Annotated in this window: 49 protein-coding genes (1 of these 49 only partly in view); 26 read left to right on the top strand and 23 right to left on the bottom strand. The window is 62.1% G+C overall.

Annotated elements, in window-relative coordinates:
- Positions 1-124 precede the first annotated feature (124 nt).
- Positions 125-1,027: a LysR family transcriptional regulator gene (locus A6U98_RS27620; protein ID WP_064654154.1), complete on the bottom strand. Its 903-nt coding sequence runs from the start codon at positions 1,025-1,027 to the stop codon at positions 125-127.
- A gap of 138 nt (positions 1,028-1,165) precedes the next feature.
- Between A6U98_RS27620 and A6U98_RS27615 the strand changes: the two genes are divergently transcribed.
- From A6U98_RS27615 to nadE, 4 genes are all read left to right on the top strand, one after another.
- Positions 1,166-2,413, top strand: a complete 1,248-nt coding sequence (locus A6U98_RS27615; RefSeq protein WP_064654153.1) for an HlyD family secretion protein — start codon at positions 1,166-1,168, stop codon at positions 2,411-2,413.
- 98 nt (positions 2,414-2,511) lie between these two features.
- Positions 2,512-4,131 carry an MDR family MFS transporter gene (locus A6U98_RS27610; RefSeq protein WP_064654152.1) on the top strand — a complete coding sequence of 540 codons (1,620 nt, stop codon included), beginning with the start codon at positions 2,512-2,514 and terminating at the stop codon, positions 4,129-4,131.
- A 30-nt stretch (positions 4,132-4,161) separates the two neighbouring features.
- A complete protein-coding gene (locus tag A6U98_RS27605) occupies positions 4,162-5,367 on the top strand; it encodes an adenylate/guanylate cyclase domain-containing protein (protein ID WP_064654151.1) in 1,206 nt (401 codons plus the stop codon).
- Positions 5,368-5,688: 321 nt separating this feature from the next.
- Complete coding sequence (gene nadE / locus A6U98_RS27600) at positions 5,689-6,522, top strand: ammonia-dependent NAD(+) synthetase (RefSeq protein ID WP_064654150.1); 834 nt, start codon at positions 5,689-5,691, stop codon at positions 6,520-6,522.
- A 31-nt stretch (positions 6,523-6,553) separates the two neighbouring features.
- Here nadE and gstA read toward each other — a convergent pair whose 3' ends face one another.
- A complete protein-coding gene (gstA, locus tag A6U98_RS27595) occupies positions 6,554-7,237 on the bottom strand; it encodes a glutathione transferase GstA (RefSeq protein WP_064654149.1) in 684 nt (227 codons plus the stop codon).
- A gap of 116 nt (positions 7,238-7,353) precedes the next feature.
- Here gstA and A6U98_RS27590 point away from each other — a divergent pair, with 116 nt between their 5' ends.
- On the top strand, positions 7,354-7,974 hold the full coding sequence (locus A6U98_RS27590) for a TetR/AcrR family transcriptional regulator (RefSeq protein ID WP_064654148.1): 621 nt from the start codon (positions 7,354-7,356) through the stop codon (positions 7,972-7,974).
- Here the strand turns inward: A6U98_RS27590 and A6U98_RS27585 are convergent.
- Positions 7,971-9,212 carry a multidrug efflux MFS transporter gene (locus A6U98_RS27585; protein ID WP_064654172.1) on the bottom strand — a complete coding sequence of 414 codons (1,242 nt, stop codon included), beginning with the start codon at positions 9,210-9,212 and terminating at the stop codon, positions 7,971-7,973. The genes A6U98_RS27590 and A6U98_RS27585 overlap by 4 nt on opposite strands.
- Positions 9,213-9,543: 331 nt before the next feature.
- Here A6U98_RS27585 and A6U98_RS27580 point away from each other — a divergent pair, with 331 nt between their 5' ends.
- Complete coding sequence (locus tag A6U98_RS27580; protein ID WP_064654147.1) at positions 9,544-9,888, top strand: nuclear transport factor 2 family protein; 345 nt, start codon at positions 9,544-9,546, stop codon at positions 9,886-9,888.
- A 27-nt stretch (positions 9,889-9,915) separates the two neighbouring features.
- Here A6U98_RS27580 and A6U98_RS27575 read toward each other — a convergent pair whose 3' ends face one another.
- From A6U98_RS27575 to A6U98_RS27565, 3 genes are all read right to left on the bottom strand, one after another.
- Positions 9,916-10,647 carry a sulfite exporter TauE/SafE family protein gene (locus A6U98_RS27575; protein ID WP_064654145.1) on the bottom strand — a complete coding sequence of 244 codons (732 nt, stop codon included), beginning with the start codon at positions 10,645-10,647 and terminating at the stop codon, positions 9,916-9,918.
- 59 nt (positions 10,648-10,706) lie between these two features.
- Positions 10,707-11,360, bottom strand: coding sequence for a class I SAM-dependent methyltransferase (locus A6U98_RS27570; RefSeq protein WP_064654144.1), 654 nt, complete (start codon positions 11,358-11,360; stop codon positions 10,707-10,709).
- A gap of 279 nt (positions 11,361-11,639) precedes the next feature.
- The gene (locus A6U98_RS27565) at positions 11,640-11,966 is read right to left on the bottom strand and encodes a hypothetical protein (RefSeq protein WP_064654142.1); all 327 of its coding nucleotides are present in this window, start codon (positions 11,964-11,966) and stop codon (positions 11,640-11,642) included.
- Positions 11,967-12,190: 224 nt separating this feature from the next.
- On the opposite strand from A6U98_RS27565, the gene A6U98_RS27560 reads away from it, so the two are divergent.
- The 3 genes from A6U98_RS27560 to A6U98_RS27550 all read left to right on the top strand — a co-directional run bounded on the left by A6U98_RS27560 (position 12,191) and on the right by A6U98_RS27550 (position 14,552).
- Entirely contained in the window at positions 12,191-12,793 is a 603-nt protein-coding gene (locus A6U98_RS27560; RefSeq protein WP_008528928.1) for a superoxide dismutase, read from the top strand.
- 125 nt (positions 12,794-12,918) lie between these two features.
- Positions 12,919-13,641 carry an HAD family phosphatase gene (locus A6U98_RS27555; protein WP_064654140.1) on the top strand — a complete coding sequence of 241 codons (723 nt, stop codon included), beginning with the start codon at positions 12,919-12,921 and terminating at the stop codon, positions 13,639-13,641.
- A gap of 65 nt (positions 13,642-13,706) precedes the next feature.
- Positions 13,707-14,552 (top strand): metallophosphoesterase, encoded by an 846-nt coding sequence (locus tag A6U98_RS27550; protein ID WP_064654138.1) that lies wholly within the window; start codon positions 13,707-13,709, stop codon positions 14,550-14,552.
- Here A6U98_RS27550 and A6U98_RS27545 read toward each other — a convergent pair.
- Complete coding sequence (locus A6U98_RS27545; protein WP_064654136.1) at positions 14,549-15,457, bottom strand: AraC family transcriptional regulator; 909 nt, start codon at positions 15,455-15,457, stop codon at positions 14,549-14,551. The two genes, A6U98_RS27550 and A6U98_RS27545, sit on opposite strands and share 4 nt — an antisense overlap.
- Positions 15,458-15,634: 177 nt before the next feature.
- Here A6U98_RS27545 and A6U98_RS27540 point away from each other — a divergent pair, with 177 nt between their 5' ends.
- Entirely contained in the window at positions 15,635-16,405 is a 771-nt protein-coding gene (locus A6U98_RS27540) for an SDR family oxidoreductase (protein ID WP_064654134.1), read from the top strand.
- Between the two features lie 22 nt (positions 16,406-16,427).
- Here the strand turns inward: A6U98_RS27540 and A6U98_RS27535 are convergent, their stop codons facing one another.
- Positions 16,428-17,120, bottom strand: a complete 693-nt coding sequence (locus A6U98_RS27535) for a YafY family protein (protein WP_064654132.1) — start codon at positions 17,118-17,120, stop codon at positions 16,428-16,430.
- A gap of 129 nt (positions 17,121-17,249) precedes the next feature.
- Between A6U98_RS27535 and A6U98_RS27530 the strand changes: the two genes are divergently transcribed.
- The 3 genes from A6U98_RS27530 to A6U98_RS27520 all read left to right on the top strand — a co-directional run bounded on the left by A6U98_RS27530 (position 17,250) and on the right by A6U98_RS27520 (position 19,562).
- The gene (locus tag A6U98_RS27530) at positions 17,250-17,885 is read left to right on the top strand and encodes a LysE family translocator (RefSeq protein WP_064654130.1); all 636 of its coding nucleotides are present in this window, start codon (positions 17,250-17,252) and stop codon (positions 17,883-17,885) included.
- A gap of 126 nt (positions 17,886-18,011) precedes the next feature.
- Complete coding sequence (locus A6U98_RS27525; RefSeq protein ID WP_064654128.1) at positions 18,012-18,452, top strand: cytochrome c; 441 nt, start codon at positions 18,012-18,014, stop codon at positions 18,450-18,452.
- A gap of 195 nt (positions 18,453-18,647) precedes the next feature.
- On the top strand, positions 18,648-19,562 hold the full coding sequence (locus A6U98_RS27520; protein ID WP_064654126.1) for a cytochrome c: 915 nt from the start codon (positions 18,648-18,650) through the stop codon (positions 19,560-19,562).
- A gap of 40 nt (positions 19,563-19,602) precedes the next feature.
- On the opposite strand, the gene A6U98_RS27515 is transcribed toward A6U98_RS27520, so the two are convergent.
- Complete coding sequence (locus A6U98_RS27515; RefSeq protein ID WP_064654124.1) at positions 19,603-20,232, bottom strand: glutathione S-transferase family protein; 630 nt, start codon at positions 20,230-20,232, stop codon at positions 19,603-19,605.
- A gap of 107 nt (positions 20,233-20,339) precedes the next feature.
- Positions 20,340-20,834, bottom strand: coding sequence for a GNAT family N-acetyltransferase (locus A6U98_RS27510; RefSeq protein ID WP_064654122.1), 495 nt, complete (start codon positions 20,832-20,834; stop codon positions 20,340-20,342).
- A 269-nt stretch (positions 20,835-21,103) separates the two neighbouring features.
- Between A6U98_RS27510 and dmeR the strand changes: the two genes are divergently transcribed.
- The 3 genes from dmeR to bla all read left to right on the top strand — a co-directional run bounded on the left by dmeR (position 21,104) and on the right by bla (position 23,502).
- Positions 21,104-21,376, top strand: a complete 273-nt coding sequence (dmeR, locus tag A6U98_RS27505; RefSeq protein ID WP_003546569.1) for a Ni(II)/Co(II)-sensing transcriptional repressor DmeR — start codon at positions 21,104-21,106, stop codon at positions 21,374-21,376.
- 104 nt (positions 21,377-21,480) lie between these two features.
- Positions 21,481-22,461 carry a CDF family Co(II)/Ni(II) efflux transporter DmeF gene (gene dmeF, locus A6U98_RS27500; protein ID WP_064654120.1) on the top strand — a complete coding sequence of 327 codons (981 nt, stop codon included), beginning with the start codon at positions 21,481-21,483 and terminating at the stop codon, positions 22,459-22,461.
- Positions 22,462-22,572: 111 nt separating this feature from the next.
- On the top strand, positions 22,573-23,502 hold the full coding sequence (gene bla / locus A6U98_RS27495) for a class A beta-lactamase (protein ID WP_064654118.1): 930 nt from the start codon (positions 22,573-22,575) through the stop codon (positions 23,500-23,502).
- A gap of 242 nt (positions 23,503-23,744) precedes the next feature.
- Here bla and A6U98_RS27490 read toward each other — a convergent pair whose 3' ends face one another.
- The 4 genes from A6U98_RS27490 to A6U98_RS27475 all read right to left on the bottom strand — a co-directional run bounded on the left by A6U98_RS27490 (position 23,745) and on the right by A6U98_RS27475 (position 30,214).
- Positions 23,745-24,209, bottom strand: coding sequence for a hypothetical protein (locus A6U98_RS27490; protein WP_064654117.1), 465 nt, complete (start codon positions 24,207-24,209; stop codon positions 23,745-23,747).
- A gap of 71 nt (positions 24,210-24,280) precedes the next feature.
- Positions 24,281-26,620 carry a glucose/quinate/shikimate family membrane-bound PQQ-dependent dehydrogenase gene (locus A6U98_RS27485; protein ID WP_064654115.1) on the bottom strand — a complete coding sequence of 780 codons (2,340 nt, stop codon included), beginning with the start codon at positions 26,618-26,620 and terminating at the stop codon, positions 24,281-24,283.
- 206 nt (positions 26,621-26,826) lie between these two features.
- Entirely contained in the window at positions 26,827-28,557 is a 1,731-nt protein-coding gene (locus tag A6U98_RS27480; RefSeq protein ID WP_064654113.1) for an ABC transporter ATP-binding protein, read from the bottom strand.
- A gap of 154 nt (positions 28,558-28,711) precedes the next feature.
- Entirely contained in the window at positions 28,712-30,214 is a 1,503-nt protein-coding gene (locus A6U98_RS27475; protein WP_064654111.1) for a protein adenylyltransferase SelO, read from the bottom strand.
- Positions 30,215-30,463: 249 nt separating this feature from the next.
- On the opposite strand from A6U98_RS27475, the gene A6U98_RS27470 reads away from it, so the two are divergent.
- Positions 30,464-31,915 carry a DHA2 family efflux MFS transporter permease subunit gene (locus A6U98_RS27470; protein ID WP_064654110.1) on the top strand — a complete coding sequence of 484 codons (1,452 nt, stop codon included), beginning with the start codon at positions 30,464-30,466 and terminating at the stop codon, positions 31,913-31,915.
- A gap of 17 nt (positions 31,916-31,932) precedes the next feature.
- Here the strand turns inward: A6U98_RS27470 and A6U98_RS27465 are convergent, their stop codons facing one another.
- Together A6U98_RS27465 and A6U98_RS27460 are read right to left on the bottom strand one after the other, a co-directional pair.
- Positions 31,933-32,163 carry a hypothetical protein gene (locus tag A6U98_RS27465; RefSeq protein WP_064654109.1) on the bottom strand — a complete coding sequence of 77 codons (231 nt, stop codon included), beginning with the start codon at positions 32,161-32,163 and terminating at the stop codon, positions 31,933-31,935.
- A 21-nt stretch (positions 32,164-32,184) separates the two neighbouring features.
- The gene (locus tag A6U98_RS27460; protein WP_064654108.1) at positions 32,185-33,132 is read right to left on the bottom strand and encodes a homocysteine S-methyltransferase family protein; all 948 of its coding nucleotides are present in this window, start codon (positions 33,130-33,132) and stop codon (positions 32,185-32,187) included.
- 218 nt (positions 33,133-33,350) lie between these two features.
- Between A6U98_RS27460 and A6U98_RS27455 the strand changes: the two genes are divergently transcribed.
- Positions 33,351-34,019 carry a TetR/AcrR family transcriptional regulator gene (locus A6U98_RS27455; protein ID WP_064654107.1) on the top strand — a complete coding sequence of 223 codons (669 nt, stop codon included), beginning with the start codon at positions 33,351-33,353 and terminating at the stop codon, positions 34,017-34,019.
- A 12-nt stretch (positions 34,020-34,031) separates the two neighbouring features.
- Here the strand turns inward: A6U98_RS27455 and A6U98_RS27450 are convergent, their stop codons facing one another.
- Both A6U98_RS27450 and A6U98_RS27445 read right to left on the bottom strand, forming a co-directional pair.
- The gene (locus A6U98_RS27450; protein ID WP_064654106.1) at positions 34,032-34,556 is read right to left on the bottom strand and encodes a DUF1697 domain-containing protein; all 525 of its coding nucleotides are present in this window, start codon (positions 34,554-34,556) and stop codon (positions 34,032-34,034) included.
- A 202-nt stretch (positions 34,557-34,758) separates the two neighbouring features.
- On the bottom strand, positions 34,759-36,867 hold the full coding sequence (locus A6U98_RS27445; protein WP_064654105.1) for a S9 family peptidase: 2,109 nt from the start codon (positions 36,865-36,867) through the stop codon (positions 34,759-34,761).
- 264 nt (positions 36,868-37,131) lie between these two features.
- Here A6U98_RS27445 and A6U98_RS27440 point away from each other — a divergent pair, with 264 nt between their 5' ends.
- Together A6U98_RS27440 and A6U98_RS27435 are read left to right on the top strand one after the other, a co-directional pair.
- On the top strand, positions 37,132-37,521 hold the full coding sequence (locus A6U98_RS27440; RefSeq protein WP_027685438.1) for a DUF930 domain-containing protein: 390 nt from the start codon (positions 37,132-37,134) through the stop codon (positions 37,519-37,521).
- 101 nt (positions 37,522-37,622) lie between these two features.
- Positions 37,623-38,435: a polysaccharide deacetylase family protein gene (locus A6U98_RS27435; RefSeq protein ID WP_064654104.1), complete on the top strand. Its 813-nt coding sequence runs from the start codon at positions 37,623-37,625 to the stop codon at positions 38,433-38,435.
- A gap of 51 nt (positions 38,436-38,486) precedes the next feature.
- Here A6U98_RS27435 and A6U98_RS27430 read toward each other — a convergent pair whose 3' ends face one another.
- The 3 genes from A6U98_RS27430 to A6U98_RS27420 all read right to left on the bottom strand — a co-directional run bounded on the left by A6U98_RS27430 (position 38,487) and on the right by A6U98_RS27420 (position 41,995).
- Positions 38,487-39,779, bottom strand: coding sequence for an FAD-dependent oxidoreductase (locus A6U98_RS27430; RefSeq protein WP_064654171.1), 1,293 nt, complete (start codon positions 39,777-39,779; stop codon positions 38,487-38,489).
- 17 nt (positions 39,780-39,796) lie between these two features.
- On the bottom strand, positions 39,797-40,963 hold the full coding sequence (locus A6U98_RS27425; protein WP_064654103.1) for an AI-2E family transporter: 1,167 nt from the start codon (positions 40,961-40,963) through the stop codon (positions 39,797-39,799).
- Positions 40,964-41,134: 171 nt separating this feature from the next.
- A complete protein-coding gene (locus A6U98_RS27420; protein ID WP_064654102.1) occupies positions 41,135-41,995 on the bottom strand; it encodes a VOC family protein in 861 nt (286 codons plus the stop codon).
- 293 nt (positions 41,996-42,288) lie between these two features.
- Here A6U98_RS27420 and A6U98_RS27415 point away from each other — a divergent pair, with 293 nt between their 5' ends.
- The 4 genes from A6U98_RS27415 to A6U98_RS27400 all read left to right on the top strand — a co-directional run bounded on the left by A6U98_RS27415 (position 42,289) and on the right by A6U98_RS27400 (position 44,927).
- Positions 42,289-42,708, top strand: coding sequence for a universal stress protein (locus tag A6U98_RS27415; RefSeq protein ID WP_064654101.1), 420 nt, complete (start codon positions 42,289-42,291; stop codon positions 42,706-42,708).
- A gap of 112 nt (positions 42,709-42,820) precedes the next feature.
- Positions 42,821-43,489: a hemolysin III family protein gene (locus tag A6U98_RS27410; RefSeq protein WP_064654100.1), complete on the top strand. Its 669-nt coding sequence runs from the start codon at positions 42,821-42,823 to the stop codon at positions 43,487-43,489.
- A gap of 69 nt (positions 43,490-43,558) precedes the next feature.
- A complete protein-coding gene (locus tag A6U98_RS27405) occupies positions 43,559-44,074 on the top strand; it encodes a GNAT family N-acetyltransferase (protein ID WP_064654099.1) in 516 nt (171 codons plus the stop codon).
- Positions 44,075-44,225: 151 nt separating this feature from the next.
- Positions 44,226-44,927 carry a pentapeptide repeat-containing protein gene (locus tag A6U98_RS27400; protein WP_064654098.1) on the top strand — a complete coding sequence of 234 codons (702 nt, stop codon included), beginning with the start codon at positions 44,226-44,228 and terminating at the stop codon, positions 44,925-44,927.
- A gap of 20 nt (positions 44,928-44,947) precedes the next feature.
- Here A6U98_RS27400 and A6U98_RS36365 read toward each other — a convergent pair whose 3' ends face one another.
- Together A6U98_RS36365 and msrB are read right to left on the bottom strand one after the other, a co-directional pair.
- Positions 44,948-45,094 carry a hypothetical protein gene (locus A6U98_RS36365; RefSeq protein ID WP_245304578.1) on the bottom strand — a complete coding sequence of 49 codons (147 nt, stop codon included), beginning with the start codon at positions 45,092-45,094 and terminating at the stop codon, positions 44,948-44,950.
- A 102-nt stretch (positions 45,095-45,196) separates the two neighbouring features.
- Positions 45,197-45,610, bottom strand: coding sequence for a peptide-methionine (R)-S-oxide reductase MsrB (msrB, locus tag A6U98_RS27395; RefSeq protein WP_064654097.1), 414 nt, complete (start codon positions 45,608-45,610; stop codon positions 45,197-45,199).
- 189 nt (positions 45,611-45,799) lie between these two features.
- On the opposite strand from msrB, the gene A6U98_RS27390 reads away from it, so the two are divergent.
- Both A6U98_RS27390 and A6U98_RS27385 read left to right on the top strand, forming a co-directional pair.
- The gene (locus A6U98_RS27390) at positions 45,800-46,015 is read left to right on the top strand and encodes a hypothetical protein (protein WP_064654096.1); all 216 of its coding nucleotides are present in this window, start codon (positions 45,800-45,802) and stop codon (positions 46,013-46,015) included.
- Positions 46,016-46,223: 208 nt separating this feature from the next.
- Positions 46,224-48,350 carry the 5' portion of a putative monovalent cation/H+ antiporter subunit A gene (locus A6U98_RS27385; RefSeq protein WP_064654095.1) on the top strand. It continues 231 nt past the right edge of the window, so only the first 2,127 of its 2,358 coding nucleotides appear in the window; it begins with the start codon at positions 46,224-46,226; the stop codon falls past the right edge of the window.

Genomic DNA, 48,350 nt, shown 5'->3' with positions numbered 1-48,350 from the left:
CCGCCGCGAAGACGCCGAAAACAATGCGACGTTCTACATGCCCGCCTAACCTAGCGCATATGAGGGTTAGGGTGAGGGGCAATTTCTTGCCGTGAGGGCAGCTACAGCCTGATGGCCGCACCCCTCACGTCATCCACTTCCGATGCTCCGCAAATCTCTCCGCCAAGAGATCGATGAACAGCCGCACCTTCGTCGGCAGATGGCTGCGGTTGGGGTAGACGGCGTTGATGTTGAACTCTATCGGCCGGTAGTCCGGCATGATCTTCACCAGCCGCCCTTCGGCGATGTCATCGAACACCACGAAACTCGGCGCCAGGAAGATGCCCCGCCCGGTCAGCGTCAGGAAGCGCAGCATCTCGGCACTGTTTGAGACGACATTGCCGCTAATCTTGACGCTCTCCTTTTTGCCTTCGCCATCCTCGAAGCGCCATTCGTCGCCATAGGGGTAATAGGCATATTGCAGGCAATTGTGATCGGCGACCTCGGCCGGCGTCTTCGGCATCGGATGGCTCTCGAAATAGGCCGGCGAGCAGACGAGCATATGGCGCCATGGCGTCAGCTTGCGCGCGACGAGCGACGAATCCGGCGGCGGTACGGTGCGCATCACCAGGTCGTAACCATCCTCGATCATGTCGACCATCCGCTCGCCGACGCTGAAATCGAGTGAGATCGACGGATAGAGCTCCATAAATTCGCTGACGACAGGCAAGAGGAAACGCACGATGGCGCTGCTGGTATAGACCTTCAACGTGCCGCGCGGCGTCGAACTCAGCGCGCCTGCCGTCCGGTCCGCCTCTTCCAGCTCGGCCAGGATCTGCAAAGAGCGCTCATAGTAATATTTGCCGGTTTCGGTCAGGCTGACCTTGCGCGTCGTGCGGTTGAGCAGTCGCACGCCGAGCCGGTCCTCCAGCGACTGCACGTGATTGCCGACCATGGTGACGGACATATTGAGCCGACGCGCAGCGGCAGAAAAACCACCGCATTCCACCACCCGGCCAAAGACTGTGAGGCTTGTCAGCCGATCCATATTGCCCTCGGATTATCCGCTGAGAGTTGAAGATCCTTCCAGATTTAAGCAGATTATCAAAATAAATGTCAGGGTGCATTTTCCTTCGCATCGAACAAGCCCTCGCAGAAACGGGGCAGCAGACGAAGGAAAAAGACGATGGTCGAGTTACCCCGCAAGGACGTTTTCGAAAGTGCCGAACAGGCCGAGCGAATATTGGCCGAGGAAGCCGCCAGGGCGCCTGCCGCCGAGGCACTGGTTGCGGAAGCGCCAAAAAAGACCGGCCGTCGGATCGTCAAGCGCGCCGTTATTGCCGCCGCGCTGCTTGCCGGCGTCGCTTTCGCAGGCGATTTCGGCTATCGCTACTGGACGGTCGGCCGCTTCATCGAGTCCACCGACGATGCCTATGTGAAGGCCGATTACACCACTGTCGCCCCGAAGGTCGCCGGCTATATCAGCCAGGTGCTGGTCAACGACAATGACGCGGTCAAGGCCGGCCAGGTTCTCGCCCGCATCGACGACCGCGACTTCCAGGCCGCACTGTCGCAGGCGAAGGCCGATGTGAAGGCGGCCGAAGCCGCCATCACCAATATCGACGCCCAGATCTCCTTGCAGCAATCGGTGATCGAGCAGGCGAGGGCGACGATCGATGCCTCGCAGGCATCGCTGGAATTTGCCGTGTCCGATGCCGCCCGCTCGGCCCGCCTGATCACCAACGGCGCCGGCACCCAGTCCCGCGCCGAACAGACCCAGTCGGCCCGCGACCAGGCCGCTGCCGCCGTCGAGCGCGACCGGGCAGCCCTCGTCACGGCTCAGAATAAGGTGCCGGTGCTGCAGACTGAGCGCGAACAGACGGTTGCCCAGCGCGACCGTGCGGCGGCCGCCGCCCAGCAGGCAGAGCTCAACCTCTCCTATACGGACATCGTCGCTGCCGTCGACGGCACGGTCGGCGCCCGGTCGATCCGGGTCGGTCAGTATGTCACTTCGGGCACGCAGCTCATGGCGGTCGTGCCGCTGCATGCGGTCTATGTCGTCGCCAACTTCAAGGAAACGCAGCTGACCTATATCAGCCCCGGCCAGTCGGTCGAGATCAAGGTCGACAGCTTTCCCGATATCTCGATCAAGGGGCATGTCGACAGCGTTTCGCCGGCAAGCGGCCTGGAATTCTCGCTGCTGCCGCCGGACAATGCCACCGGCAATTTCACCAAGATCGTTCAGCGCATCCCGGTCAAGATCGTCATCGACGACGAAGCGCTGAGCGGCCTCTTGCGCTCGGGCATGTCGGTCGAGCCTGAAATCGATACCAAGGCTGCCCAAACCCAAGCTGCCGAGACCAAGGTGGGCGAGACCAAGCCTGCCCAAGCCACTGGGGCGGCCGAAGAGGGATTATCCAGCCACGCTGGATGATCCTTCCCTTCTTCGCCCAATGATCCCGATCATTCCCGAATGATCAACCGAACCCCGTCATGAGAAAGTTTCCCGCGAGAGCTGGAAGGAGATAAGCCATGGCCACTCTTCAGATCGCCGCAAACGGCAATTCGCTGGCGCGCCCCGCCGCCGCGGCGCCTACGGCACCTTCCGCCATGAGCCCGCTTCGCATGTGGGCAGCCGTTGTCGGCTCGACGCTCGGCGCTTTCATGGCCGTCCTCAACATCCAGATCGTCAACGCCTCGCTTGCGGATATCCAGGGCGCGATCGGCGCCGGCACGGATGACGGCGGCTGGATTTCGACTTCCTATCTGATTGCCGAGATTGTCGTCATTCCGCTCAGCGCCTGGTTGGCGCGCGTTTTCTCGGTCCGTAACTATCTGCTTGTTAACGCCATCCTCTTTCTCATCTTCTCCGTCGCCTGCGCCTTCGCGGCCAATCTGCAGCAGATGATCATCCTGCGCGCCATTCAGGGCTTTTCCGGCGGCGTGCTGATCCCGATGGCCTTCACCATCATCATCACCCTGCTGCCCAAGGCCAAGCAGCCGATCGGCCTTGCCCTCTTTGCCCTGTCTGCCACTTTCGCGCCGGCGATCGGCCCGACGATCGGCGGTTACCTCACCGAGAATTGGGGCTGGGAACATATCTTCTACGTCAACCTGGTGCCCGGCGCGCTGATGGTCGGCCTGCTCTGGGCTTCGCTCGACCGGGCGCCGATGAACCTGAAGCTGCTCGCCAAGGGCGACTGGCCGGGCATCGTCACCATGGCGATCGGCCTGGCAGCCCTGCAGACCGTGCTGGAAGAGGGCAACAAGGAAGACTGGTTCGGCTCCGATTTCATTGTCCGCCTGTCCGTTATCGCCGCCGTCTCGCTAACGCTGTTCCTGATCATCGAGTTGAAGACCGCCAATCCGCTGCTGAACCTTCGCCTGCTGGTGCGCCGCAACTTCGGCTTCGGCATCGTCGCCAATTTCCTGCTCGGTATCGCGCTTTACGGCTCGGTCTTCGTGCTGCCGATCTATCTGACCCGCATCCAGGGCTATAATTCCGAGCAGATCGGCATGGTTCTCGCCTGGACCGGCATCCCGCAGCTGCTGCTGATCCCGCTGGTGCCGCAGCTGATGAAGCGTTTCGATGTCCGCCTGCTGATCGTCGTCGGCTTTGCCCTTTTCGCCGCCTCGAATTTCATGAATGTGCACATGACCGGCGATTATGCGAGCGATCAGCTGTTCTGGCCGAACATCGTCCGCGCCATCGGCCAGGCGCTCGTCTTCACGCCCCTCTCGGCGATCGCCACCGCGGGCATCGAGCAGGAAAATGGCGGCTCGGCTTCGGCACTCTTCAACATGATGCGCAATCTCGGCGGCGCCGTCGGCATCGCCTCGCTGCAGACCTTCCTGTCGAAGCGCGAACAGTTCCACTCGAACATCCTGACCAACTCGGTCTCGGTCTTCGAGGAAGCCACCCGCGATCGCATCGCCAGGCTCACCGGCTACTTCATGAGCCACGGCGTCAGCGATCAGGCGCTCGCCAGCCACAAGGCCGTCGTCGCCATCGCACTGAAAATACGCAAGCAGGCCAATATCATGGCCTTCAGTGACACCTTCTTCCTGCTCGGCGTCGCCCTCGTCGTCGCCCTGCTTGCAACCCTGCTTCTCAGGAAACCCGGTCAACTCTCCGGCGGCGGCGCTCACTAGCGCCCTGCCTCCCTTAAGGAGGAGAAAGCCATGACGTCAGCGATCTATGCTCCCGATACCGACAGGCTCCAAACGAAGACCGTCGGCCATGCCGTCAGCGCCGCTGCGCTGCTCTCCATCATCGAATGGCTCTCCGGCGACGAATGCCACGCGCTCGATGAAGCGGGCCTCGTCTCCGGCCTCGGCCGCAGGCTCCAGGCGCTCGGCCTGCCAGTCGACCGGCTGACCTTGCATCTGATGACGCTGCATCCCGAGTTCATCGGCCGCACCATTGCCTGGGCGCCGGGCGAGCCGGTCGAGATCCACGACCGGGAACACGGCGCGCGCGTCGCCATATCAAATACGCCGCTGCGCAAGGTCATGGAAACCCGCGAGCCGCTGGTCGTCGACACCAGAGAAGGCGTGCATGGCCGCTGGCAGCATATCGATGTCTTTGCCGATCGCGGCCTGATGCAGCTCGTCATCGCGCCGCTCTGCAATGTCGACGGCCCGGTCAGCGCCGCCGTCTTCGGTACGAAGCGGCCGGGCGGCTTTACCGCCTCCGAACGTCAGGTGATCGAGCGCATCCTGCCGGCGCTGCGCAACACCAGCGAGCTGCGCATCCTTCGCCAGGTCGAGCTCAGCCTGCTCGATACCTATATCGGCCCGCTGACGGCAAGCCGCATCCTGGCCGGCCGCATCCGCCGCGACGAGATCGAATCGATGGAGGCAGCGCTGCTACTCTGCGATCTGCGCGGCTTTACCGAACTGTCGAACCGGCTGCCCGGCAGCACCGTACTTGGCCTGCTCAACGCCTATTTCGACAGGATCGTGCCGGCCATCACCCGCGAGGGCGGCGAAGTGCTGAAGTTCATGGGCGACGCCGTGCTTGCCTTCTTCCCGGGCTATGATGCCGCCCATTCCTGCGGTGCGGCCCTCGCATCGGCCCGCGCCATCCTCGAGGAGATCGACCATTTCCAGTACGCGGGCATCGGCGTGAAAGCCGGCATCGCCCTGCATTACGGCGAGGTCAGCTACGGCAATGTCGGCTCCGGCCGCCGCCTCGACTTCACCCTGATCGGCGGCGACGTCAACCTGGTCAGCCGTATCCAGACTGCCTGCAGCGACCTGGGTGCGGCCCTGCTGATGTCGGCGCCGTTTCGCGACGAGGCCGGGGCAGGGGATGTGGCGTCGGTCGGGGCGCACGGGCTGAAGGGTTTTGCCGATCCGGTGGAGCTGTTTACGATCGTGCGGTAGGTGCGCGACGCCACCCCCTCTGCCCTGCCGGGCATCTCCCCCACAAGGGGGGAGATTGGATGGGCGCGATGGTTTCCCCAAACAATTGCCCGTCACACGAATCGTAAATTGAGGGCGAGGCATGGCTTCTTGCCGATCTCCCCACCTGTGGGGGAGATGCCCGGCAGGGCAGAGGGGGGTGCCGCATCCTGCCAAGAGAGACCAAGTCCCAACCGCCCACTTGCATAAAATGCATGGCAGGTCTGCCCGAAACGGTTTCGTCTTCCCCCATCTTTTCGCCATAGTGGCGCCGAAATTCCGTAAGCAGGGAGGAAGAGGCTTATGACTGTGCTGTTCGACGAACAAGGCGAGATCATCCGCGAACTAGGTGTCGCCGCCGAGATCGACGCTGAGCGCGAGATCGAACGGCGAACTGCTTTCCTCAAGGATTATCTCATCGCCTCGGGTATGCGCGGCTACGTCCTCGGCATCAGCGGCGGCGTCGATTCGCTGACGGCAGCGCTGCTTGCCCAGAAGGCGGTGCGCGAGCTGCGTGACAGCGGCCATGCGGCGGAATTCATCGCCGTGCGCCTTCCCTATGGTGTCCAGGCGGACGAGGCCGATGCGGTGAAAGCGCTGGAAACGATCGGTGCCGACCGATCGATGGTGGTCAACATCAAGGCGCCGGCGGATGCGATGCTTGCCGCCGCACAGGACGGCGGCCTCGCCTTTGCCGACGCCGGCCGGCAGGATTTCATCCTCGGCAATATCAAGGCGCGTCAGCGCATGATCGCCCAGTTCGCCCTGGCCGGGGCGCTTGGCAGCCTCGTCATCGGCACCGATCATGCGGCCGAGGCGGTCATGGGCTTCTTCACCAAATTCGGCGATGGCGCAGCCGATATCCTGCCGCTCGCCGGCCTCAACAAACGCCGCGTCCGCCTGCTGGCAAAGCGGCTCGGCGCCCCGGACGAGCTGGTCTTCAAGGTGCCGACCGCCGATCTCGAGGACCAGCGGCCGCTGCGCCCCGACGAGGAGGCCTACGGCGTCAGTTATGACGAGATCGACGATTTCCTCGAAGGCAAACAGGTCGGCGAGATCGCCCGCCGCCGCATCCTCGCCGCCTATCGGGCGACCGCCCACAAGCGCGCTTTGCCGGTGGCGGTCAGCGCGCTCTGACGGTCGTCCAAGCGCGGGCGCGACCCGGGGTTTACGGTCTGACCGGCTCGCCCGTCCGTCCTGATGAAGCGAGATAGGCATGCGGCGCGAAATAGACGCCGTCGGCATCGAAGGCTTCCAGGTCTTCGGCTTGCAGCGCCTCGCGCACCTTCGGCCGCGCCGCCACACGAGCCATGAAGCCGTGCAGCGCCGGCCATTGCTTGAGATCGATATCGGTCCAGGGCGACCAGTTCAGGCAGACGAAGAGATAGGCATCCGCCACCGTGAACGCATCGCCGGTGAGATAGGGTCCGGCAAGGCGGCGGTTCAACCATGTGAGCCGCTTCGATATCAGCGCGCGAACCTCGCCATGAACGCTGGAATAAATCGGATTGAAGAGCAGCACCATCGGCTTGTGCAGCTCGGCGGTGATGAAGTTCAGATAGGACTGCACCTCGTTGCGGCGGATGTTGCCGACCTCAGGCAAAAGGGCTGCCCCTTCGGGCACGCTGTCTGCGAGGAACTGCACGATGGCCGGCCCCTCGGTCAGCACCTTGCCATCGTCGAGCATCAGCGCCGGCACATAACCGTTGCCGTTGATGGCGAGATAATCCTCGCCGTTGCTCGTCCTGTGGGTCTGCCGGTCGACCTGGACAAGCTCGATATCGAGCCCCAATTCCCGGCAGATGATGTGCGGCGAAAGCGAACAGGCGGCGGCGTGCATATAGAGTTTCATTGCGGTTTCCTCTCCTCGTGGAGGCGGTCGATGCCGCTCGCCGACAGCGTTGAACATTTGTACTGTTTCGCATAAAATAATCCTCGTCAAGAATTTAATGCGAAACGGTACAAAATATGAAGGACGAAAAGAAGCGCGGCCGCCCGAGGGCCTTCGACGCCAAGGCGGCGCTCGGCAAGGCGCGGGATGTCTTCTGGGACAGGGGGTTTGCCGCCACCTCGCTCGACAATCTGAGTGCGGCCACCAATCTCAACCGCCCGAGCCTCTACGGTGCCTTCGGCGACAAGGAGGATCTCTATCTCGATACGCTGGAGGGGTATCGGCAGGACGGCATGGACGTGTTGACTGAGGCGCTCGACCCGTCACTGCCGTTGCGCGACAATATCGCCCGCGTCTATGCGGGTGCGCTGGCGATCTACCTGCACGGTGAAACCGCCGCCCGCGGCTGTCTGCTGATCGGCACGGCATCGGTCGAGGCGGTCCAGCATGAGCGGGTCCGCGAGGTGCTTGGCCGCAGCCTCAACGATTTCGACGACGAGATCGAAAAACGCATGCGCCTTGGCGTGGAAAGAGGCGAGCTTCCGCAAAGCGCCGATCCGCAGATGCTTGCAAGGCTCGCCTCCGCCGTCATGCATTCGCTCGCCGTCCGCGCCCGCGCCGGCGACAGCCGCGAGACGCTGGAAGCGATCGCCCGGTCGGGCGTCGAGCTGATCTGCGGGAGCGCCGGTCACGCTTAGGCAGAGCCTGATGTTTCTTCATCCCTCGGCCGCACCATCCAGGCATAGGCCGCGCCGCCGAGAAGCAGCACGGAGGTGCCCAGGAACACCGCCCGCATGCCGATATGCCCGCCGACAAAGCCGCCAAGGATGGGGCCGGCCACCTGGCCGACATATTGCGAGGAAATCGAAAGCCCGAGAATGCTGCCGGCCGCACTATCAGGCACGCTGTGGCGGATGACCGCGGCGATGCAGGGCAGCAGCCCGCCGAGTGCTGCGCCCATCAGGAAGCGCAGGATGATCAGCTGCCAGGAGCTGGTGACGAAGGCCTGCGGGATCAGCAGCAGCCCGGCGACGGCAAGCGCGCCTGAAATGACCGGCCAATGGCCGATCCGGTCGGCGAGCTTGCCGAGCCATGAGGCCGAGAGAATGCTGCCGAGCGCGGCCGCCGACATGACGACGCCCGATACCATCGTCACCTGGGATTCGACGGGCACGAGTTGCGCGACATAGACGGTGATGATCGGCTCGATCGACATATTGGCAAACATCAAGAGCATACCGGTCGCCAGCATGGCGATGACGGGCCGCTTGTCGGCGATGGATTTCCAGCCGCCGCTGGCCTTGGCCGCCTTTTTGCGGGCCGGCGATTTCTCCTCCTTGATCAGGAAGGCCGTGGCGAGGAAGGCGAGGAAGATCATGCCGCCGGCGGCGAGAAACGTGCCGCGGATGCCGATGATCGGCGGCAGCGCCCCGCCGATCAGCGGCCCGACGAGATTGCCGGCCATGATGCCGGAGGAGAGCACGCCGAGCGCCCAGGCCGACCGGTCCTTCGGCGTCTGCGTCGCCACCAGCACCATCGAGCCGGAGGCGTAACCGCCGGCAAGCCCGACGAAGAGGCGCAGCGCCACCAGCTGCCAGACATTGCCGGCCATGCCCATCAGCGAGATCGCCAGTGTCATGCCGAGGCTGGCGCGCACCAGCATCAGCTTGCGGCCGTATATATCGCCAAGCCGCCCCCAGAGCGGCGCGACGAGAGCCGCAGCGAAGAAGGTGGCGCCATAGGCAATGCCCGACCATTGCACGATCGCGGCGTGGTCGCTGACACCGAGTTCCTCGACATAGAGCGGCAGGAAGGGAAGCAGTAGCGTCATCGCCACGATGGTGGTGAAGGAGCCGATCAGCGAGATGGTGAGATTGCGCTTCCAGTGGATAGAGCCGGGCCTGGCGCTGGCGGCGTCCAATTGCGTATCGGTCATTCTCTCGGCCTCGGCATTGATGGTGCGGCGCGGTTCCGCCGCCCCGATGGAACGATGTGCCCATTGCCGCGGCGAGGAAATCGGCGCGGGTGAAACTGTCCTGAGATCGAGCTTTTCGAGGTCGAACGCATAGGCCGTAGCGGTGCATGCGCTCGCCGTTCCAGGGCGGGCACGCGCTGATATAACCGCGCTATGGCCCATCCTTCAAGATGGCGCTTCCGCATTGGTGGCCTGTCTTTGGAGATGAGAGCCGCAATCTGGATCCTTTCGGGCAAACCTGCTACAACATGACTGATTGCATGGTGCAATCGGTTAATCCGAGGACATTGCCATGAGCGACATGCGCACATCCCGAGAGCAGACTCTCCGTCATCTCTACGTCGCCTATCTCGAGGACCGCAAGGACATCGTCGGCGCCATGTTGACGGAGGATTTCACCTTTTCCAGTCCGCGCGACGACCACATCGACCGAGCCACCTATTTCGAGCGCTGCTGGCCGAAGGAGCCGGTCTTCCGCGGCTTTGACATCGAATTCCTGGCGATCGACGGCGACGAGGCGGTCGTCCGCTACCGTGCCGAAAAACGGGATGGCGGCAGCTTCCGCAACATAGAGAGCTTTCGCTTCCGCGGCGACAAGATCGCATCCGTGGATGTTTATTTCGGCCGGAATCTCTGATCCGGCCGGATGGCGATCGCCCGGTCTTTACAGGAGCCGCATTGCCGAAGTGCCGATGATGATCATCGAGACCGCCACCATCAGCGGCCGCACCGGTAGCCGTTTGACGAGGATCGCGCCGAAGGGGGCAGCGATGACGCCGCCGATGATCAGGCCGATCGCCGAATTGAGTTCCGACCAGCCGAGCGTCAGCATGAAGGTCAGGGAAATCGTCAGCGTCACGGCGAATTCGGTGAAATTGGTCGAGCCGATCACCCGTTTCAGGTCATGGCCGCGGCTGACCAGCGAACTGGTGACGATCGGCCCCCATCCGCCGCCGCCGATGGCATCGAGCACGCCGCCGCAAAACCCGACCGGCGGCACGATCCAGTCGCGGACATCCCGCTTCGGCGGTGGCCGAAAGGCCTTGTAGAGGATCACCAGTCCGATCGCGATCAGATAGGCCGACACGAAGGGCGCGATCACCTTGCCGTCGATATTGGCCAGCAGATAGGCGCCGATCGCGCCGCCGATCATGCCGGCCGGTGCAAGCCGCGCCACCAGGCGCCAGTCGACGTTGCGATGATAGGCATGCGAAAGGCCCGAGGCGGCGGTTGTGAACATTTCCGCCACATGCGTCATGGCACTGGCATTGGCGACCGGCACCCCGAAGGCGAGAAGGCTCGTCGTCGACAGCACGCCGAAGGCCATGCCGAGCGCGCCGTCGACGATCTGCGCGCAGAAACCTACGACGATGAAAAAGAAGAAATCCGATGTCATGCAGTCCCCTCAGACGAACGGTAGCATCAGAATAAGCGACACGGCAAAAATTTCCGGTCTTAGCCGGCAAGTCCGCGCTGCTTCAGCCGGACGATCTTGAAGAATCCGTTCGGAAAGACCGGCAGGATATCGGTAGCGGCAAAATCGCCTCGGCGCTCCGTCCAGGCGACGATGCGGTGAATGCGGAAGGCGGAGGACCAGCCGATGTGACGCACCAGCGGCGCCACCGCCGTCTCGATCGCGCCCTGCAGACCGGCGCCGTCGCCAAGCTTGCTGGCGAGGATGATCTCGCCGCCCGGCCTCAGCACCCTGGCGCATTCGTCCAGCGCCCGTTCGGGTTCGGGGATGAGCGTGATGACGAAAGGCAGGCAGACCGCATCGAAAGACCGGTCGGCAAAGGTGAGCGCATGCGCATCCATCACCTCCAGCGCCTGCACATGCTCAAGGTTTTCGCGTTTCGCCTTTTCGCGCGCCCGCGCGATCATGTGTTCGGAAATGTCGATGCCGGTCACCCGGCAGTGGCGCGGGTAATGGCCAAGCGTCAGGCCCGTGCCGACGCCGATCTCCAGGATGTCGGTGCCGGCCGCGGCGCCGAGGGCTGCAAGCTTGCGGTGGCCATCGCGCAGGATGCCGCGATAGACGCGGTCATAGACCGGCGCCCAACGCTGGTAGATTTTTTGCTGATCTTCCGCCCTGCTGCGAAGCTCTGACATGCCGGCACCTCCCACAGCGCCACGCGCCTTTCAGACGCCCAAAAGACGCGAACACTTTGAATTGCTGCATAATTCCAGGAAAAGTGAAAAGTGGTTTTCCTGGAATGCATAAAACAAAAGATTTGAGCGGTTCTGCGCTTCCAATAAAAAAGCCGAACCACCCTAAAGCCCAGCCTTTCAACTCCTAAGGGTAGGCTCCTGTTCCCCACGAAATGTGACGCAGGGCACAGATTCTCACTTGCGATCACTTTGGCGGCACCTGGGCAGCCCCGCGGCAGCCTATTTTGCCGGCGCGAGACCGAGCTGTTTGGCGTCCAGTTCGCTGCCGATCTCGACGGTTTTCTTTTGCTTGTCGTAGACGCAGATCTGGGCGATCAGCCCCTTGGCGCCCTTTGGCTTGCCTGTCACCAAGGCAAGCCCGTAATGCGAACTGCCGAAGGGATCGACGGTGGCGCTGGGCTTCTCGATGGTGACCGCTGCCTTCTTGCATTTGGCCTTGACGTCGGCGGCGAGCTGCTTCCAGGCCTCATCGGAGGAGGCATGCGCCGCACCTGAAAGCGAAAGCAGCGCGGCGGCAGCGAGAAGCTGGATTATATTCCTGTTCATATCGGTCTCCGTTGATCTCCATATCAGGCAAAGTGGTTTCCGGGGCGGGTATTCCCATCGATTTGCCCAAGCGATTTCTACGCGCGACTCCAACCCTGTAACTGAGGCAAATTTTCCTCCGGCCGGTCGTTTTTTGATAATTCGCCGGTTGCCTCTCCCCCTTTCCCCTCCTATGTTCCGCCTCACCTGCCGAGACGCAATCTATTGCCAAGAGGAGATCTGACATGGCTTTCGAATTGCCTGAACTTCCCTATGACTACGAAGCGCTTGCTCCCTTCATGTCGAAGGAAACGCTGGAGTTCCACCACGACAAGCACCACAAGGCCTATGTCGACAACGGCAACAAGCTCGCCGCTGAAGCTGGTCTTTCGGACCTGTCGCTCGAAGACGTCGTCAAGAAGTCCTTCGGCACCAATGCCGGCCTCTTCAACAACGCGGCCCAGCACTACAACCACATCCATTTCTGGAAGTGGATGAAGAAGGGCGGCGGCGGCAACAAGCTGCCGGGCAAGCTCGAAGCGGCCTTTACCTCCGATCTCGGCGGCTATGACAAGTTCAAGGCCGATTTCGCCAATGCCGGCGCCACCCAGTTCGGCTCCGGTTGGGCCTGGGTTTCCGTCAAGAACGGCAAGCTCGAAATCTCCAAGACCCCGAACGGCGAAAACCCGCTCGTTCACGGCGCCACCCCGATCCTCGGCGTCGACGTCTGGGAACACTCCTACTACATCGACTATCGCAACGCCCGCCCGAAATATCTCGAGGCCTTCGTCGATAGCCTGATCAACTGGGACTACGTCCTGGAGCGCTACGAAGAAGCGACGAAGTAAGCGGTACCAGACGCGCCGCCATGGCGGCGATATCGTCAGCCTCTTTGAATTTGACACCCGGCGCCGCAAACGCCGGGTGTTTCGTTTTACGATCAGTCGTGAAATCTTTGTGAGATCCTCAACAGATGAAGCATCTTCCGTATAAGCCCGAAGCCGTCCTGTTCGACATGGATGGCTTAATTTTCGATACCGAGGCTTTGTATCGGGACGCAGTTATCAAGGCCGCTGAGGAAAACGGGTTTAAAATCCCGGTGTCCGCCTATCTGGAAACGATTGGACTACCGAGCGCGTCAGCCAAGGCGCTTCTAGGCACGCATCTTGGCGGAGAAATTGCCATTGAGGACTTGTGGAAACAGGCCTCGGATCAGTTTCAGACGATGGTCGCAACAGAGCTTCGCCTCAAGCCTGGGGTCATCGAAATGCTAGACTGGTTGGAAGAGGCTCACCTTCCATGGGCCATCGTCACCTCCTCAGACCATGACACAGTGCTCAGCCATCTGCTGGCGGTGAATCTCAGAGATCGCTTTAGACACATCATCGCCCGTGGAGACTATACAGCGGCGAAACCTCATCCAGAGCCGTACTTGAAAGCTGCAAGCCGGTTAGGGGTGGACCCCAGCCGTTGTGTTGCACTTGAGGATTCCCGCAACGGTGTGCTTTCGGCATCTCGTGCCGGTCTGATGACCATAATGGTGCCCGATCTCGTGCAGCCAGCGCCGGATATTCAAAGTCTATGTGCATGTGTCGCACCAGATTTACACGACGTTCTTGCTGTCTTGATCGATACGCTCCAGCGAAATGAGCGCATCGGATCTGCGAATCATACACTTGGGGATCTCAGCAGTTGACGCAATTCGATCATGCTTTAGGACGCCGTCACATCCCTGTCATCGGCCGCTCCTAATCACGCCCCATGTCTTCTTCCTCTTCTCCCCTGTTCCGCTTCGGCATCATCGCCGACCCGCAATATGCCGCCATCGCGCCGCATGTGGCCATGGATCGCTATTACGCCAACAGCCTCGCCAAGGTCGCCGCGGCGATCGAGGTCTTCAACGGCTGGGAATTGAGCTTCGTCATGACGCTCGGCGATGTCATCGACCGCAGCTTTTCAAGCTTCGACGATATCCTGCCGGTCTATGAGAAGCTCAGGCACGAGGCGCTCTTCCTGCTTGGCAACCACGATTTCTCGGTCTCTGCAGGACATTTGTCCGAAGTCGCCGCGCGCCTCGGCATGCCATCGCCCTATTATAGCTTCTTGCGCCACGGCTGGCGCTTTATCGTGCTTGACGGCAATGAGGTCAGCATCTTCGCGCCGCCCGAAGGCCATCATCATCGTGCGCTTGCCGCCGAGATGCTGGCGGAGCTGCAGGCCAAGGGTGCCAGGAATGCCCATCGCTGGAATGCCGCGCTGAGCGACGAGCAGTTCGCCTGGCTTGGTGATGAAATCGCAAAAGCGGCCGAGGCCGGCGAGAAGGTGATCGTCATGAATCACTATCCGGTGCATCCGCCCGGTGAGCACGGAATGTGGGACAGCGAGCGCATCGTCGCGCTGCTCGCTTCTCAGCGCAATGTCGTCGCCTATCTCAACGGTCACGACCACGTCGGCAATTACGGCATGGCCGGCGCCTGCCACTTCGTCAATTTCAAGGGCGTGGTCGACACCGAGACGGAAAACGCCTTCGCGATCGTCGAGGTCCATGCCGACCGCATCGAAATCCGCGGCTTCGGCCGCGAGATGAGCCGAACGCTGTCCATCTAGCTGATTGCCGGCTCAGCCGGCATCGCCCTCATTTCACTGATGTCGCGCTTCGGTGGTGTCCCGAACATGCGGGCATATTCGCGGCTGAACTGAGAGGCGCTCTCGTAACCCACCTGGTAGGCCGCGTTTGCGGCGTTGAACCCATCGGTCACCATCAGCCGCCGGGCCTCGAGTAGCCGCAACTGCTTCTGATACTGCAGCGGCGTCATCGTGGTCAGGATTTTGAAATGCTGGTGGAAGGAGGAAGGGCTCATCTTGGCTGCCGCTGCAAGCTTTTCCACCCGCACCGCGCCCGCAAAATTGCCGCGCAACAGGTAGATGGCCTCGGCCACACGGCGCGTATGGCTGTCGGGCAACGCAAGCTTGCAGACCTCATCGCCATTTTTTCCGGAAAGCAGCCAGAAACTGATCTCTCGCATGATTGCCGGATGAAGGATCGGGATCGCCTTGGGCGTTGCGAGCGTCCGGATCAGTCTCAGTATGCAGTCCTGCAGCTCGAGGCCGAATTCTTGTACGAAAACACCCGGCCCGCCGTCGCCTGCCGGTTTCGGCGGTGCATCCATCTCCTCCAGCACCTCGCGCAAGATAGTGACGTCGAGTTCCAGGTTGATGGCGATCATCGGTCGTTCGGCACTGGCTTTCGTCACCTGTCCGAAGGCTGGCATCTCGACGCTGATGATAAGCGCTTGCATCGCTTCGTAATCGAAAAGGCGGTCTCCGAACATGAGCTGCTTGGCGCCATCGACGATAATGCAGAGCGCCGGTCGGTAGATCGCCGGTTTCGGCATGGAGAGAGTGCTGGAACGCATCAGGAAAAAACCATCGATAGCGGTGGCAAAGAGCCCGTCACCTCCGCCATGTGCATCCATGTACCCATTGAGCGCCTGCTTCAGATCTGCGGACATCTTAGTCTCCAGTGAACGCGGGGTCGGTCTACTGCGCCGGTGAGGATGATCTTAATCCCTCAGCTCGGCTGGGCAAGGCGTTTGGAGGAATAGGCAAGAAATTGCAGGGTTTCGGCATTCATGATTCCAGGCTTGCGGCGCATAAACTGGTCTATCAAAACATCAGGAGTACCTGAAATGCCTAACCAAAATTCAACCTCGAAAATCGCAATCGTAACCGGCGGAAGCCGCGGCCTGGGCCGTAATACGGTCGTCAATCTGGCAAGGAGCGGCGTCGATGTGATCTTGACCTACAACTCGAACCGCGACGAGGCGGAGAGGGTCGTCGCTGAGATCGAGGCGCTGGGCCGCAAGGCCGCCGCACTTCAACTTGACGCCGGCAACGTGGCGGCGTTCGATGCCTTTGTCGAAAATGTTCGCGAGATCCTCAAGGGCTGGGGGCGTGAGCACTTCGATTTTCTCGTCAACAATGCCGGCACCAGCTACCACGCCCCGATTTGGGAGACGACCGAAGCGGAGATGGACAAGCTTTACAACCTGCATTTCAAGGGAGTCTTCTTCCTCACGCAGAAGCTCCTGCCGGTGATCGAGGACGGCGGCCGCATCGTCAACCTCTCCAGCGGTCTTGCCCGCATGGCCATGGTGGGCGCTTCGGCCTACGGCTCGATAAAGGGCGCAGTCGAGGTGCTGACGCGCTACATGGCCAAGGAGCTTGGCCCCCGCGGCATTGCCGTCAATACCGTCGCTCCGGGCGCCATCGAAACCGATTTCAGCGGCGGCATGGTGCGGGACAATCCGGAGATCAACCGTGCGGTCGCCTCCATGACCGCACTGGGCCGCGCCGGTGTGCCCGACGATATAGGGCCGATGATCGCGTCCCTCCTGAGCGATGCCAACCGTTGGGTCAACGCCCAGCGCATCGAGGTTTCGGGCGGCATGTCGCTCTGAATAATCGCGATTGGGCGAATAGCTAGACCGCGATCGGTTTCTCCGTCCAGCCACTGGTCCAGAGTTCCCGCAGCCGGTCGCCATCGCCCTTGAAGAAATCTTCGCTCGTCGCGCAGTGCTCCACCCGGTCGCTGCGGAAATTGCGGATTGCCTGGCGCAGCTCGCACCAGGCGACGATATTGGCGGTCTGCGAATAATAGATCAGCGCGACCGGCCGGATCGTCCGTTCGCTGGCGCGGCCGAGTTCGTCGCGGTAGCCGAGCATCAGCTTGCGTTCATCGCGGATTGCGCGGCGCACGATCGCAAGATCGAAGCCTGCCGGCTGAGCAATCGAGCCCCAGGCATAAAGCGCCTTGTTGTCCATCGCCTGGCGCAGCGGCGCCGGCACGGCGCCTGATATCTTCCGGTTGACCCGGCGCGCGGCCTGTTTCAGCTCCTCGTCCGCTGTCCGTTCGAGCAGCGCTAGCGACAGCACGATCGCCTCCATCTCCTCGATCGAGAACATCAGCGGCGGCAGGTCGAAGCCCGGCCGCATGATGTAGCCGATGCCGCGCCCGCCCTCGATCGGCACCCGCATCGCCTGAAGGGCGGCGATGTCGCGATAGATCGAGCGCACGGTCACTTCAAGCGTCTCGGCCATTGTCGCCGCCGTCATCGGCTTTCTTGCCAGCCTGAGGATCTGAATGATCTCGAAAAGCCGCGAGGCCTTGCGCATTTAACCTCTCCCATCCGCCACGCTCCTGACAATACACTGTCAGTTGGGTTCCCGTATAGAGCCGCCTATCGGATTGAAATCAATCAGGGTCTTTCAAAACGGCCCGCAGAACTCAAGGCGGTAACTGACATGAACTACAACGAAAACCTCTGGCTCTTCTTCACCCTTCTCTTCGGCATCATCATCGTGCCGGGCATGGACATGCTCTTCGTGCTCGCCAATTCGCTGACCGGCGGCGTCAAACGCGGGCTGGCGGCAACCGGCGGCATCATGGCCGGCGGCGCCGTGCATTCGGCCTATGGCGCGGCCGGCGTCGGCGTGCTCGTCACCATGCTGCCGCAGCTCTTCAACGTGCTGCTCTTTGCCGGCGTCGCCTACATGATCTGGATCGGAATTTCGCTGATCCGCAGTTCGATCACCGTCGAGGCGGTCGGGCCGGGAACCGCACGCTCCGGCTGGCGCGCCTTCCGCCAGGGCGCCGTCACCTGTCTGGTCAACCCGAAGGCCTATATCTTCATGTTTGCCGTCTACCCGCAGTTCCTGAGACCAGAATATGGCCCGATCTGGATGCAGGGGCTGATCATGGGCGTCATGACCGTCGTCACCCAGTTCGCCATTTACGGCACGCTGGCGATGACGGCCGGCCGCAGCCGCGACCTGCTCGTCGCCAACCCTGACGTCACGGCCTTTGTCGGCCGCTTCGCTGGACTGCTGCTGGTTGCTGTTTCCGCCTTCAGCCTCTGGCAGGGGTGGAAAAGCGCCTGAGCCGCCCTATCACATTGTTTTTATGATGATCCGGCAAAACGTGACTGCCAGGACGCATGGATTTTGTCATGCTCCCGGTGCAGATTGGCCATCGGCCAGCTTGGCCGAGGAAAAAGGGAGAGCAATATGAATTGGAAAGCAGCAACTGCAGCCGTTGCCATGGCCGGCATGGCCTTCGGTTCGGTGACCGCCGCCGACGGCACCCATGATTCGCGCGTTGCGTTGATGAAGCAGATCGGCGGTTCGGCCGGGGCCTTGGCAGCCATCGCCAAGGGCACCAAGCCCTATGACGCCGAAGCGGTGAAGGCGGCGCTGACGACGATCGCCGCAACCTCCAAGGTCTTCCCCGATCAGTTCAAGCCGGGCACGGAGACGGGCGACGAGGGCGCGAGCCCGAAGATCTGGGAAAACATGGACGACTTCAAGGCCCGCGCCGGCAAGCTCTCCACTGACGCCGAAACCGCGCTGGCCCAGCTTCCTGCCGATCCTGCGGCCGTCGGCGCCACGATGAACACGCTCGGCGCCAATTGCGCTGGCTGTCACAAGGCCTATCGCCTCAGCAAGTGAGCGATAGGCCTTTTTCATCTGGAGCAATTCCAGCAAAACTGTGCAGCGGTTTTGCGTCCGGGATTGCGTAAAACAAAAGATAGTACTGGATCCGCGCTGGCCTTGTCGCCGGCGCGGATCGCCTTATTCTCCGCCTGCGCAGACGGGTCGCGGCATCGATCTGCAAGGAAATATTGACAACAGGGGAGGCGGCGCATGGTCCGCAGGTTCATCCGGGTACTGCTCTGTCTGATCGGCGTCGCCGTCCTCGGCGGGGGCGCCTTCTATCTCGTCACCGCACCAGATCCGCTGCCGGAGAGCCATTGGGCGGGTCTCGGCGCGCCGGATCCGGCAAATGGCCAGATGGTTTTTTGGGCGGGCGGCTGCGTCAGCTGTCATGCCGCACCCGGGTCCGAAGGCGATGCCAAGCTGACACTTTCAGGCGGCCTGGCATTGAAGAGCCCCTTCGGGACCTTCCACGTGCCGAACATCTCACCCGATGAAAAAGCCGGCATCGGCACCTGGACGCTTGCCGAGTTCGGCAACGCGATGAAGCGCGGCGTCGGACCGGGCGGGCAGCATCTCTACCCGTCTTTTCCTTACGGCTCTTATTCCCGCGTGAGCGACAAGGACGTCAACGATCTCTATGCATTCCTGAAAGCCCTGCCGAAGAGCGCAAACGTTGCGCCGCCGCATGAGCTGCCGTTCCCCTTCAACATCCGGCTGGCGCTCGGCGGCTGGAAATTCCTCTATCTCAACGACCAGCCGCGCGTCGCCCTGGCAAAGAGCGACGAGAAGATCAAGCGTGGGCAATATCTCGTCGAAGGCCCCGGCCATTGCGGCGAATGCCATACGCCGCGTGATGCGCTCGGCGGCTTCAAGGCGGATCAGTGGCTTGCCGGCGCGCCCAATCCGGAAGGCAAGGGCCGCATACCTAATATCACCCCGGCCTCCGAGAGCATCGGCGGCTGGAGCGAGGCCGATATCGCCAGTTACCTCGAAACCGGCTTCACCCCCGATTTCGATTCCGTCGGCGGCTCGATGGTTGATGTGCAGCAGAACATCGCCCATCTGCCGGCCTCCGACCGTGAAGCGATCGCCGCCTATCTGAAGGCCGTGCCGGGACGCTAAAGCATGCGCACAACTGCGCAGCGGTTTTGCGGCCGCCTGATTATAGGGAGGTGGGACCCGGCATCAGATCATAGGGATGGCGCCAGCCGGGCATCTTGCTGATACGATCCTTCCAGGCTGCGATAGCCGGGAAGGCGCTGTGATCTATCCCGGTTTCCTCCGGCATGAAGACGTAGCCCGCCAGAGAGAGGTCTGCGATCGTCAGCCGGTCGCCGACCATGAAAGGCCGGTGCGCCAGATGTTCGTCAACAATGGCATAGGCAGCTTTGGCCCTCAGTCTCAAAAACTCGACGACGGGCGTCTCGCCGCTCTTATGAAGGCCATACATGAACCTCAGCGTCGCGTAGTAGCTGGTGAATTTATGGTTGTCGAAAAGAATCCAACGCATGATGTCACGCCGTTCTTCCGCTGTCTGCGCGCCAAAGTGGCCTGTCACCTCTGACAAGTAGTCCAGGATGATCCCCGATTGGCTAATCTTCGTTTGCCCATGTTCGAGCACAGGCGCCTCGCCCTGTTCGTTTATGGTTTTTCGCCATTGTTCGGTTCGCGTTTCACCGCCCAGATAATCAACGAGAATGTTTTCCCACTCGATGCCGGCAAGCGCAAAGAACAGCGCGACCTTGTAAGAATTCCCCGAGAGAGCGAAACAATGGAGTTTGAAATCAGGCATGAAAGCTCCTTATGCAAATCGACAAAGCATGTCGCGCAAACCTGTGCAGCCGTTTTGATGCGTCGAGCTTCGGCTGTTGCGAAAGCCGAAGCTTCGAGCCGGCCACCCTAAGCGATCGACTGCATGTAGCGCATGCCGGTAACCGGACGCGGGGTGAAATCCAGCTGTTCGTAGAAGCGGTGCGCCAGCACGTTTCCGGTGGCGGCGCTGACGGAGAGGTAACCACAGCCGGCATTGCGGGCGGTCTCGCGCGCCCGGTCAACAAGCAACTGGCCGGTGCCGTGGCCGCGATGGCCGTCACGCACGAAGAGGTGGTGCAGGTCCATGCCGCGCTTGCCTTCCTGCGCCCTGTAGAGCGGCACGAGAATGGCGTAGCCGATCAGCCCTTCGCCGGTCTCGGCGACGAGCGCATTGATCCAGGGCAGGGGGCCAAAGAGGTCGCGCTCCAGCTGCTCCGCCGTTGTCGCAGCCGCATCGCCGTGATGGGCGGCAAGCAGGGCGATCATCTCGTTGAGTTCGGGCAGGTCGCGCGGCTTGGCGGTGCGGATCGTCACCACCGATGGGCGCATCAGTGAAATTTCGCTGTCTTCGATTTCGGTCATGGTCTTCGCGTCCTTTGATAGTCTGCCGTCAGGACGCTGCCGATACAACAAAGCCGCCTGACGGCGGCTTGTTGACAATATGATCTTGTCCAGCCGCCCTTTACAGGTACAGCCAAAAATACGAGCGGCTCTGGTGCGCGTTCTTGATCATGAATCATAGATCGTCGGAAACGCGGGCTTTGTCAATGGCGGATTGGAGCCCATCACAGGCATTGAGCCCCGGCTTCACTCTTGATAGTATTCCCCCCTATGCTATAGAGGGAACCATTATGTCCCACACCACCCTGCAGAAAAAGAAGCTCGTCGCCCGCATCAGCCGCCTGAAGGGGCAGATGGAGGCGGTCGAGCGCGCGCTCGAGGCCGAGCGCCCCTGCGGCGAGATCCTGCAACTGCTCGCCTCGATCCGCGGCGCCCTGACCGGGTTGACCGGCGAGGTGCTCGACGATCACCTGCGCGAGCATGTGCTGAATGCCGCCGACGATGCGGCCAGGGCCGAGGCGGTCGAGGAAATATCGGAAGTCTTGAGAACCTACATGCGCTGAGCAATTCCAGGCAAAGCGTGAAGAGATTTTGCCGGGCAAAGCGCAAAGCGGTTTTGTCAAGAATTACGTAAAAACAAAGAGTTAGAGCGACGAAGGAGTCTGTCATGAGTGCCGGAATCGAGAAGGCTGGAATTGATGCCCTGGAACATGATCATGTCTTCCTCGGCGCCGGCCATGCGCACAATGAACGTCGCATCTGGCTGGTGATTGCGCTGACGGCGGTGATGATGGTGGCGGAAATCGCCGCGGGCACCGTCTATGGCTCCATGGCCCTGGTCGCCGATGGCTGGCACATGTCGACCCATGCCAGTGCGCTGCTGATTTCCGCACTCGCCTATCTCTTCGCCCGCCGGCAGGCGCGCAATCCGCGTTTCACCTTCGGCACCGGCAAGCTCGGTGATCTCGCCGGCTTCGCCAGCGCCATCGTCCTTGCCCTGATCGCCCTGCTGATGGCCTGGGAAAGCCTGCTGCGCCTCACAAATCCGGTGCCGATCGGATTTACCCAGGCGATCGCCGTGGCGGTCATCGGCCTTGTCGTCAATCTGGTAAGCGCCTGGCTGCTGGCCGGCGGCGGCCATCACGCGCATCACGGGCATGGCAATCATGGGCATGGCCATCATCATCATCATGGACATGGCGATCATGCCCATCACGCGAAGACCGGCGACAACAATATCCGCGCCGCCTATCTGCATGTCATCGCCGATGCCCTGACCTCCGTGCTCGCCATTGCGGCGCTGACGCTTGGCAGTCTTTACGGCTGGCTCTGGCTCGATCCCCTGATGGGCATCATCGGCGGGCTAGTCATTGCCAACTGGTCCTGGAGCCTGATGAAATCCTCCGGCGGGGTCCTGCTCGACGTTGTTCCCGAAGGCGAGACGCTGCCGGCCGAAATCCGCGGCGCCATCGAGACGGAGGGCGACCGGATCACCGATCTGCATGTCTGGCAGGTCGGCCCCGGCCATCATGCCGCAATCGTCGCCGTCCTCACCTCGCAGCCGCGCGACCCGGCTTTCTACAAGGGCAGGCTTTCGGCGCTGGAAGAACTGTCTCATGTGACGGTCGAGGTCACGCGCGCCGCATGATCGGCGCGGGCGGACGATAAGACGCTCGGCGGACGATTATCATCGCCGCGGGGACGAGATGCCGCCGCAATCGCGCTTTAGCTCTGTGCTCCTGATTTGCCGGAGGATTTCATGGATCTCAGTCTGACCCGCCGCATGCTGATAGGCTCAGCATTGTGGCTGCCTGCGATGGGCTTGCCCGCGCTGGCGATTCCCGCCAATGCTGAGGAGGGGGCCGAGGAGGGCGCCAAGGAGAGTGCTGAGGAGGGCGACGACAATATCGACCGCCGCCTTGCCGCTTTGGAAAAACGCACCGGCGGCCGCCTCGGCGTCTCGGTGCTCGACACCCAGACGAGCATCACCTTCGGCTACCGCGGCAGCGAGGCCTTCCCGATGTGCAGCACCTTCAAGGCGCTGGCCGCCGCTTTTGTGCTTGCCCGGGCCGACAAGGGCGAGGAGAACCTCGACCGGCGGGTGAACTACGGCAAGGACAAGCTCGTCGACTATTCGCCGATCAGCGAAAAACATGCTGGCACCGATGGCATGACCATTGCCGAACTCTGCGAGGCGGCGGTGACCGTCAGCGACAACACCGCCGGCAACCTGCTGCTCGAAAGTTTCGGCGGTCCGGCGGGCCTGACCGATTGGCTGCGCTCGATCGGTGACGGCACCACCCGTCTCGACCGCACCGAGCCGACGTTGAACGAGGGCCGGAAGGGCGATCCGCGCGACACGACGACCCCGGATGCGATGCTCGACACGCTCGGCAATCTGACGCTCGGCTCGGTCCTGGCCGAGGCCTCCTCAGACAGGCTGATTGCCTGGCTGGTGGCAAGCACGACCGGCAAGGAACGGCTGCGGGCCGGCCTGCCGGCGGATTGGAAGGTCGGAGACAAGACCGGCACCGGCCAGACCGGCTCTCTCGGCGATATCGCAGTGATCTGGCCGCCGGATCGCGGTCCGATCGTCGCAGCCGTCTATATCAGCCAGGCGACCGTGCCGGCGAAGGAGCTCAACCCCCTCTTTGCCGAAGTCGGCCGCATGATCGTCGAGATGGTGTGAATCATGAAAATGCGAAGGGCATCATCGACAGCTGTCCGGTTCGCGTCGGAATACCCCTCTCCAACCCCTCCCCACAAGGGGGAGGGACTAACCTGAGGCGAGATCCTGCCACCAAAATACGCTGCCACACGCTGCATCGTCAGGAATGAAATGCAACGGGCGCCACACGGCAGCCCCTCCCCCTTGTGGGGAGGGGTTGGGGAGGGGTCTTCTCAAAGGCGGGCAATTCGAAATGCTCCCGCTCAAGCAGCCGGAACCTCTTCCGCCGTCTCGGTGCCGTCATCCTCGATGCCGGCCATCTCGCGCTTGATCTGCTCGGCGATTTCCTTCTCAATTGCGGCGCGCTGGTCGGCCGGCATGGCGGCCAGATCGGCCTCGGTCAGATCGTGCTGCTCGAGGTAGCGGGCCCGGATATATTCCGCCGGCGTCATGTTGCCCCATTTGGAGAATTCATTGACCAGGGAATCATGCGCAGCACTCGCCGCCACTTCTTCGTCGGATGGCGGGTTGATATAAGGGCCTTCGCTGCTTTGCAGCGCCCAGATCGTATTGGCGATCGAAGGCGGCGTGCTGCTGGGTTCGAGACCGGGCGCGGCATTGGGCGTCGTTTTGGTGAAGTCCGTCGTCTGCTGATTCTTGGATTTGGCCGACTGATCGAAAAGACCGCCGATGCCGTAATAATTGCGAATATTGCTAGAGATTTCCATAAAAACTCTCCCCGAAAACCGGGGAGAGAATGAAGCGGTAAACCTGCGCAGAGCTTGCGGGAAGTTTCGCGTCACGGCAACGTATAGGCGATCACATAATCGCCGGGCTTGGTGCCGACCGAGCCGTGGCCGCCGGCGACCATGACGACATATTGTTTGTTATCATCCGCCATATAGGTCATCGGCGTCGCCTGGCCGCCGGCAGGAAGCCGTCCCTGCCAAAGCTCGCGCCCACTCGTCACGTCATAGGCGCGCAGGTAGTTGTCGACCGCGGCGCCCAGGAAGGCGACGCCGCCCTTGGTCAGCATCGGCCCGCCGATGCCGGGCACGCCCACCTTGAAGGGCAGGGGCAATGGCGTCATGTCGTGCACGGTGCCGTTCTTGTGCATATAGGCGATCTTGCCGGTGCGCAGATCGACGCCGGCGACATAGCCCCATGGCGGCGCCTGGCAGGGGATTTTGAGCAGCCCGAGGAAGGGACCCATGAAGACGCCGTAGGGCGCGCCGTCATTGCGGTTGAGCCCCTGTTCGCTGCCCTTCTCGTCCTGGCCTCTCGGCGGAATATCGGCGGCCGGCACCAGGCGCGAGGTGAAGGCGAGATAGGTCGGCATGCCGAACATGATCTGCCGCTCCGGATCCACCGCCACCGAACCCCAGTTGAAGGTGCCGAAATTGCCGGGATAGACGATCGTCCCTTTAAGCGAAGGCGGCGTATAACGGCCCTCATAGTGGTAGCGGTGGAAGTCGATACGGCAGGCCATCTGATCGAACAGCGACACGCCCCACATGTCCTTTTCCTGGAGCGGCTCGGGCGAGAAGGTGAGGTCCGAGATCGGCTGCGTCGGCGAGGTATGATCGCCCGAAACCGCTCCGTCAGGCGCCGGGATTTCCTTGATCGGGATGATCGGCTCGCCGCTGCGCCGGTCGAGCACATAGATATCGCCCTGCTTGGTCGGGCCGACCAGGGCCGGAACCACGGTTCCATCCTGCTTGGTCAAGTCGATCAGCGCCGGCTGGGCCGGCACGTCCATGTCCCAGAGATCGTGGTGCACCGTCTGGCGCACCCAGCGTAGCTGGCCGGTGGCGATATCGAGCGCGACGATCGAGGAGGAGAATTTCTCGACATTGTCGCTGCGGTTGATGCCGATCTGGTCGGGCACCTGGTTGCCGAGCGGGATGTAGACCATGCCGAGCGCCTCGTCGACGCTGAAGACCGACCAACTGTTCGGCGAGTTGGTCGTATAGGTCTGGCCGGCGGTGATCGGCGTCGTCGCGTCGGGATTGCCGGAATCCCAGTTCCAAACCAGCGCGCCGGTGTTGATGTCGAAAGCGCGGATGACGCCGGATTGCTCCTCCGTCGAATAATTGTCGTTCACCGCCCCGCCGACGATGATCTTGCCCGCCACCGCGACCGGCGGCGAAGTGGAATAATAATAGCCGGCCGGATTGTAGCGCATGCCGGTTTCCAAATGCAGCACGCCCTGGTCGGCAAAGCTGGTGCAGACTTTCCCGTCCGCCGCATCGAGCGCAATCAGCCGGGCGTCTGATGTCGGCAGGTAGACGCGCTCGGCGCAGGGCTGGCCGGCGGCAACGGCAGGATCGGCATAATAGGTGATGCCACGGCAGGTCTGATGCTGCCGGTCGGGGTTCATGCCGGAGTTGGCGTCGTATTTCCATTTCTCCTTGCCGGTCTTGGCGTCGAGCGCGATCGCCCAGTTATGCGGCGTGCAGAGATAGAGCGTGTCCTTCACCTTGAGCGGCGTCACCTGATAGGTCGTCTCGCCGACATCGTCCGGCCGCTTGACGTCGCCGGTCTGGTATCGCCAGGCTTCCTTGAGGGTGGAGACGTTCTCGGCGGTGATCTGGTCGAGCGGCGAATAGCGCTGGCCGAAGGGCGTGCGGCCGTATTGATGCCATTCGCCATCCGGCACGCTGCCGCCGAAGGCGGGATTGGCGGCGACCGTATCCTTAGGCAGCTCGCCGGCGAGATCATGCGGGTCAGTCGTCATCGAATAGAGAGCGACGAGGATGGCGAGAATGACAGGTACGGCGAGCGGCCAGGGGTTTGCGGCGTAGGTGATGCCCGTCGGGCTGCGCAGGCCGAGCGGCCGCCGGATCCACGGCGTCAGCAGCCAGAGCCCGAGCAGGATGATCATGCCGCCGCGCGGCCCAAGCTGCCACCAGTCGAAGCCGACCTCCCAGATCGCCCAGGCAAGTGCCGCGACGACCAGCACTGCATAGACCCAGAGCGCCACCGCCTTGCGCATCAACAGCAGCCCGGCGGTAATCAGAAACATCAGCCCGGCGAATAGATAGAAGACGCTGCCGCCGAGCGTGACGAGCCAGAGCCCGCCGCCGCCGAGAGTGAGCCCGATGATGATGAAGAAGATGGAGGTTACGATGATCGCCATAAGGCTGTCTCCCGCTGAGGTTAGCCGGGGTGAAGGATCGGCGGAAAAGCCCCGCCGATCAGGCAGATAGCGCGAAGGAGATGCCTTTCAACGGCCACAATTGCCGCAGGCCAGCTACAGCGCCGCGCGTCTTTTAAGACGCGCAAAAGGACGCTGTAACACTTTGAATGCTGCATAATTCCTCAAATCGGAATCGATTTGAGGAATTATGCAGTCGGTCCGAATCCGCCGAATTGGGCTTGATGCAGCCTGGCGTAGCCGCCTTCGTGCGCCAGCAGTTGGCTGTGCGTGCCCTGTTCGACGATGCCTGACGTTCCCACCACGACGATGCGGTCGGCATTGCGGATGGTGGCGAGCCGATGGGCGACGACCAGCGTGGTGCGTCCCTTGGACAGTGCCGACAGCGACTGCTGGATGGCATATTCGGTCGCCGAATCAAGCGCTGAGGTGGCTTCGTCGAGAATGAGGATCGGCGGGTTTTTCAGGAAGATGCGGGCGATCGCCAGGCGCTGCTTCTGCCCGCCGGAAAGCTTGACGCCGCGTTCGCCGACGACGGTATCGAGCCCGTTCGGCAGCGACAGCACGTATTCGTCGAGCGCGGCGCGCCGCAATGCGTCGATAATCGCCGCGTCGTCGGCGCCGAGCCGGCCATAGGCGATATTGTCGCGGATGGTGCCGCCGAACAGGAAGACGTCCTGGGCGACGATGCCGATCTGCGAACGCAGCGATTTCTGCGTCATGTCGCGGATGTCGATGCCGTCGATCAGGATCGAGCCGGAATCCACCTCGTAAAAGCGCGGCAGCAGCGAGCAGATCGTCGTCTTGCCGGCGCCGGACGGGCCGACGAAGGCGATCGTCTCGCCGGCCGCGATCGAAAGGTCGAGCCCGTCGAGCACCTTGCCGTCGCCGGTATAGCCGAAGCTCACATTCCGGTAGACGATGTTGCCGGCAAGGTGATCGACGCTGATCGCGTTTACCCGGTCGGCGATATCAGGGGCGGTGTCGATCAGCTGCGTGAAGCGCTTGAAGCCGGCGATGCCCTTCGGATAGCTTTCCAGCACCGAGGTGATCTTGTCGATCGGCCGGAAGAACACATTGACCAGCAGCAGGAAGCCGACGAAGCCGCCATAGCTGAGTTCGCCCGATATCACGAACCAGGTTCCCGATATCATCACCACCAGCTGCACGAAGCGCGTGCTGAAATAGCTGAGCGTGATGCTGGCGGTCATATAGGCATAGGCGTTGAGTTTGGTTGCCCTGTAGCCCTCGTTGTTGCGGGCGAACAGATCCCGTTCATGATCCTCGTTGGCGAAAGCCTTGACGACGCGGATGCCGCCGACGCTCTCGTGCACACGTGTATTGAACTCGCCGACCTGCCGGAACAGGTCGCGCCAACTGAGCGTCATCTTGGCGCCGTAGCGGCTGACCAGCCAGGTCATGAACGGCACGATGGCGGTCGTCAGCAGCGCCAGCTTCCAGTGCACGGTAAACATCAGCACGAAGGCGCCGATGAAGGTCATGATCGCGATGAACAGGTCTTCGGGACCATGATGGGCGACTTCGCCGACTTCTTCGAGATCCTTGGTCACATGGGTGATCAGGTGACCGGTCTTGTTGTTGTCGAAATAGCGGAAGGACAGCTTCTGGATATGGTCGAAAGCCTGACGGCGCATATCGGTCTCGATGCCGATTCCGAGCGCATGGCCCCAATAATTGACCACCGCCATCAGCGCCGTGTTGAACAGGTAGATGATGAGCAGCAGCCCGGCCGTTGCCGCAATCAGCCACCAGTCCCGCTGCGGCAGCAGGGTGTCGACGAAGAGCTTGACGGCGATGGGAAAGCCGAGTTCGAGCAGCCCGGCAACGACCGCGCAGCCGAAATCGAGAAAGAACAATTGCTTGTAGGGACTGTAGTAGCGAAAGAATCTGAGCAGCATGGACGGCCCCACGGGAAATACGAAAGGAGGCGCCGCTCCTGGTCAAGAACGCTGTAGCGGCGGCGATCCCGCAAGGACAGTCCTATTCGTCGCAGGCCGGATGGAAGCGGATCGTTGTGGCGCAACTGCCGCACCCAAACGATCAAGGCGCCTGTCACGTTCCGCAGAAGGTCGCAAGCACCCGTTCGCTGGGCTTCGGCGGTTCCCTATAGGCGGCAAAGCCCGGCTGGTCCTCATAGGGTTTCGAAAGCACGCTCAGCAGCGCCTCGAACAGCGAGAAATCGCCGTTCTCGACGGCGGCCTCGATCGCCTGTTCGACCCGGTGATTGCGTGGAATGAAGGCCGGATTGACGCTGCGCATGGCAATGGCGCGCTCGGTGGCCGTCTGCGGATCGCGTGAGAGCCGCTCTCGCCACTGCGTGAGCCACGCGCCGCAGGCGTCCGGCTCGCGGAAACTTGTGGCAAATTCAGGCTCTGCGGCATCATCGCCGGCAAGGTCCGACAGCCGCCGAAAGGTCAGGGTGAAATCGGCGCCCTGCGCCTGCATCAGCGACAGCAGCGCCTGCACCAGCTCGAGATCGCCGTCCTCTTCGCCGGCAACGCCGATCTTATCGCGCATGCCGGCCAGCCAATGCGCCTGGAACCGTTCGCCGTAGCTCTTGATCACCGCATTGGCCTTGTCGACCGCGCTGTCGGGCTCGGCGTCGATCAGCGGCAGCAGCGTTTCGCCGAGCCTTGCGAGGTTCCATTGGCCGATGCCGGGCTGGTTGGCATAGGCGTAACGCCCATGCTGGTCGATCGACGAAAAGACGGTCGCCGGATCATAGGTATCCATGAAGGCACAGGGGCCGAAATCGATCGTCTCGCCGGAGACGGTCATATTGTCCGTATTCATCACGCCATGGATGAAGCCGACATGCAGCCAGCGGGCAATCAGCGCCGCCTGGCGCTCGGAGACCGCTTCGAAGAGCGCGAGATACGGGTTCTCGGCCTCTTTCAATGCGGGATAGTGCCGGTCGATCACATAATCGGCCAGAGCCCGCACGCCGTCGGTATCACCCCTGGCCGCGAAGTACTGGAACGTGCCGACGCGGATATGGCTGGCCGCGACGCGGGTGAAGACCGCGCCCGGCAGCACCTCTTCGCGATAGACCGGCTCGCCTGTCGTCACCGCCGCCAGCGCCCGCGTGGCGGGAATGCCGAGCGCAAACATCGCCTCGCTGATGATATATTCCCTGAGCACCGGCCCGATTGCCGCCCGCCCATCGCCGCGGCGCGAAAAAGGCGTCGGTCCGGCGCCCTTCAGCTGGATGTCGTAGCGCTTGCCGCTGCGATCGACCACTTCGCCGAGCAGGATCGCCCGACCATCACCGAGCTGCGGCGAGAAGCCGCCGAACTGATGCCCGGCATAGGCCATCGCCAGCGGCTCGGCCCCTTCGGGAACGAGATTGCCGGAAAAGATCGCCGCACCGTCGCGGCGGAGGGCCTCGACGTCGAGCCCAAGCTCGGCGGCAAGCGCCTCGTTGAGCTTGATCAGCCAAGGCTCCGCCACCGCAGTCGGCGCTTGCGCCGCAAAGAAGTGTGGGGGCAAGCCGACATAGCTGTTGTCGAACGGAAAGGCCGCACCGGGCCGGTTTTTCTGCAGGGCGGAGGTCATGGTTCATAGGTAGGGCTAGGATGCATGCCGCGCAAGCCGGGCGATGAAGACCTTCACGAAGAACAGACCCATGCAAGGAATCGTGATCTGCCTTTACCTCTCGTCAAAGCAGCTTTGCCATAAACGACATAGCGCCGCCATGATCGCAGGCGTATAGCAAATCGTCTCCCCTTGGCTTTGCGCCATGTCATCCCCCGCGGCCTTGCTGCCTTGTGTGCTCCGCCGCGCCACCGCGAGTGATCCCGGACGATGTCGGATCAGATTTACCAGGCGCCGATGGTTCGGCGCGCCACGCCCAATTTCCGGGTGATCGCGATGATTGTCGCGAGTGCGATGCTGATGGAAAACATCGATGCGACCGTGCTTGCAACCGCGCTGCCGACCATGGCGCGCGATTTCGGTGTCAGCGCCCCGGCCATGTCGATCGCCCTGACCTCCTATCTCCTGAGCCTTGCGATCTTCATTCCCGCGAGCGGCCGGATGGCCGACAGTTTCGGCTCCCGCACCGTTTTCCGCTCGGCCATCGCCGTCTTCGTCGTCGGCTCCATCCTCTGCGCGCTCGCGCCGACGCTGTCCTTCCTGGTGCTGGCGCGGCTGCTGCAGGGCATCGGCGGCGCGATGATGATGCCGGTCGGGCGCCTGGTGCTGATGCGCAGCGTCGACCGCAAGGATATGGTCAGCGCCATGTCCTGGCTGCTCGTGCCGGCGCTGATCGGCCCGATCGTCGGCCCGCCGCTCGGCGGCTTCATCGTCACCTATCTCGACTGGCGCTGGATCTTTTATATCAACGTGCCGATCGGCATCATCGGTATGATCTTCGTCTCGATCTACATCGACGAGGTGAAGGGAAAGGCAAGCGGTCCGTTCGATACGATCGGCTTCATCCTCTCGGGCATCTCGCTCGGCTCGCTGCTCTTCGGCTTCGAAATGTCGAGCCATGAGGGCGAGGGTGCGTTTTCGATCTTCCTGATCGCGCTTGGCCTGCTCTTCGGCATCGCCTATCTCAGACATGCCCGCAAGCACCCGTCGCCGATCATGGATTTCTCGCTGATGAAGGTGCCGAGCTTCGGCACGTCGGTCATTGCCGGTTCGCTGACGCGCATCACGCAAGGAGCGCAGCCCTTCCTGCTGCCGCTGCTCTTCCAGATCGGCTTCGGCCTGTCTGCCGCCGCGGCCGGCCAGATCATCATCGCGACCGCGCTTGGCGCTCTCGCCATGAAGCCGATGGCGAAGTTTGTCTTCCGCCGGCTGGGCTTCCGCAGGAGCCTCATCCTCAACGGTATCCTCGGGACGATCGGCTATGGTCTTTGTGCCGCCTTCCGGCCGGACTGGCCGATGCCGCTGATCTTCGTCGTCCTGGTGCTCAGCGCCTTCTTCCTGTCGTTCCAGTTCACGGCCTATAACACCATTGCCTATGACGAGATCAGCAAGGAGCGGATGAGCTCGGCCACCAGCTTCTACACCACCTTCCAGCAGTTGATGCTGTCGCTCGGCATCTGCATCGGCGCCTTGGCGCTGCACGGCTCCATGGCCTTCAATGGTGCCGAAACGCCGGCCCTTGGCGATTTCTCGGCCGCCTTCATCGTCGTCACGATCATCTCGATAACCGCGACCTTCTGGAACCTGCGCTTCTCGCCGACTGCCGGCGAGGAGATCACCGGCTACAAGGCCAAACAGAAAGGCGCCGTCGCCAAAGGCTGACGCCGCCTTTCCTTTCGTCAGAAGCCGGCAGGCTCCCGTAGCCGCCTGCGTCGCAAGGGCCGGCCCTCCCGCCGCTCCGCCTCGAGCCCGTAGGTCATCGGGCCGGGCAAGCCCCCGAAGGCGAGATCGCTATCTTGCAGCGCCACCTCCACGGCGGCCTCAGGCTCGGTGCGCCTCTGCCGTACGGTGATAAAAAGCCACAGATCGTGCCAGCGGCTCTCACGCATCATCATGCCCTCAATCGTCATTCTCTCCTCCCTCTCAGGTCGTCATGCCGCCTGCGGCAGGCATGCCTCGCAGATCGCCGCGACATGGCGGTGGTCGGTGCCGCAGCAGCCGCCAAGCACGCGCACGGCAGGCATGCGGTCGATGAGCTTGCGGTAGCGGCGTCCGAGATCTTTGGGATCGCCCGCATCCAGCGTTTCGCTATTGTCCAACTGCTCATGGCTCATGGTCGAGGCATTGGCGCGGATGCCGGAAATGCGTTTCACCCAGGCACTTCCAGGATCGAGCGCTGTTTCGAAATGCGTCGGATGGGCGCAATTGATCATGTAATAGGCCGGCGCTCCGCCGGTCGCCGCATCCGTCGTCTCGATCGCGTCCTGAATGCTGCGGCCCGTCACCAGCCGGCCATCCGTCTCCAGCGTGAAGGAGATGGCCGAGGGCATGCCGAGCGACTGTGCCGCCCGCGCCACGCCGATCGCCTCGTCGATATTGGTCAGCGTGAAGGCGCTCACCATGTCGGCTTCCGTGCCGGCAAAAGTCCCGATCTGAAAGGCGTGGTAGTCTTCCGCTTCGACCGCATCCATGAAGCCTGCCTTGTAGCCGTCGCCGCGCGGGCCGATCGCGCCGCTGATGACGATCGGCTGCTCCGGCCGCTCATAGGCGCTGCGTAAGCCGACGAGCAGGTCGACGGCCTCCGCGTTGACCGCCTTCAGGGCTTCGCTGCTATAGCCGAGCTTCTGCCCCCAGTCCGGATTGGCCCGCCATGTGGCGGTGTCGAGCACGAAGCCCGTGCCGTGCCGCCGGGCGATATCGAGATAACGGCGATAGTAATTCCGCAAGCGCTGCCGCCCCTCTTCGGAAGCCAGCAATATGAAGGCGGCGAAATGCGGAAGCTCGATCCCTTCCTGGAAGATCATCGTCGTTTCCATGCCGCCATCGCTAATGAAGGTGCCGCTTTTGAGCTGCGGCAAACCGTTTCTGTACTTTGCCATTGTTGAAGCCTCTCCCTCGCAGCACCCCATTGGCTGCCGTCGATGAATGATGTTCTGGCGTTTAATCGGCTGCGAAACTAGACGACTTGCGGTATACTGCCAGCGGTTTTGGTTTTTACGGATTGATATCAATCGCTTGCTTCAACCGATCCTGCCCGGGGCGGCGGCAGGTCCGGTCGTGCAACACTGAAAACTGTACCGCCGGTACAGGAGGGGACATGCGAAAGGGCGAGGAAACGCGGACCCGCATTCTCGATGTGGCCGAAGCGGCTGTCTTGCAGAAGGGTTTCGGCGGCACCTCCATCGAGGAACTGATCGCCGAGACCGGCATCACCAAGAGCGGCTTCTTCTATCATTTCAGGGACAAGAACGAGCTCGCCAAGGCGTTGCTCAACCGCTACATCGAAAATGACGAGCGCATCTATGATGAGATCTTCAGCCGCGCGCGCGAGCTGACCGGCGATCCGCTGCAATCCTTCCTTCTCGGCCTGAAGCTGCTTTCCGAATTGCTCTCCGACCTGCCGAACGGCCATCCCGGCTGCCTCGTGGCAACCGTCTGCTATTACGAGCGGCTGTTCGACCGCGAGATACAGGAGACCAACCGGAATGCTGTGCTTGCCTGGCGCCGCCGCTTCGGCCTCATGCTCCGGGAGATCATGGCTGTCTATCCGCCGCGCGAACCCGTCGACGTCGACCAACTCGCTGACATGGTGTCCTCCGTCCTGGAAGGCGGCATCGTTTTGTCGAAGACGCTGAAGGAGCCGAACACGCTGGCCGAACAGGTGCTGATGCTCCGCACCTTCGTGAAGATGCTCTTCCTGCCGGTAGTGGAAATGCCGAGGGTGTCGGGCGGCTCAGCCTTTCATGGAAGCGCAGAACCGCACTAATTTCTTGAGCCCTCAGTTCTTGCCTTCCAGCGCCGCCGCCATTTCCGCGAGCTTGCGCACGGTGTTGAGATTGCGCGATGTTCCAGGCTTCAGCGCCGGCAGTTTCAGCTTCGAGCGGCCGGAACCATTGGGATAATGTACATAGATTTCCCGGCCGGCGAGCTTGGCCTCCTCGCCGTCGGGCGCCACCATCTTTTCCAGCGCATCGCCGGGCGCCTTTTCATGCAGAAAGTAGACGAGCAGGAAGTTCGGCTTGGCCTTGGGAAAGGGTGCGTCGGCGGCAAGCTTGTCGAGCTCTTTGCGGCTGCGCACCATCACCCCTGGGCGTTTGCCCATCGTCTTGCCGAGCGCCTCGTCGAGCCGCTCCTCCACCGTCTTTTCCGCCTCATCCGAGCGGAAAAGCACGTTGCCGCTCTGGATGTAGGTCTTCACGTCGGAAAAGCCGAGGCCTTCGCAGATCGCCTTCAGCTCAGCCATCGGCAAAGAGCCGGTGCCGCCGACATTGACGGCGCGCAGCAGGGCGATATAGACGGGCATTTCTCTCTCCCCTTGTACCGAGCCCGCATCTCCCCCACAGGTGGGGAGATTGGCTGGGCGCACGGCTTCCCCAAAACAATCGGCGCCAGCACGGCGAAACGATAGAGGGGCACGGCGTTCAAGCCACTTGTGATCTCCCCACCTGTGGGGGAGATGCCCGGCAGGGCAGAGGGGGGTGTCTCAGGCAAGGCCCCATCCAGCGTCACATCTTGCCGGCAACCTTGATCGCAAACGCATACTCGAACGCGATCTCTTCCAGCCGTTGGAAGCGGCCGGAGGCGCCGCCGTGGCCGGCGTCCATGTTCGTCTTGAGCAGGATCGGCGCGTCGCCCGTCGTCTTGTCGCGCAGCTTCGCCACCCACTTGGCCGGCTCCCAATAGGTGACGCGCGGGTCGGTCAGGCCGCCGAGCGCCAGGATAGGCGGGTAGGCTTTTGCGTCGACATTGTCATAGGGCGAGTAGGATGCGATCTGCTCGTATTCTTGCCTGCTGTCGATCGGGTTGCCCCATTCCGGCCATTCCGGCGGGGTGAGCGGCAAAGTGTCGTCGAGCATGGTGTTGAGCACGTCGACGAAGGGAACGGCGGCGATGAGGCCGGCGAACTTCTCCGGCGCCATGTTGGCAACCGCACCCATCAGCATGCCGCCGGCCGATCCCCCCTCGGCGATGATCTTCGCGTAAGAGGTGAACTTCTGTTGATTCAGATAATCGGCCGCCGCGACGAAGTCCTTGAAGGTATTCGTCTTCTTGTCCATCTTGCCGTCTTCGTACCAGGAAAATCCCTTGTCCTTGCCGCCGCGGATATGGGCAATCGCATAAACGAAGCCGCGGTCGGCAAGCGATAGACAATTGGTGTTGAAGCCGGCCGGAATGGTGATGCCGTAGGCGCCATAGCCGTAGAGCAGGCAGGGCGCGCTGCCGTCGAGTGGGGTATCCTTGCGATAGAGCAGGGTGACCGGCACCTTCTCGCCATCCCATGCCGGGGCAAAGACGCGGCGCGTGACGTAGTCGTCGGGATTGTGGCCGGATGGCACTTCCTGCGTCTTCAACAGCGTGCGCTCGCGCGTCACCATGTTGTAGTCGTAGAGCTGCGACGGTGTCGTCATCGACGAATAGGAGAAGCGGATGATATCGGTGTCGTATTCCGCCGCACCCTGCAGTCCCAGCGAATAGGCTTCCTCGGCGAAGGCGATCGCATGTTCCTCGCCGGTCTTCCGGTCGCGGATCATGATCTGCGGCAGCCCGTCCTTGCGCTCCAGCCACAGGAGATGGCGGGCATAGGCCATGTGGCTGATGATGAGCGTACCGGGCTTATGCGGCACGACCTCGCGCCAGTTCTCTTTCACCGGATTGTCGACCGGCGCTTCCATGATCTTGAAATCCTTGGCACCGTCGTCATTCGTCAGGATGTAGAAGACGTCGCCGCCCTCGGTCAGCGAATATTCGATGCCCTCTTCGCGCGCTGCCACCAGCTTCGGCTCGGCTGTGAGGTCCTTGGTCGATAGCAGCCGGTATTCGCTGGTTTCGTGGTCGTGGATGTCGATATAGATGAAATCGTCGAGCAGCGAGCCGCCGACGCCCATGAAGAAGCCGGCATCCGCTTCCTCATAGACCAGCCGGTCTTCCGACTGCGGCTGGCCGAGAATGTGGTGGAACACCTTCGACGGCCGGTGGTTCTCGTCGAGCGCCGAATAGAAGAAGCTCTTGCCGTCGGGCGCCCAGACGCCGCCGCCGCCGGTATTTTCGATCCGGTCGGCAAGGTCTTCTCCGGTCGAGAGATCGCGCACCTGCAGCGTGAAGAATTCCGAGCCCTTGTCGTCATAGCCCCAGATGCCGCGGCTGTGGTCGCTCGTATGGTCGAGGCCGGCGAGGCGGAAATAGGCCTTGCCGGCGGCCTCCTTGTCGCCGTCGAGCAGCACGGTGCGGATCGTTTCGTCGGCAACATTGCCGTCGCGGGCAATGCGGAAATAACGCGGCTGTTCGCCGCCTGTCACATAGAAGGTGCCGTAGGCATAGGCGCCGTCCTTCATCGGCACAGAGCTGTCGTCTTCCTTGATGCGGCCGCGCATTTCGGCAAACAGCACCTTCTGCAGAGGCTTGGTGTCCTCCATCGCCGCGTTCATATACGTGTTTTCGGCTTCGAGATGGCGGCGGATCTCAGGGTCGAGGATCGACGGATCCTTGAACATCGCCTGCCAGTTGTCGGCGCGCAGCCAGGCATAGTCGTCCGTGCGGGTGATGCCGTGGCGCGTATCGGAGATCGGCTTCTTCGGTGCGGCAGGCGGTGTCGGCAGGCTCTTGAAAACGGACAAGGAATGGCTCCGGGTCGGAATGTCGGGTTGGCAAGAGATAGAGGCGCGCCGCCGCCGGATCAAGCGGCAAGGCTGCGCCAAGGGTAGAGTTGCCCTTCCACAGACAAGGAGGACGCTCTGCCCGCCTTGCCTTGATGTCACCACAATATTTAAGAAAGTCCGCTCTCGTCGTGCGAAATTTGCACGCGCCAAGCTCCCGGCAAGCTGCCGGCAAGCTGCCGGCGGTAGGGTAAGAATTGCAGAACAGTAAGGGATTTCTCCACAATGCCGAAACGTCTGGTCCTGTTTGTATCCCTCGCAAGCCTTGCAGCCCCCGCCTTTGCCGTCGATCCCGCCATCAAGAAGCAGCTGGAAAAACTCGATCCCTCGACCCGCCTGGAACAGAGCTGCGACACCGAGGCGATGAGCCGCATCAACAAGGACAGCACCGGCTTCAAGCCCGACAAGGTGATCGCTTACACCTTCAAGGACCCGATTCCTGGCGACAATTCGCTGGACGCGCCGGGTGCCGTCTTCCGCAGCAAGGGCGACTGGTACCATCTCTCTTACAATTGCATCACCGGTCCGCAGCATATCAACGTGCGCGAACTCAATTACGAGATCGGCGAGAAGGTGCCGCGCGAGAAGTGGGACAAGTATTATCTCTATGATTGATGCTGCCCGTCCGTCCAAGCAGCTGCGGTGACAACCGGCCGCATGGCGCCGGGGGAGAGCCGCCGCTAAAATCGGCAGTTCGAATCATAGAAATCTATCGTATGAACCGCATCCTGCTCGCTTCGGCGTTCCTTTTTTCCACCATATCAACTGCATTGGCGGACGAAATTCCGTCAGCCGTGCCGGCCGCACTCGGACAGGTCCCGGCTGCAGTCGGTGCGGCCCCGAAGGCGCCGGCGCCAAAACTCGTCGAGCCGCATCTGCATATCGCCCGTTCCAACGTCGCCGGCCATGCCCGCATTGCGCTGACCTTCGATGCCTGCATGGGCCGGGCGGACGAGCGCATCCTTTCCACCTTGGTGCGGGAACGCATCCCGGCAACGATCTTCGTCACCGCCCGCTGGCTGAAGCGCAATCCCGCTGCGGTCGCTGTGTTCCTGCAGAATCCCGATCTCTTCGAACTCGAAAATCATGGCCAGAACCATATTCCGGCCGTCGACACGCCGACGCTGATCTATGGCATCGCGTCTGCCGGCTCGCCGCAGGCGGTGCGGCAGGAGGTCGAAGGCGGCGCTGCCGCGATGGTCGGTGCCGGCATCCCGGCGCCGCACTGGTTCCGCGGCTCGACCGCCAAATATGACCTTTCCGCCATCGGTCAGATTCGCGCCATGGGCTATCGCATTGCCGGTTATTCGGTGAACGGCGACGGCGGCTCGCTGCTCGGGGCTGTTATCACCGAAAAGCGCATCGCCTCGGCCAGGGACGGCGACGTCGTCATCTCCCACATCAACCAGCCGACGCATGCGGCCGGCGAGGGGGTGGCCAAGGCGCTGGTCGATCTCAAGGCGAAGGGCACGCAGTTCGTCCGCCTCGAGGATGTCGAGGATACTGGCGACGACAAGACGACCGAGTGATTGAAAGCGTGCAGTAGGGGGCGGCCACGGCACGACAGTCAATGTGGGACCTTACCTCAGTTCCTTCCCGCCCCGCGCCACATCCTCTCCAAAGCGGCGTAAGCCCGGTCCGTCGCGGTCGAGCGCGAAATCCTCGAACCAGTCCCGATGCATGCCGGCGAGCATGGCGCCCATCATCTGCGCGGCGAGGTAGGAAAAGGTAATGCCGTTGCCGCCGTAGCCATAGGCGGCAAACACATGCGGCGTCTCCGGCACCGGGCCGATCAGCGGCAGACCGTCGACCGTCTCGCCGAAAGTGCCGCACCAGGCGTGTTCCACCCGCGTATCCGCTTTCGGCCACAGCCGCTTCATCTTCTCCTGGATTGCCATGGTCTTGGCCGGCAGCTTCCGATCTCGTATCTCGGCATCCGTGGTATCGTCATCCTCGCCGCCGGCGACGATGCGATTGTCCGCCGTCGTGCGCATGTAGAGATAGGGGTGGCTGTCCTCCCAGATCAGCGCCCTGTCGCGCCAGAAATTTGCCGGGTCCTGCGGCACGGTGGCGAGCGCCCAGCTTGAACTCGAGCGGTGCAGCTTCGGCATATCGAGACCCGGCATCGAATAGCCGGTCGCCAGCACGACATGCCGCGCCTCGATGACGTGGCCTCCATCGATCTCTGCCGTGACGTGATCGCCTTCGCTGTGAAGCGCGGTCACGGAAGCATTGACCAGCCGCGCGCCGCGCCGGACGGCCATCTCCAGGAGCGCCCAGGTTAGAAGCAGCGGATCGCACTCCGCCGAACCCGGCGAATAGATCGCCCCATCCCGGTCGAGTTCGAATTGTGTGAAGAGATCGGGATGTTCGAGATAGACGCCGGGCAGGCCCGCCCGGCGACGAAGCTGGCGCTCCTCCAAGAGGTTGCGCGCGCCTTCGCGGCCGTCAGCCAGATAGAGCGTATTGCGCGAGCGAAAGCCGCAGGCGATCTCGTTTGCGGCGATCAGCTTGGAAAGGCCGGCGACCGCAGCACCGCTGCGGCGGTAGATGCCGGCCGCGCGCTCGAAGCCGTAATAATCCTCGAGCTCGGTCAGCGTGCTGTCGATTTCCCATTGCAGCATCGCCGTGCTCGCCGCGGTGCTGCCGAAACCGGGTTCCTCCCGGTCGATGAGCGCCACGGAAAAACCGCGGGCCGTCAAATGTTCCGCCACCAAGGCACCGGTGATGCCGCCGCCGATCACGGCGACGTCGGTGGAAAAGCTCTGCGCAATCGGCCGCCATTCCGGCCTTATACCGCTCTTCCCCCAGAGAGAACGGCCGCTGACCATCTGGTCGTGATCGGATTCGGCAAGCTCGAGATCAGATGCCACTGACGTCCCCCGGTTGATCATTTCGGCAACTGCGGCTGCTGCTTTTCCTCGATCAGCAATTCGTCGATAATTGTCATGACGATCAGCGAAAGCGGCAGCGCCAGCATCGCGCCGACGGCGCCCCACATCCATGTCCAGAACAGGATGGCGAGGAAGACGACGAAGGGATTGATTTCCAGCCGCCGTCCCATCACCGCCGGGAAGATCAGGTTCTCCATAAGGAGATGGACTGTGAAGAAGGCCGCGGCCGGCATCAGGCCGATGAGGAGACCATCATGGCTCAGGATGCCGGCAATCGCGACGGCAAGCGTCATGAGCGTGATGCCGAGATAGGGGATGAAGCTCGACAGGAAGGCGAAGAAGCCCCAGAGCACCGGGGCCGACAGCCCGCCGGCATAGGCGATGACAGTCATGACCACGCCGAGCCCAACATAGATCAGCGAGGCCGTGGCGAAATAGAAGCCGAGCACCTGTTCGACGGCATTGATGACGCGGATCGCCGCCAGACGCTGCGTGCGGGTGCGGAAGGTCATGATGATCGTCTTGCGCAGATTGACCCGACCAGCGAGGAAGAACAGCAGCGCCGCAAAGAAGATCATTCCCTGCACCAGTGCCGGCGTCAGGCTACTCGTCACCACGTGCAGCACGTTGCCGGTGTTTTCGAGTAGCGCACCGATCGACATCGACCCGCTTTCGAATGTCGCCGGCGTGATATGCAGCCATCTGATGCGCTCCAGATAAGGCATGACGCGGTTTATGGTCCGCTCGGCGAAGGCCGGGCCCTCATTGGCAAGCGTCATTAGCGGGTCGGCAAGCGAGTTGATCAACAAGAAGATCACGAGCGCCACACTGCTTGACAGAATGAAGGCATTGGCAAGCCGCGGCACCCCCATGCGGCTGAGCTTTTCCGCCGCCATGCCGAGGATCATGCCGACGACGACGGCAAGCGTGATCGGGATGAGGATGAGCGACATGAAATAGACGGCGGCAAGGAAGAGAATGCCGAAGATTCCGATGATCGCCCAGGCCATGCTGACGTCGAGCCCGTCCTTTTCGAGCCGGTGCAGCGGGGGCGGCGGCAGCTCTTCGGCCGCTTCCTTCAGCGACTGTGCCCAGGCGCTGGTGTGGCGTTCGCCGATCGCGATCTTCTTTGCTTGTTTGCGGATGCCATTGGCGATGCCCATGCGGTGAGGTCCCCGAAGCCCCATTGCTTCCTCACGGAAACGCGCCGGCACGGTTCCGGTTCCGCGAGGGAGCAACCCGTCCGGCAAAGCGCATGCAGCCTGTCTTCAAGCGCACGCGCATCGCCTGCATGGCGGGGCCTCTTCAACCGCTGATCCGCAGCAACCTGAAAACTAGGCTGAAAGCGTCAGGCCGATACCCCAGGGATCCCTGAGGAATACGCCGCCGTCGCGCGTCTCGCTCTTTATCTCCAGCGCATCGAGCTTGGAGACCGCCGTATCCAGTGTCGCCTTGTCGTTGAAACGGATCTTGTAGTCCGAAAGTCCGGTCATATTGCCGGCGCGTGCCATGGCGCCGCGGCTGTTCCAGATATTGGCGCCGAGATGGTGGTGGTAGCCGCCGCTCGCAAAGAAGCTCGCGCCCGGATAACGCGCCATCAGCTTGAGGCCGAGGACGTCGCGGTAAAAGGCGTCTGCCTGCGGGATGTCGCCGACCTGCAGATGCAGGTGGCCGATCGCCGTCCCCGCAGCCATGCCGTCCCAGCGCTCATCAGGCGCGCTGTTGTAGAGCGCCTGCAGGTCGAGGCGCAGCGTCGCCATCTCCACCATGCCGTCCTCATGGAATTTCCATTGTTCGTGCGGCCGGTCGGCATAGATCTCGATGCCGTTGCCTTCGGGGTCGGAAAGATAGATCGCTTCGCTGACGAGATGGTCCGAGGCGCCGTCGAGCGCGACGTTGTTGTTTGCCGCATGGCGCAGCCAGCGTGCGAGCTCCGTCCGGTCCGGCATCAGGAAGGCGGTGTGGAAAAGGCCGGCGGCATTGCGCGGCGCGATCATGGCATTCTTTGCGGTGGTCAGGGTCAGCAAAGGCAGATCGCCGACACCCAGCACTTCGCCGCTCGCCGTCTTCTCGATCACCTTCAGGCCGAGCATCGATTGGTAGAAACCGGAAACCAGACCGAGGTCGGTCACAACAAGATGCGACTGGTCGATATAGGCGGGCCGCGTCAGCGCATAGGAAGTTTCGGTCGTCATGGCTTGTTCTCCTGCCTCTGAATTGGTCCGTAAAATAGATGGCGTACCGGCGGTGGCGGCAAACATGCCGCCTGTGGCAAGCCCAAGAAAGTTTCGCCGGTTCATTCGCCTGATCTCCCTAGGCTGCCGTACTTGATCCCTATATGGCGCATTCCGATTGTTCACAGAAGATCCGTTTTTGAGGATGAAGCGTTGAGCAGGTGTTGACGATGACTTGTGTCCACTTGATCGCGATCAATGCGTCCATATCTTCTTTAGAGGAAACTTATGCATCGCAGTCATGGAGGGAAGCCATGTACAGGAAGATCATCGTAGCGATCGCGCTCGGCGGCATCGACAAGGGAGAGAAAATCCTCCGCAAGGCCGCGTCTCTGCTCGACGAAGGCGGCGAGATCATCGCGCTCAATGTCGTCGAGGATGTGCCGAGTTATGTCGCGATCGAACTGCCGGCCAATATGGTCGAGGACGTCATGAAGGAGAGCCGCGGGCAGCTGGAAACGCTGCTCGCCGCAGCCGGTGTCGCGGCAACTGTCGAGATCCGCAACGGCCCGCCCGCTAAAGCGATCATCTCGGCCGCCGAAAGCCACGCCGCCGACCTGATTATCGTCGCCTCCCACGTTCCCGACTTTTCCAACTATTTCATCGGCGCCACCGCCGATCGGGTCGTGCGCCATGCCAAATGCTCGGTGCTGGTCGACCGGCAGAAGGTTTGAGTTTGACCCTGCTGCCTGTCACGAAGATTTACCGCCCGTGCGCTTTGCCGCAGTTGCGCGCCCGTCCGTTCGATGCGACGATTGCAACCGGGTATGAAACGGATTGGCGTGCATGGGCGAGTTCAACGGCATCCGCTGGGCTTATGATAGATACGAATTGATCGCCGACGGTATCGTTCACGGCGTCGGTCTCGTGTTGGCGCTGATCGGGGCCACCGTGCTGATCTTCTACGCCACGGTCTGGAGCTCCTACGGCGCGCTCGCCGCCGCCTGGATCTATGGCGTCGGGCTGGTGCTGACGATTGCCATTTCCTTTTCCTACAACGCCTGGCCGGTCTCGCGCACGAAATGGTATCTGCGCCGCCTCGATCATTCGGCGATCTTCCTCTTGATCGCCGCCACTTATACGCCCTTCCTCGAACGCGGCGCCGACGATCCGCTGCTGTTGTTCATGCTGGTCGCGATCTGGCTGTTTGCCGCCGTGGGCATTCTCCTGAAATGCGTCTTTCCCGGGCGTTACGACCGTCTTGCCATCCTGCTTTATCTCGCCATGGGCTGGAGCGGCGTGCTGGTGGCTGAGCCCGTCGCCTCGCGCATTCCCGCCGCCTCGATGCTGCTGATCGTCATCGGCGGCGTCATCTATTCACTCGGTGTCATCTTCCATGTCTGGGAGAAGCTGCGCTTCCAGAACGCCATCTGGCATGGTTTCGTCGTCACCGCCGCGGCCGTGCATTATTCGGCCGTCTTCACCTGTTTCAGCCTGTCGGCGCCGGGCCTCTGAACGACGGTCGTTTACATCTGTCGGGGTCGGGCGTATGCCGCCTTCACCGACAATACGAACCGGGCAATCATGACAGACGCAGTCCTCCTCCGCGACGCCACCGAAGCCGATCTTTCCGCCATCCGCGATATCTACAATCACGCCGTCGAGCACACGACGGCGATCTGGAACGATACGCTGGTCGATCTCGAAAACCGGCTGGAATGGTTCAGGGCGCGCAAGGCGCGGGGCTTTCCCGTCATCGTCGCCGAAATGTCGGGCAAGGTCGCAGGGTACGCCTCCTATGGCGACTGGCGGGCCTTCGACGGCTACCGCCATACGGTCGAGCATTCCGTCTATGTCGACAAGGATTGCCGGGGTGGCGGCATCGGCGAGCGCCTGATGCGGGAATTGATCGCGCGTGCTGCGGCCGACAACATCCATGTGATGATCGCCGGTATCGAGGCGGAGAACACAGCCTCGATCAGGCTGCACGAAAAACTCGGCTTCCGCATCGCCGGCAGATTTTCCGAGGTCGGCAGCAAATTCGGCCGCTGGCTGGACCTCACCTGCATGGAGCTTCGCCTGCCAAGCAAGGCGGATTGATCCACCTGCCGGGAAAAGCCGGAACGCAATCCATTGTGAACGACGCTCGCCATCTTTTTATTGTAGTCTGAGCTGTGTAAGAAAATGGAAGGCTGCTTCGCGAAAGGCGGCCTATAAGCGTCATCGAAGCGTCATGGGGGTGAACTGTTCAATGGCAATGCACGGATCGTCGCTCGGTCTCCTTGCCCTCGTCTTGTTGGTATTTCCGCCCGTTGCCGCTCAGGCCGCCGATTGCGGCAGCATGGCCTCGCCGAAGCTCGACTGGCAGGAATGCACCAAGAAGAACCTGATGCTGCAGGGCAGTGATCTCGAAGGCGCCAACCTCGTCGGCACCGATTTCTCGCTGACCGATCTCGCCGGCGCTAACGTCAAATCGGCCAATCTGGAGAAAGCGACGCTGGTGCGTGCCTCATTGGAGGGCGCGCACGCTGAAGGCGCCAACTTCGCCAAGATCGAGGCCTATCGCTCCAGCTTCGCCAGTATCGCCGCCGATGGTGCATCCTTTGCCGGCGCCGAGCTGCAGCGCGCCAATTTTGCCGGCGCCCGGCTTGCCGGCGCAAGCTTCGAAAAGGCCGAGCTTGGCCGCGCCGACTTCGACAAGGCGGTGCTGACGGCGGCGAAATTCTCGTTCGCCAATCTCTCCCGTGCCGATTTCTCCGGCGCCACTTTCGAAACAACGCCGATGTTCGACCGCGCCTTCATGTTCCTGACCCGGATCGAAGGCCTTGACCTCTCGGCTGCAACAGGGCTCGAACAGGCGCAGATCGACCTGGCCTGCGGCGATGCCTCGACCAAGTTGCCGGCCGGCCTCTCCGCACCGACAACCTGGCCCTGTCCCGCCGATCACGAGTGATCAGGCGGGTTTGAACCGCTCTATGTCCGGTCCGTGATGTAGAGGTAGAATTCCATCATGCCGCCATCAGGGCTGCCGGCCTTGGCGAATGTTTCCCGCCGCCGATGCACCCGCTCCGCAACGCGCTGCGAGGGAATATTGTCGGTCTTCAGGATATCGCGCGCCATCGGCCTTCTCTCGGGATCATCGATCCATCGATAGAGTGAGCGACAGGGAAAATCAGCGACCCATCGCATCGGATGAGCCGCTTCGATTGCGGGGCCGGTCGCTTATTTCCCGGGTTCGAACACCATGGAGTGGCCGTTAATGCAATAGCGCAGGCCGGTCGGCGGCGGGCCGTCGGGAAAGACGTGGCCGAGATGGGCTTCGCAGCTGCCGCAACGGATTTCGGTGCGCACCATGCCAAAGGCCGTGTCGCGATGCTCCGTCACCGCTTCGGGCGACACTGCTTCGAAGTAGCTCGGCCAGCCGCAGCCGGCATCGAATTTCGTGTCGGAGCGGAAAAGCGGCGCATTACAGCCGACGCAGCGGTAAAGCCCGGTCTCGAAGGAGTCCCAGTAGGGGCCGGTAAAGGCGCGTTCGGTACCGTGCTGGCGCGTGATGCGGTATTGCTCGGGGGTGAGCTGCTCTTTCCATTCGGCGTCGGTCTTGTGGATCTTGGCGGTGGTCGCAGTTTCGGACATGAGGTGCTCCTTTCGCCGAGGGGCGGGTTCCGTTTCGCGAGAAAATGTGGTGCGCCGCGTTCAGTTCATCAAGTCTCCCGCGCCGCGCCATGAGATTGACGGCGTACCCAATTAGGGGAAGAGGCTTGCTTTTACATCCGTTAGGGGTTTTCTGTTAGGGTTAATGTTGCGTGCATTGGAGAATCACTGGTGTTTGAAACAGCAATCGTCCTGCTCTACGGCCTTGTGGCCGTGGCCGCCATGGCGGTCACGCTGTTGGAAGGCTGGGCCAACCATGCCGGTTTGACGCTCCATCGTCTCGCCGGGCTCCTCGCTTGCCTGATCTGGCCGCTGACGCTTCTGGTCTTCATCCTGCACGGTTGCATCGCCCGGCTGCTGACGCGTCTTTCCAGATCGACGGCCTGATCGGCTTTGAACATTGCCATGCAGCGCGGCTTGCGGCCGAAATCACTTGAGACGCTCTCCTGTTTCGCCTAAGCCAGAAGACAGGCCGGTTTTCTCCGGCTTTTCCGTCTGTTGCTCTTGCAACAGACTGTTGCCTTTACAGCGCCGTGCGCCTTGTAGGACGTGCAAAGGACTGTAACATTTTGAATTATGCAGTAGAGGAGGGGACATGGCCGATGTCACGGCTCTGACATTTCTGGCCCTGTGTCTGCCGCTCGTCGGCGCTCTTGCTGCCCCTTTCGTCATCCGCATCTTCGGCGCAAATGGTGCCTGGCTCCTGGCGATCGCTCCCTTGCTCGCCTTCCTGCATTTCCTGCGTTTCATTCCCCAGATCGCGCGCGGCGAGGTCGCCACCGGCGGCTATTCCTGGGTGCCGAGCTTTCATCTCACTTTCTCCTGGTTCCTCGACGGCCTGTCGCTGGCTTTCGCGCTGCTGATCACCGGCATCGGCACACTGATCCTGCTTTATGCCGGCGGCTACCTCAAAGGACACAAGGATCAGGGCCGCTTCTTCTCCTTCATCTTCCTCTTCATGGGCGCGATGCTCGGCGTCGTCGTTTCCGACAGTTTCCTGATGCTCTTCGTCTTCTGGGAACTGACGTCGATCACGTCCTTCCTGCTGATCGGCTTCGATCACGAGCGTGAGGCGGCTCGCCGCGCCGCCCTGCAGGCGCTGGTCGTCACCGGCGGGGGAGGGCTCTGCCTGTTGGCCGGCCTGCTGCTGCTCTGGAACATCTCTGGCGTCACTGAGATGTCGCGGCTCATGGCAACGGGCGATATCTTGCGCGAAAGCCCGTTCTATCTGGCTGCCCTCATCCTGGTCCTGGGCGGCGCCTTCACCAAGTCGGCGCAGTTTCCCTTTCATTTCTGGTTGCCGAACGCCATGGAGGCGCCGACGCCGGTTTCGGCCTATCTGCATTCGGCCACCATGGTGAAGGCAGGCGTCTATCTGCTGATGCGGCTCAACCCCGTCATGGGGGCAACCCCTGCCTGGGAAATCCTTCTGCCTTTCTTTGGGGGCCTGACGCTGGTGGTCGGCACCGCGCTTGCTATCCGCCAGACAGACCTGAAGCTCAAGCTCGCCTATACCACCGTCTCCTCGCTCGGCCTGCTCGTCATGCTGATCGGCTTCGGCTCGGACCATGCGGTCGAGGCGGCGGCGCTCTATCTGGTGGCGCATTCCCTCTTCAAGGGCGCGCTCTTCATGGTGGCCGGCATCATCGATCATGAGACCGGTACGCGCGATATTACCAGGCTCAGTGGCCTGATGCAGGCGATGCCGCTGACCTGGATGATAGCCCTTGCGGCGGCCTTCTCCATGGCCGGCCTGCCGCCCTTCTTCGGTTTTCTCGCTAAGGAGGAGATCTATACGGCACTCGTCGGCGGTGATGTCCGCGCACTCACCTTCACCGCCATTACCGTCTTCGGCAATGCGCTGATGTTCGCCGTCGCCTTTGCCGTGGCGCTGAAACCCTTCCTCGGCCAACCGGTGGAGACGCCGAAACCGCCGCACGAAGCGCCCGTCCTGCTCTGGCTCGGCCCGGCCGTTCTCGCCGTCCTCGGCCTGCTCGCGGCGATCTTTTCGACCTTCACCCATACCGTCCTGTCCTCGCCGATCGCCTCCGCCATCCGCCAGACACCCATCGAGATCGATATTTCGCTGACGCCGCATATCGGCCTGCCCTTGGCGCTCTCCGCCCTGACCGTGCTGCTCGGTATCGGCGTCTACTGGCAGCTCGCGCGCGCCCGTTTCCTGATGGCCGTCTTCCTGCGCGCGGCCGGACCTGGGCCGGACCATGGCTTTGATGTCGCTATATCGGGCCTTGTCCGCTTTTCCGGCCGCGTCATGCGCGTGCTCCAGCCGGGGCGGCTGGAGATTTATGTCACCTGCACCTTCCTCTGCGTTGCCGCCATCCTCATCATCCCGCTCATCGTCTATGCCGAACTGCCACGTCTGCCGGCCTGGCCGACCGATGTCAGGCTCTATGAATGGGCGGTCTTTCTGATCGCCGCCTTCGGCCTTGCCGCCGTGCTCGTCGCCCGCGACCGGCTGACGGCGATCGTTTCGCTCGGCATCCAGGGTTTCGCCGTCGCCATCATCTTCCTGCTGTTCGGCGCGCCGGATCTGTCCTTCACCCAGTTCATGGTCGAAACCCTTTCGGTGGTGATTCTCGCCCTGGTCATGACCAGGCTCCGCCTTTCTCCCGCCGATCGGCGGCCGCTCGGCCGCAAGCTCTTCGACGGCGCGCTGGCGCTTGCCTGCGGCCTCGGCTTCACGCTTCTGCTGATGCGGGCG

The sequence above is a fragment of the Rhizobium sp. WYCCWR10014 genome, from assembly GCF_001657485.1.
Lineage (GTDB): Bacteria > Pseudomonadota > Alphaproteobacteria > Rhizobiales > Rhizobiaceae > Rhizobium.
The sequence above is the reverse complement of the archived record's forward strand: the minus strand, read 5'-3'. Positions and strand labels throughout refer to the sequence as shown.

What these genes read in the sequence shown, in the direction of transcription:
- A6U98_RS27620 (WP_064654154.1), bottom strand. Translation starts at nt 1,027, where the DNA reads ATGGATCGGCTGACAAGCCTCACAGTCTTTGGCCGGGTGGTGGAATGC.
- A6U98_RS27615 (WP_064654153.1), top strand. Translation starts at nt 1,166, where the DNA reads ATGGTCGAGTTACCCCGCAAGGACGTTTTCGAAAGTGCCGAACAGGCC.
- A6U98_RS27610 (WP_064654152.1), top strand. Translation starts at nt 2,512, where the DNA reads ATGGCCACTCTTCAGATCGCCGCAAACGGCAATTCGCTGGCGCGCCCC.
- A6U98_RS27605 (WP_064654151.1), top strand. Translation starts at nt 4,162, where the DNA reads ATGACGTCAGCGATCTATGCTCCCGATACCGACAGGCTCCAAACGAAG.
- nadE (WP_064654150.1), top strand. Translation starts at nt 5,689, where the DNA reads ATGACTGTGCTGTTCGACGAACAAGGCGAGATCATCCGCGAACTAGGT.
- gstA (WP_064654149.1), bottom strand. Translation starts at nt 7,237, where the DNA reads ATGAAACTCTATATGCACGCCGCCGCCTGTTCGCTTTCGCCGCACATC.
- A6U98_RS27590 (WP_064654148.1), top strand. Translation starts at nt 7,354, where the DNA reads ATGAAGGACGAAAAGAAGCGCGGCCGCCCGAGGGCCTTCGACGCCAAG.
- A6U98_RS27585 (WP_064654172.1), bottom strand. Translation starts at nt 9,212, where the DNA reads ATGACCGATACGCAATTGGACGCCGCCAGCGCCAGGCCCGGCTCTATC.
- A6U98_RS27580 (WP_064654147.1), top strand. Translation starts at nt 9,544, where the DNA reads ATGAGCGACATGCGCACATCCCGAGAGCAGACTCTCCGTCATCTCTAC.
- A6U98_RS27575 (WP_064654145.1), bottom strand. Translation starts at nt 10,647, where the DNA reads ATGACATCGGATTTCTTCTTTTTCATCGTCGTAGGTTTCTGCGCGCAG.
- A6U98_RS27570 (WP_064654144.1), bottom strand. Translation starts at nt 11,360, where the DNA reads ATGTCAGAGCTTCGCAGCAGGGCGGAAGATCAGCAAAAAATCTACCAG.
- A6U98_RS27565 (WP_064654142.1), bottom strand. Translation starts at nt 11,966, where the DNA reads ATGAACAGGAATATAATCCAGCTTCTCGCTGCCGCCGCGCTGCTTTCG.
- A6U98_RS27560 (WP_008528928.1), top strand. Translation starts at nt 12,191, where the DNA reads ATGGCTTTCGAATTGCCTGAACTTCCCTATGACTACGAAGCGCTTGCT.
- A6U98_RS27555 (WP_064654140.1), top strand. Translation starts at nt 12,919, where the DNA reads ATGAAGCATCTTCCGTATAAGCCCGAAGCCGTCCTGTTCGACATGGAT.
- A6U98_RS27550 (WP_064654138.1), top strand. Translation starts at nt 13,707, where the DNA reads ATGTCTTCTTCCTCTTCTCCCCTGTTCCGCTTCGGCATCATCGCCGAC.
- A6U98_RS27545 (WP_064654136.1), bottom strand. Translation starts at nt 15,457, where the DNA reads ATGTCCGCAGATCTGAAGCAGGCGCTCAATGGGTACATGGATGCACAT.
- A6U98_RS27540 (WP_064654134.1), top strand. Translation starts at nt 15,635, where the DNA reads ATGCCTAACCAAAATTCAACCTCGAAAATCGCAATCGTAACCGGCGGA.
- A6U98_RS27535 (WP_064654132.1), bottom strand. Translation starts at nt 17,120, where the DNA reads ATGCGCAAGGCCTCGCGGCTTTTCGAGATCATTCAGATCCTCAGGCTG.
- A6U98_RS27530 (WP_064654130.1), top strand. Translation starts at nt 17,250, where the DNA reads ATGAACTACAACGAAAACCTCTGGCTCTTCTTCACCCTTCTCTTCGGC.
- A6U98_RS27525 (WP_064654128.1), top strand. Translation starts at nt 18,012, where the DNA reads ATGAATTGGAAAGCAGCAACTGCAGCCGTTGCCATGGCCGGCATGGCC.
- A6U98_RS27520 (WP_064654126.1), top strand. Translation starts at nt 18,648, where the DNA reads ATGGTCCGCAGGTTCATCCGGGTACTGCTCTGTCTGATCGGCGTCGCC.
- A6U98_RS27515 (WP_064654124.1), bottom strand. Translation starts at nt 20,232, where the DNA reads ATGCCTGATTTCAAACTCCATTGTTTCGCTCTCTCGGGGAATTCTTAC.
- A6U98_RS27510 (WP_064654122.1), bottom strand. Translation starts at nt 20,834, where the DNA reads ATGACCGAAATCGAAGACAGCGAAATTTCACTGATGCGCCCATCGGTG.
- dmeR (WP_003546569.1), top strand. Translation starts at nt 21,104, where the DNA reads ATGTCCCACACCACCCTGCAGAAAAAGAAGCTCGTCGCCCGCATCAGC.
- dmeF (WP_064654120.1), top strand. Translation starts at nt 21,481, where the DNA reads ATGAGTGCCGGAATCGAGAAGGCTGGAATTGATGCCCTGGAACATGAT.
- bla (WP_064654118.1), top strand. Translation starts at nt 22,573, where the DNA reads ATGGATCTCAGTCTGACCCGCCGCATGCTGATAGGCTCAGCATTGTGG.
- A6U98_RS27490 (WP_064654117.1), bottom strand. Translation starts at nt 24,209, where the DNA reads ATGGAAATCTCTAGCAATATTCGCAATTATTACGGCATCGGCGGTCTT.
- A6U98_RS27485 (WP_064654115.1), bottom strand. Translation starts at nt 26,620, where the DNA reads ATGGCGATCATCGTAACCTCCATCTTCTTCATCATCATCGGGCTCACT.
- A6U98_RS27480 (WP_064654113.1), bottom strand. Translation starts at nt 28,557, where the DNA reads ATGCTGCTCAGATTCTTTCGCTACTACAGTCCCTACAAGCAATTGTTC.
- A6U98_RS27475 (WP_064654111.1), bottom strand. Translation starts at nt 30,214, where the DNA reads ATGACCTCCGCCCTGCAGAAAAACCGGCCCGGTGCGGCCTTTCCGTTC.
- A6U98_RS27470 (WP_064654110.1), top strand. Translation starts at nt 30,464, where the DNA reads ATGTCGGATCAGATTTACCAGGCGCCGATGGTTCGGCGCGCCACGCCC.
- A6U98_RS27465 (WP_064654109.1), bottom strand. Translation starts at nt 32,163, where the DNA reads ATGACGATTGAGGGCATGATGATGCGTGAGAGCCGCTGGCACGATCTG.
- A6U98_RS27460 (WP_064654108.1), bottom strand. Translation starts at nt 33,132, where the DNA reads ATGGCAAAGTACAGAAACGGTTTGCCGCAGCTCAAAAGCGGCACCTTC.
- A6U98_RS27455 (WP_064654107.1), top strand. Translation starts at nt 33,351, where the DNA reads ATGCGAAAGGGCGAGGAAACGCGGACCCGCATTCTCGATGTGGCCGAA.
- A6U98_RS27450 (WP_064654106.1), bottom strand. Translation starts at nt 34,556, where the DNA reads ATGCCCGTCTATATCGCCCTGCTGCGCGCCGTCAATGTCGGCGGCACC.
- A6U98_RS27440 (WP_027685438.1), top strand. Translation starts at nt 37,132, where the DNA reads ATGCCGAAACGTCTGGTCCTGTTTGTATCCCTCGCAAGCCTTGCAGCC.
- A6U98_RS27435 (WP_064654104.1), top strand. Translation starts at nt 37,623, where the DNA reads ATGAACCGCATCCTGCTCGCTTCGGCGTTCCTTTTTTCCACCATATCA.
- A6U98_RS27425 (WP_064654103.1), bottom strand. Translation starts at nt 40,963, where the DNA reads ATGGGCATCGCCAATGGCATCCGCAAACAAGCAAAGAAGATCGCGATC.
- A6U98_RS27420 (WP_064654102.1), bottom strand. Translation starts at nt 41,995, where the DNA reads ATGACGACCGAAACTTCCTATGCGCTGACGCGGCCCGCCTATATCGAC.
- A6U98_RS27415 (WP_064654101.1), top strand. Translation starts at nt 42,289, where the DNA reads ATGTACAGGAAGATCATCGTAGCGATCGCGCTCGGCGGCATCGACAAG.
- A6U98_RS27410 (WP_064654100.1), top strand. Translation starts at nt 42,821, where the DNA reads ATGGGCGAGTTCAACGGCATCCGCTGGGCTTATGATAGATACGAATTG.
- A6U98_RS27405 (WP_064654099.1), top strand. Translation starts at nt 43,559, where the DNA reads ATGACAGACGCAGTCCTCCTCCGCGACGCCACCGAAGCCGATCTTTCC.
- A6U98_RS27400 (WP_064654098.1), top strand. Translation starts at nt 44,226, where the DNA reads ATGGCAATGCACGGATCGTCGCTCGGTCTCCTTGCCCTCGTCTTGTTG.
- A6U98_RS36365 (WP_245304578.1), bottom strand. Translation starts at nt 45,094, where the DNA reads ATGGCGCGCGATATCCTGAAGACCGACAATATTCCCTCGCAGCGCGTT.
- msrB (WP_064654097.1), bottom strand. Translation starts at nt 45,610, where the DNA reads ATGTCCGAAACTGCGACCACCGCCAAGATCCACAAGACCGACGCCGAA.